The organism is Saccharospirillum sp. MSK14-1 (assembly GCF_003054965.1).
Lineage (GTDB): Bacteria > Pseudomonadota > Gammaproteobacteria > Pseudomonadales > Natronospirillaceae > Saccharospirillum.
This window is the reverse complement of the sequence record NZ_MIES01000033.1, coordinates 864,948-922,618: the sequence shown is the minus strand read 5'-3', so window position 1 is coordinate 922,618 and position 57,671 is coordinate 864,948. Positions and strand designations below refer to the sequence as shown.

The window sequence follows — 57,671 nt, the reverse complement described above, 5'->3', positions numbered from 1 at the left end:
TCGTTGAGCACCAACTGGGATTCCAGTTCATTCAAATGCTCGATCATGGCGTCGATCGCTGTTGAGTGATCTCCCGCCAGCAGCGCATCAATGATGTCCTGATGTTCGTCTGACGCGCAGGATGGCACATCGTTACGCTGATAGAGCGCCACAATCAACGAACTGCGCACCATCAGCGTATCGAACATTTCCTTAAACACTGTGTTGCCACAGATATCCGCCAACAGCAGATGAAATTCACTCAGGCGAGCAACGATGGTGCGCCGATCACTGCCGGCGGTCGCCTGCCGTTCACTGCGCATATGCGCTTCCACATCAGCCAGGCGATCGTTGATGTGTTGCGCAGAGATATTTTCCAGAATGCCGCGTTCAATGGCACGCCGGGCTGCAAAAATATCGCGTGCTTCCTGCGCCGTTGGCTGGGCAACACTGGCGCCTTTGTTCGGCTCGATGCTGACGATACGCCGCATCGCTAACCGTTGCAGCGCGGTTTGAACGTGATTGCGATTGGCGTTCAGTGCCTCAACAATCTGCGCCTCGACCAACCGCTGGCCTGGCTTTAACCGGTGCTGTGCCACGCTGGCCGACAACGCATCCATAATGCGCTGCACTTCCTGTTCTTTAACGGTTTTCTTGGCGCTGTTGGATAGAGGCATTTTGGAAGGGTCACTCAGACAAATGCAGTGCTAGCAATACCAAGCCGCTGACAATACACCAAAGCCCTGATGCTCGCAAAGTGGCAAACAGGAGGCTTCCAGGTAAGACACTTAGGCGCTAAGCCAGCTTATAGCTGAGCGTCCGGGTCGCTGTCTTTCAATACTGAGTTCAGTTCTTTATAACTTTCCAGTTCCATCAACAACCGGGCCTTTTCCTCGTGCGTAATCGATGCCCAGTGGCGATTTTCCAGCGCTCCCACCATGGCATACAGCAGATTCAAACTGGTAGTTGCTGGTTGCTCCTGCTGCAACAACGCATAGGCTCGAACCGGACCTATTCGTTCAAGATCTTCGCGACTGCGAATGCCAATAGACAACAACATCTGAGCCGACTTTGGACCAAGCCCTTTGAGTTTTTTAATCAACAAGGTTGCGCACGCCGTTATGTGATGGATGAGATTCAACCCTATTGATAAGACTGACCAAGACGAAACTCAGCAACATCAATAGATACCAGGAACTGAGTTTCGACAGCGATACCAGTTGCCACTGATCCGACTGGTTCGGGTAGATCCAGATATTGGCATAGGTCGCCAGGTTTTCCGCCAGCCAAATAAACAAAGCCACCAGCAACCATCCCACGAGCAAAGGCATTCGTCGATACGTTTCATAAACCTTGAAGAAAATAACAGACCGATAAAACAACCATCCGGTTAATCCCACCAACAACCAACGCATATCCCACCAATAGTGATGCGTAAAAAAATTCAAATAGATAAATACGACCAAAATGACTGTAGTCCAGGTGGGCGGGTAATGTGAAAAACGGAAATCAAAAATGCGCCAAATACGAGCAATGTAGCTACCCACTGCGCTGTACATAAAGCCGGTAAAGAGTGGCACATTGGCAATTTGAAAAAACGCAGGTTCCGGATAAACCCAGGAACCGATAGCGTCGGAAGTTTTAAACAATTCCATAACCGTCGCCACCCAATGAAAAACCAGGATGACCACGGACTCACGCCAGGTTTCTAAACCCGTGGCGAGCAAAACGATTTGGGCAACAATGGCGGCAATAAAAATGAAGTCGTAACGATGCAGAGTGTCTAAGGGGTACCAAAAATGCGTGACTAGCATAATCAACAACAAGAAGCCGCCGAACAGACAGGCGTATGCTTGTTTTAAGCCAAAGGTCCAGCATTCAATCAACCAATGCATTCAGTCCATACCCTGTTAAAACCGGCGGATAAATACCGGAACCCGCTCAGAAAATATTCACAAAGTTGTCCAACCAGACTCTGGTATTATGCTGACGTTTTCGGTCCAAACTTAATGAATTTGTCTATCGATTATTTTAACTTCTGCATGATCGACACTTCATGGCGCTGCAGATAATCGATGTCGGCTAAATACTGATCCAGATGTCCATCCTGTATATCCGCACTGAATTTCTTGTTACCCCGATCAGCCTGAACACGCATAAATCCGACTAATGCCTGCAGGCGCAGCAGCATCATACTCACCAGTGATGCACGCTGATCCACCGTAACCCCGTATGCATCAAGAAACTGTCGTGCTCGTATCAGAGATTTTGTCTTGGTTTCTTCAGAACAGGTCGCCAGTGATTTTAGCGGTGCCCAACAATAAACAGCGTAAGCCAGGTCCCATAATCTTGGTCCTGGGTGTGCTGTATCAAAATCAAATACACCCACAACCTGACTGCCACTTAGAACGACGTTGTATGGCGCATAATCGCCATGGCAAATCACTTCAGCCGGTTGCTGGGCTGGCAACATCCATTGATCGAATGAATCAGTATGTTGCTGTAAAAAAGACACAGAACAATCATGCAACTGACGTAGCTGTTCGGCTGCCGATATTAATGCGTTTTGGGTTGCAATGGCTCCAGCTTGCACATCATCGTAGGTGTCACCCGCTAATAACGTCAGCCATTCATACGGCTCTTCAACCGCCAACACTTCCGGACAGTTTTTAAAGCCGACGACTTGCAAATGCTTTAGCAGGCGGTGAACCGATCGATACCCTGAACCCAAGGGCCGCCTGATACGCGTTCCATCTATTTGTATACCGTGACGCATGGCCGCCGCTAGCGTCGTTGATGAAGCAACATCATTAACAGCCGAATGGTTGATTGCAAGCGGGATAGACAGAAACAGGGCGCAAAAAAAACGCCGACATGACTGTCGGCGTTTTCTATTTTCGTTGGAAGCTATCAGACGCGCTCAATCACGGTACTGATACCCTGCCCCAGACCAATACACATGGTCGACAGACCGAACTGGCCACCGTTCTGCTCCATCACGTTCAGCAAAGTACCGGTAATACGCGCACCGGAACAGCCGAAGGGGTGACCCAGTGCAATGGCGCCGCCGTGCAGGTTCACTTTTTCGTCCATCTTGTCGAGCAGTTTCAAATCCTTCAGCACGGGCAACGCCTGCGCAGCAAAGGCTTCGTTCAGCTCAACATGGTCGATGTCGTCAATACTCATGCCCAGCTTCTTGAGCAGTTTCTTACTCGCTGGAACCGGGCCGTAACCCATGATCGACGGATCAACACCAGCCAGTGCCATGCCACGAACCACAGCACGCGGCTTCAGACCCAACGCTTTGGCGCGGCCGTAGCTCATCACCAACATGGCAGAGGCACCGTCAGTGATTTGGCTGGACGTACCGGCGGTTACCGTACCGGCCTTAGGATCGAAAGCCGGACGCAGTTGGCTCAATCCTTCAACCGTGGTTTCCGGACGAATGGTTTCGTCGTGGATCATGCGGTACGGATTGCCATCGGCATCGTGGCCCTGGCGAGCAATGATTTCGTTATCGAAATTGCCTGCCTGGGTCGCTTCATGCGCGCGCATGTGCGAGCGGTAGCCGAATTCGTCCTGCGCTTCACGGCTGATGCCGTGCATTTTTGACAGCAACTCAGCTGTAAGACCCATCATGCCGGAGGCCTTGGCGGCTTTCTGCGACAGCATGGGGTTCGGGTCCACGCCGTGCATCATGTCCACGTGGCCCATGTGCTCGACACCGCCGATGACAAAGATGTCACCGTTGCCAGACTGAATGTTGGCGGTCGCAATGTGCAGCGCGCTCATCGAAGAGCCACACAGACGGCTGACGGTCTGCGCCGTTACCGTGTGCGGAATATCGGTCAGCAACTGCATCATACGGGCGATGTTCCAGCCCTGCTCTTTGGTCTGGTTTACGCAGCCCCAGATGATGTCATCAATCTCGGCCGGGTCCAGCGCTTCGTTACGCGCCAGCAAGCCATTGACCAGATCGGCGCTGAGGTTTTCGGCGCGGGTGAAGCGGTAGCTGCCACCTTTGCTGCGACCCATGGGGGTACGGCCGAAATCGATGATGACGGCGTCGTTATCGCGAATACTCATAGTGACTGTTCTCCCGTCTTAACCGTGAAACGTCTGGCCGTTTTTGGCCATGTCGCGCAGTTTGGCTGTCGGCTCGTACAGCTTGCCGAGGTCGGCATAGCGGTCGCACAGCGCTACGAATTCGGCGACACCCGTGTCGTCGATGTACTTGAGCGCACCACCACGGAACGGCGGGAAGCCGATGCCGTAGATCAGGCCCATATCGGCTTCAGCCGCAGTATCGACAATGCCGTCTTCCAGGCAGCGAACGGTTTCCAGACACATCGGAATCATCAGGCGGTTGATGATGTCTTCTTCGCTCAGCTCCTGCTGTTGCTCACGGACACTGGCAACCAGCTCGTGCGCCGTTTCATCGGATACTTTTTTAGGTTTGCCTTTCTTATCGGTTTCATAACGATAGAAGCCATGGCTGTTTTTCTGGCCGTAGCGTTTTTCGTCGTACATCACCTGAATGGCAGATTTGAAGTCCTGGCTCATGCGATCCGGGAAGCCCTCGGCCATCACTTCCTGAGCGTGAACGCCGGTGTCGATACCGACCACGTCCATCAGGTAAGCGGGGCCCATCGGCCAGCCGAATTTTTCCATGATCTTGTCGACTTTCTCGAAGTCAGCACCGTCGCGCATCAACATGGCAAAGCCACCGAAATACGGGAACAGAATGCGGTTAACCAGGAAGCCCGGGCAGTCGTTAACCACGATCGGCGTCTTGCCCATTTTCTGAGCATAAGAGACGACCGTGGCGATGGTTTCATCGCTGGTCTTTTCACCGCGAATCACTTCCACCAGCGGCATACGATGCACCGGGTTAAAGAAGTGCATACCACAGAACTGTTCCGGCTTTTTCAGCGCCGTGGCCAGTTCGGTAATGGAAATGGTCGAGGTATTCGAGGCCAAGACAGCGTCATCACGCAACTGACCTTCAGCTTCAGCCAATACCGCCTTCTTCACCTTGGTGTTTTCCACCACGGCTTCGACGACCACATCAACGTTACCGAAGTCACCGTAAGACAGCGTCGGGCGAATACGGTTCAGAACATCCGCCATGCCACGTGCATCCAAACGGCCGCGATCAACCAGCTTGGCCAACAGCTTGGCTGCTTCGTCGAGACCGAGCTGAATGCCTTCCTCGGCGATGTCCTTCATCACGATCGGCGTGCCTTTATAGGCGCTCTGATAGGCAATGCCGCCACCCATGATACCGGCGCCCAGTACCGCGGCCTGTTTAACCTCTTTGGACTGCTTAACGTGTTCCTTGGCGATCTTCTTAATTTTCTGATCATTCAGGAACAGACCAATCAGGTTTTCAGCCGTCAGCGACTTAGCCATTTTGGCGAAGCCCTTGGCTTCGATCGCCAGCGCTTTGTCGCGCTCAAAACCGGCGTGCTTTTGAATGGTTTTAACCGCTTCAACCGGTGCCGGATAGTTACGACCGGCCTGACCGGCGACATACCCCTTGGCGGTTTCGAACACCATCATGCTTTCGATGTTGTTCAACTGCAGCTTGCCTTTTTTCTGCTCGCGGCGGGCTTTGTAATCCACTTCACCAGACACCAAACGGCCCAGCAGCCTCAGCGCCGTATCACGCAACTCGTCCGGCTCGGCGATGGCGTCAACCGCGCCAATTTTGAAGGCGGCGTCAGGGCGATTCTCTTTGCCCGAGGCAATCCACTCGATGGCGTTATCAGCGCCGACCAGGCGCGACAGACGAACGGTACCGCCAAAGCCCGGGTAGATGCCCAGTTTGATCTCCGGCAGACCGACCTTGGCCTTGGTCGACATGACGCGGTAATCCGCTGACAGTGCCATTTCGAAACCACCGCCCAATGCCAGACCGTTGATGGATACCACGGTCGGGAATGGCAAATCTTCGAATGCGCTGAACAGTTCGTTAACGGTAAGGATATCGGCAATGACGCCGTCCTCGTCCTTAGCGAACCAGGTGAGAAATTCGGTAATGTCGGCGCCAACAATAAAGGCGTCTTTGGCGCTGGAAACCAGCAGGCCTTTAACGTCACTGGCCGCCAACGCCTGGGTTGCTTCACCCAGTTCGTTCAAGGTGGCCTGGTTAAACTTGTTGACCGACTCGTCTTGCAGGTCGAACACCATCTCGGCCAGGCCGTTATCCAGTGCTTCGACGCGAATGCCCTTACCCTGATAGATCATCGATGCTCTCCGTTTGTATCGCTGTCCAGGTTGTCGTTGGACCTGTGGGTTGCCTGAAGACGTGAATGGTGCCTTCCTCCCGACTGGACAAGCCCTTTTGACCGGCCTTTACAGCGTCCGGTTATGACTGAATCAAACACCAGTTTCAAACGATTGTTTGATTGTGGCGCCTACCATAGCCCCTGGCCGGTATAAGTCAACCAGGACGGTCTCTGCCGCTGCCCGATTATGTCCGTTACAACGAAAGTATAGAGGCCAATCGCTGCAACGTTTCCCGAACCGCAGGTAATTGGTCGACACTGCGCTCATCCCAACTGACTCCGACACCGTCGGCCTGGGCGTCCACCACACGATAGTGCTCTGGAAGATCGTTCAAAAAACCAACCAATGCCTTCATCTGCGCATCCGTTGCTCGTTTATCATCGGCCCAAATCCAGCCATCGGGCAGGAAAGCGCTGGAAACACCGGTGGTGCGCAGCACCGTAAATGACGGTGCCTGTGCTTTGGGAAAGGAATGCAACAAGCGGTAGAGCGTGCACAGCTCATGTTTCTCGCCGACGCGACCTTCAACGCTGGTATCCGGAACCTTCAGACTATACAGCTTCAGGCCCTCCCCCAAAGCGGCACTGCGTAGCTTGCTTAAGTGGCGATCATGGGCGCTGGGCTTAAGCCACATAAAGGCACCGGCAACCGTCAATATGGCAAATAAGATAATCAGATTGGCAAACATCCGTTTCTCCCGGTCAAAGTATTCAGGCGCGTTCTTCCAGTTCGGCCCAACGTTCAAAACAGGTTTCGAGTGCTTGTTGGGCCGAACTCAGTTGATCCAAAACGGCCTGAGTCTGGGTGTGGTCGCCCTGATAGAAATCGGCAGCACCGACGGTATTCTCCAACTGAGCAATCTGCTGCTCCAGTGCTTCAATTTCCCCAGGCAACGCATCGTACTCGCGCTGCTCTTTATAACTGAGTTTTTTACCCGCTGGTTTTTTAGATGTTGGCGCTGTGCTGGCTGTCTCACCACGTTGCTTGGGAGCCAACTTTCCAGGCGCCTTTTCAGTGCCGGCATCGGGCCAGCGACCGCCCTGAGCCAGCCAATCTTCGTAACCACCCGCATACTGACGAATCACACCGCCGCCTTCGAAGGCCCAGGTACGCGTTGCCAGTTGGTCGATAAAATAACGATCGTGACTGACCAACAATAAGGTGCCGTCAAAATCCCCCAATCGATCAATCAACAATTCGAGTGTTTCAATATCCAGATCGTTGGTCGGCTCATCGAGCACGAGGAAGTTAGCGGGTTGGCTGAACAGTCTGGCCAACAACAAACGGTTGGTTTCACCACCGGACAACTGGCGAACCTGCATCCGCGCCCGATCCGGGGTAAACAGGAAGTCTTCCAGATAACTGATAACGTGGCGTTTGCGTCCGCCCAGCTCTAGGAAATCACGCCCTTCCGCCACCGCATCGACCACCCGCAACTCCGGATCCAACCGCGCACGCGCCTGATCAAAATACGCCACTTCCAGTCGTGTGCCCTGCTCGACCGAGCCATCGGTTGGCTCCAGATCACCCAGTATCAACCGAATAAGCGTACTTTTCCCGATGCCGTTGGGGCCTAACAAGGCAATGCGATCACCGCGTTGTACCAAGGCGGTAAAATCCTGCACCAGTGTTTTATCGCCATAGCCAAAGCTGGCGTGCTCCAGGCTGACCACCTGTTTACCAGACCGTCCGGCCGACTCGATATCAAAGTCACTTTGCCCAACACGATCCCGGCGTGATTTCACATCTTGTCGCAAGGCTTTAAGCGCCCGAACGCGACCTTCATTACGGGTCCGTCGTGCCTGAATGCCCTGGCGAATCCAGGCTTCCTCTTCTGCCAACTTGCGATCCTGAGCCGCCCGGTGTTTGGCTTCTTCAGCCAGCTTCGCATCCTTGGCGTCCAAATAAGCACCGTAAGGCGCTGGAAAATCGCTCAGTTTGCCTCGGTCCAGCTCGACAATGCGCGTTGCTACTTTGTCGATAAAGCGACGGTCGTGCGACACGAACACCAAGGTTCCTGCGTAATCCAGCAGGAAATCTTCCAGCCATTCCACCATGGCAATGTCGAGGTGGTTGGTGGGCTCATCGAGGATCAGAATATCAGGACGGCTGATCAGCGCTCGCGCCAACAGAACGCGGCGGCGCCAACCACCGGACAAGGTTTTAAACGCCACCGTGCCATCGAGGCGCAGCCGACTGAGGATGGCATCGAGCGTGGATTGAACCTGCCAACCTTCCTGTCGCTCGATCTCATGCTGCAACCGATCCAGGCGAGACAAATCGGGGGCTTCTTGGGTGCTTTCTTGATCGTAATCGCGCAGCACCTGACCGAGATTACCAAGACCTTCGAGTACGACGTCGCGTACCGGGCGATCATCGCCGGTCGGTAAATCCTGCTGCAGATGCGCCACAGTCGTGCCCTGGCGACGGCGTATTTCACCTTCATCGACCACGCGTTGGTCCAATAACAGGCTCAATAACGTAGATTTACCGGCACCGTTCTTGCCAACCAGACAAAGACGGTCTCCCGACTCCAGCGTCAAACTGGCTTGATCCAACAACGGAGCAGCGCCCAGTGAAAAACTGACGCGGTCTAGTACAACCAGGCTCATCTTGAGTCCTTAATTTAAATTCATGATTGAAGTGATCGGAAAAGCCCGTATGAAGCGGCTCAGCCTTACTTTTGGCACTATTGAGCCCAACCGGCTTCCCCTACTGTCTGCGATAATTTTCCCAGAGGTGATTTTCCGTGGCAAAAAAACTCCCAACAGGCCCCCTTATCGCCGTCGTCTTAGTCGTTCTGACATTGCTCTGGCTTTTGACCGGATCCAATGACGATGCCGTCGACGAACCCAACACCGCAGCTGACAGTCAACCCAGCCTCATTCCAGAGGTTCAGGTTCGCACTCTGGATGCTCAGGGTGTGCGTCGCAGCCTGACCATTAACGGCGTAACCGAGCCAGACCGCAGTGTTTCCATCGCCAGCGAAACGAGCGGTCGCGTACTTGAGCTGCTGAAAAGCGCCGGTGACCAGGTGGATAACGGTGAATTAATCGCCCGTATCGACCCGCGTGATCTCAACGCTCAACTGCGCACCGCTCGCGCCAATCTCGAACAGGCTCGCCTGGAATACGAAGGCGCACAGCGACTGGGTAATCAGGGGTTGCAAAACCGTTCGCAGCTAGCGGCGGCCGAAGCTCAATTCCAAAACGCTCAAGCGCAACTGGAAGCTCTGGAGCTGGCATTGCGTGACACCCAGATCCGTGCGCCTTTCGCCGGTGTTCTGGAAAGCCTCGACATCGAAGTAGGCACTTTTGTTTCGCCCGGTCAGATCGTGGCGCAAGTGTACGACTATGACCCCATGCGTGTCGTTGGCGAAGTGCCAGAAACTGACGTCAATTTCCTCAGTGCAGGCCAAAGCGCCACGGTTTCATTGGTGACCGGAGAAGAATTGAGCGGCGAACTGACGTTTGTTGGTACCGTTGCGAACCCGGCAACACGCACGTTTAAGGTTGAAATTGCGGTTCCGTCCAGCCCGAAAAACCTGGCTGGCGCTACGGCTAAAGCCAACATCATGCTGGCGGAGCAACAAGGCCACTACGTCAGCCCGGCGTTACTCAACATTAATGATTCCGGTGAGATGGGTCTGAAAACGGTCAACAGCAACAATCTGGTTGAGTTCTCTCCGGTCAGTATTGTGCGTTCCGACACTGGCGGTGTCTGGGTAACCGGCCTGCCGCGTCAGGTCAGTCTGATCGTCGTTGGCCAGGGTTTCGTTAACGCCGGCGATGAAGTCAATCCGGTCGCTGTCAGTGGTAATAATCTGGCAGCCGGACAGTAACGGGAGAGCTTCATGATCGGTTTTATTCAAGCGGCACTTAGCCGCATCCGGACAGTGATGTTGTTTTTCGGGCTCATTGTGATCAGTGGCATCGTCGCGCTGATTAACATCCCGAAAGAAGCGGATCCGGACATCACCATTCCTTATGTCTATGTCGGTACAGGCCTCGACGGCATTTCACCGGAAGACGCCGACCGTCTGCTGGTGAATCCGCTGCAGAAGGAACTCGAAGGCGTTGAAGGCCTGAAAGAGTTGGTCAGTACGGCCAGTGAAGGCCGTGCCTCCTTCCAGCTGGAATTCGATATCGACGCCGATATTGATGAAGCGTTGGATGAAGTGCGCGAAGCCGTCGACCGCGGCAAGGGCGAACTGCCCGCCGATGCCGACGAACCAACAGTCATGGAGATTAACCTCTCCCAGTTTCCGGTACTGAACGTTTCGCTGTCCGGTCACGTGGATGATCGCGTGCTGTTCCACATCGCTGAGGATTTGCAGACTGAACTGGAGTCGATTCAGGGCGTACTGGAAACCCCGATTCAGGGCATTCGCGATGAAGTGGCAGAGATCATTATCGATCCGGCCAAAATGGCCAGCTACAACATCTCACAAAGCCAGTTGGTGCAGTTGGTTTCGAACAATAACCAGTTGGTCACCGCAGGCAGTATGGATACCGGCGCAGGCCGTTTCTCCATCAAGATCCCCGGTCTGATCGAAACCGAAGACGACATCCTCAATCTTCCGGTGAAGGTCGATGGCGACACCGTCGTGCGTTTTCGCGATATCGCTGTAGGTCAACGCACCTACAAAGACCCGGATTCGCTGTCACGTGTGAATGGCCAGCCGGCGGTTACGCTCGAGATCGTTAAGCGCTCCGGTGCCAACATCATCGAAACCATCGAGCAGGTCAAAGCCAAAGTCGACCAGATTCGTCCGGAATGGCCTGAGGCGGTCGAAGTGACCTACACCCAGGACAACTCGGTGATGATCGAGCAGCAACTGGATGACTTGTTCAACTCCGTTCTGCTGGCCACCTTGCTGGTGTTTATCGTGATCGTATCGGCGCTTGGTGTGCGTTCAGCGTTCCTGGTTGGCCTGGCCATTCCGGCTTCCTTCCTGACCAGTATTCTGGTGCTGTCGATGCTCGATATTTCGTTGAACATCGTGGTGCTGTTCTCGCTGATCCTCTGTGTCGGCATGCTGGTGGACGGTGCCATTGTGGTCACCGAATACGCCGACCGACGCATGTCTGAAGGCGCGCATCGCAAAAGCGCTTATCGCGAAGCGGCGACTCGCATGGCGTGGCCCATCGCCGCCTCTACGGCGACAACGCTGGCGGTGTTTATGCCGCTGTTATTCTGGCCGGGCATCGCCGGTGAATTTATGGGCTTCCTGCCGAAAACGGTCATCATCACGCTCTGCGCGTCGTTGATCATGGCGCTGATTGCCGTCCCCGCGTTCGGAACGTTGTTCGGTAAAGCCGCCAAAGTGTCGGAAGACAAAAAGCACGGTATGGATGCCATTGATCACGGTGACCTGAGCGAAGTACGCGGTGGTCTGGGTGTCTACATTCGCTTCCTCAGCGTGCTGCTGAAGCGTCCGTTGATGGCCCTGGGCCTGGTGTTCGGCGTTATTGTGCTGATCATTGTGCTGTTCACGATTCGCTCCACCAACGTCGAGTTCTTCCCGGGTGTGGATTCAGACTTCGGCGGTATTGTGGTCAAAGCGCGAGGCAACCTCTCGCTGCAAGAACGCGATGTGCTGGTGAAACAGGTTGAATCCCGCGTTCTGGGCATGGAATCGGTGAAAACCATCACCACCACGGTCTCTGCCGTACCTGGCCGTACGGACTCCGAAGACACCATTGGCTCGCTGATGATGGAATTCGTTGATTGGCAGCACCGTCCGGATTCTGACACCGTGCTGCGCAATGCGGTTGAACGCGCCTCTGGCATTCCCGGTTTGAAAGTCGAATCTCAGGTACCCCAGATGGGACCGACTACCGGTGTCGACATCCAAATGCAGTTCTTTGGACCGACGCGTGACACTCTGTATGCCACCGTCGATGCCATGGTGCAACGACTGGGTCGCGATGAACGCATTGAATCGGTCAACGACAACCGTCCGCTGGACGGTTTGGAATGGCTCATTGATGTTGATCGTGAAGCCGCCAGCCGCTTTAACGTCAGCCTCAATGCCATTGGCTCTGCGGTTCGCATGATCACCGACGGCGTTCAGTTGGGTTCTTATCGACCCAACGATGCCGACGAAGAAGTCGATATCCTGATTCGTTACCCGTTCAACGGCCGCGACCTGGAACAAATTGATGAACTGACCGTGACCTCTAATGGCGCTCAGGTTCCCATCAGTAACTTCATCAATCGCAAGGCTCAGAACAAGCAAGGTGACGTCTATCGAACCGACGGCCGCATGACCGTTAACGTCGACATAAACCTGGCCGAAGGTCAGCGAGTCGATCTGATGATTCAGGACATCGAGCAGGCGTTGAATGAAGCCCGTTCCGACGGTGAGCTGCCTTCCGGTGTTGATTTCCGGTTCACAGGCGACCAGCAGGAACAGGCGGAAACCATGGCCTTCTTGGGTGGCGCTTTCCTGATCGCCCTCTTCGTGATGGTTATCATCCTGGTGACGCAGTTTAACTCCTTCTACCAGACCTTCCTGATCATGCTGGCGATTCTGCTGTCTACGGTTGGGGTGATGGTCGGTATCATCCTGACCGGCGCGAGCTTCGTTGTGGTGATGAGTGGGGTGGGCATCATTGCGCTGGCGGGTATTGTGGTGAACAACAACATCGTGTTGATCGACACCTACAACGTCATCCGCAAGCAAGGTGTTCCTGCGATGGATGCGGCGTTAATCACCTGTGCTCAGCGTCTGCGCCCGGTGATTCTGACCACCATCACGACCATTCTGGGTCTGTTGCCGATGGTCTATCAGCTGACCATCAACTTCTTTGAACGGTCCGTCACCATCGGGGCGCCCTCCTCACAATGGTGGACGGCGCTGGCCACCACCATCGCTGGCGGCTTGCTGTTTGCCAGCTTGCTGACCTTGGTGTTCACGCCATGCATGTTGATCCTGGGTGAACGCATCCAGGCCTTCATCGCCAGCAAACGCGGTAAAACAGCCGACGTTTAAGCTGAGCCACTGACCCGCCCTGTAAAGGGGCGGGTCTTTTCTTTCCTGTCACAAATAAAGAAGCTAGTCTGACGACTTATCTAACGCCCATCGAATCACTGCGTTACCAGCGCAGCGGTCGGGGATATGTTTGTTGTGAGGCTTGTAGACATGAAAGCACCGCTGACGCGAATGCTGACTGTCTTCTGTCTGGCCGGCACCCTGCCCGTCCTGGCAGATGACGCATCCCTGTCAGAAACCTATGGCCAGGCACTGCAGAGCCTGACCGAAAGTGACCTGAGCTTTGAAGATCTTAAGCGCTGGGATGATCTCACGCTTTATCCGCACCTGGTCACTCACTGGGCCCTGCGCCATCCCGAAGCCATCGATACCGACTGGTTCGCCAAACAGCTGTTAAAACCCGAGTGGCAAGCCGCCGGCTGGGATTTCCGCCAAACCTGGCTGGAAGAACTGGCGCGTCGTGAGCAGTGGTACCGCTATGCACTGTTTGACCAAGCCTGGTCCGGAGCCGGTCACCCGTGCCGACGCTTTCAAGCGCAACAAGCCTTAGGCGAACCCTTAGCCGATGAGCAACTGCGCCAACTTTGGTTAACCGCAAACTCACTGCCCGCTTATTGCGATCCTTTTCTGGAACGGCTGAAGCAGGCTGACGATTACAACGAACTGGTGTGGCAGCGCCAGTTACTGGCCTTTGAAGCCCGCAACAGTGCCATGCTGCGCTATTTGAACGATCAATATGACGAGCCGCAGTGGCGCCAACGCGGACAGCGCCTGCGTGCGATCTATTTAAGCCCGGCGACGATATTCAACCAGCCGTATAACCCGAATGAAGCCTGGCAACGCGATCTGGCACTGGCGGCGATCGACCGACTGGCCTTTCGTGCGCCTCATATTGCGTCCAATTATTGGGTCGACTTGATCAAGCTGACCCCCGACTTCCACCGTGACGACATCCAGTCGACCTCCGCTTACCTCGGTATCGCGATGGCCAAACTGGCATTGCCACAAGCGGATTACTGGCTTGGCATTGCCGACCCCAAACGCAGCAATGCCGACGTTCAGCACTGGCGCTTGCAAGTCGCCCTGGCCAGCACCGACTGGGCACAGATTGCCAGCCTCTACCGCGCGCTGGACGATTCACTCAAAACAAGCAGTCAGTGGCGCTACTGGTCAGCCATTGCTGAGCAACACCTGGACATGGGTGATTCGGCCGATCAACAGTTAGCGGCATTGGCGCAAGAGCGGTCTTATTATGGCTTTTTGGCCGCCGCCGCACTGGATCAACCGGCAGAACTCAACCTCGACGAACACCCCGTCATTGAGGCTCGTCGCCCCATTGGTGAACGCCCCGCTTTGCAACGCGCATTGGCGCTCTACGACGCTGGCGACATTGTCCGCGCACAGATCGAATGGAACCTAGCGCTTGATGACTTCACTCCCGAGCAAATGATGGAAGCGGCCCAGTTAGCGCAGAGCCATAACTGGTATCACAAGGCGTCGCAGACGGCCGGCATGAGTGGCCGCTATGGTGAGCTGACGCTGCGTTACCCGACGCCTTTCGCCGATCTGGTCAGTGAACTGACGGCGTCAGCCGCGGTGCCCAGACACTGGCTGTACGGTGTTATGCGACAGGAAAGTCATTTTATGACGCAGGCACGTTCACCGGTGGGGGCACGCGGCCTGATGCAACTGATGCCCTACACCGCCCGCAGCATGGCGATCAAATCTGGATTGGATTACAGCAACGAGAACGATCTGAATGACCCAACGCTGAACATCACCCTGGGGCGCAATTATCTGGATCAGATGCAGCGGCGCTTTGGCCACCCGGTTTACGCCACCGCCGCCTATAACGCGGGGCCTACCAAGGTGGCCAGTTGGCTGAATCGATATCCGGCCGATCTGCGCATCTGGATCGAGTCCATTCCCTTTGATGAAACTCGCCACTATGTGAAATCCGTCCTCACCTACGCGCAGATTTACGCCATGCGCGATGGCCAGAACTGGACACTCGCCAGCTGGCTCGACCAGCCTAATTTGGCGTCCTTGGGCGATGATTCCTGACTCGGACGTCAGTCAGCGGATGCCAGCTGCGCGCTATCACCCACGCGCAGCTCACTGACGCCACGCGCCACGGCGTTCATGCCAAAAATCGTTTTGCCATTGAAACGACTGTGTTCTTTTAAAGCCGTCGCAACTGCTCGCTGGTAGACCCCAGTGTCGGGGTCTACGGCTGGAATACTGCAACGCTCGCAGGGTTTGAGCAGTTGCAAATGACCGTCGGCCAAGGTCAACCGACCCAGCTCCAGCTCCTGATCCATGGGCAGGCCAGACACCACCAGATTGGGCCGGAAACGTCGCACATCGAGCTCGACCCCCGCACGTTCGTTCAAGCCCTCCAGAGAACTTTGATTGCACAGCAGCAGCGGATAACCATCGGCAAACCCGACTCGCTCATGATCCAGCGCCGCAGCGTCAGGCACACGCCGCTCAGATTCCGTTCCCAAATAGACCAGGCGCACGGCTTTGCCCAGCTTGTCGCTAAACCAAGCCGATAACTCGGAAGACACTTCCCAGCCATCCAGGTCGTCCTTCCAGACAGTTACCGTGATCGGAGCTGTGCTGGCGACGCCGCGAATGAGATTACGGTAGTCACCGTCGGGCGCCGTGATACGGTAGCCATCACCTTGGGACTGAACACCAAAATTTGCCAGTTCGGGCATATCGCGCTGGCTGACAAAGCGGCCCTTAGCGTTCACCAGCATCCAACGGCGATCATCCACCGGGCCGGCTGAATCGAATGCCAGCCGCTCGACTGCAATACCGGCGAACGACTTAATGGGGTAATGATACAGGGCGGTAATCTGGGCGGTCATTGACATGGTGGCGATGTTCACTAGGAGGGAAAGGCCGCTCATTCCAGCAAACGAAGGCCGCGCTTGCAAGCGAGGTTAGATCTCGCCTTCCACTCGTTTGCGGACCAAGTCAGCCAATTGTTCCGGTTGGAACTTGGAAAGGAAGGCATCGCAGCCAACTTTCTTGGTCATTGCCAGGTTAAAATCACCGGACAGAGAGGTATGCAGCGCCACGAAGAGGTTTTTCAAACGCTCATCGGCACGCACTTCCGCGGTCAATCGATAACCATCCATGCGCGGCATCTCAGCGTCAGTCACCAGCATCAGCACCCGCTCTTCCAGCGGACCCTCGGTTTCTTCGGCCAACCGGCGCAACAGATCCAGACCTTGAGCCCCATCGGTCGCTTGATGCACCTTAAGCCCCATGGACTCAAAGGTTACCCGAGCTTGCGTTAAAGCGGTGTGGGAATCATCGACCATCACCACTTCACGACCACGAATGCGTTCGACCACATCGTCGGCCAGATAACCCTCACTGAGCAGGGCGTTCATCGGCACGATTTCCGACAACACCTTTTCCACGTCAATGATTTCGACAATCTGTTCTTCGTGATGCGTAATGGCCGTTAGGTAGTGGCTATGACCCGCGCCAGACGGCGGCGGTAACACTTCTTCCCAGTTCAGGTTGACGATGCGGTCAACCCCCCCCACCAAAAACGCCTGAACGGTGGAGTTGTATTCCGTCACAATGATGGTGGAATTTTCGTCGTGCTTGATGGGGCTCAGGCCGATGGCCATGCTCAGATCAATCACTGGCACCGAACGGCCACGCAAGTAGACCACACCGATCACCGCCGGATTACGCTGCGGCATCATGGTCAGCTTGGGCAGTCCCAGCACTTCTTGCACCTTAAAGACGTTAATCGCGTAGATTTGCCGTCCTTTCAGCCGGAACATCAAAATTTCCAGTCGATTCTGCCCGACCAAGTTGGTACGGCTATCGACATTTTTTAACACACTCGACATCAGATACTCCGGCTACTCCGACGATTCCGTCACAACGGGTTCGCTCACCCACTGTGACGTTATCGGCAAAGTTTAGTCGAGATTAATAAAATTTGCGCTAGTTCACACAAACACAGGTCGTGGCATCGAGGTTTACGACTGAGCCTGGCCGTGTCAGTGGCAACCAGTCATCCACCAGGCTGTTTGACTGGGCACAGGTCAAACCACTGCTGTATGCACCCAGGTAACGCAGCTGACCGTCGGCACCGGTCAACGCAATCAGCGGCCCCGGGGATGCCGGTGGCGCGCCATTCAGAGCGTCGGCAAGGCGGGTATCGATAAAGGTCGAACCCAGTTGTACCGGGTGATAACCCAAGGTGAGACCCGTTTTACTCAGATTAGAGGCGTGGCCCGCAGCCATAAACCGACACAGACAGCCTGGCGGCATCCAATGAATCATGGCTGGATGTGTCAGGTCAGTGCGGTCATCAATCCAGTCCTGCCATTGAGAATGCCAAGCCGACACATCCGATACGCTATGACCCAACCAATTCAGATGACTTTGGCGGAACCAGAGACCGGCAGCCAAGGCAATCAACAGCGGAAGCAGCCACCAAAGTAAGAATCGGTATCGAATCACACAAAGCCTCTCAGCATGTTATTCAGTCGGCATTCGTGCGGATGTAACGACGCACATCGTCGAGCGTAAACGGCCAACCGAGATCCTCTGTTGTGTTGGTAGCGCGTAGAACGGGAATGCGGATGGCATACTGCTCCATCAATTCGTCGTCCTCAACGATGTCGACAACCTGCCATTGCAAGGGTTCGGATTGCGCTAACTCGATTAGCAACGCTTCTGCCTGCTCACACAAATGGCAGCCCAGCGTACTGTATAGGGTTATGTTTGGCGGTGTAGAGAGGGAAGACAAGGGCCGATCCTATTGGAAAAACGGCCCTATTGTAGAAACCTGGCAGCGCTTTACCAGCACTGGCTGTCAGGCATTTTCGGTGTTGGCGGCGTCATCCGTGGAATGGTCTGCAAACAAGGAATCCAGAAAGCTGCTGAGCTGACCATCATTGCGCGGATGATTGCTCAAAGCCTCGACCAAGCCCCGCTCCGAATTGAGGCTGTCCATCCAGCGCTGCTGGGCATCCACCAGTTCACGCGCATATTCGCGCAAGGGCTCTAGACCACGTGGCAGGCTTTGACCCTCGCCACCGGCTTGTTGATACGCCGATACACCCTTGGCCTGGACCGAACGCATGCTCAAATCCAGAGACGCCAAACTGGTACCGCTGATGCTCAGCGCTTGAGCCTGCTCGAACGCCACACCCAGATCGCCGTCATAGAATTCGTCAGCCAGATCACCCACTTCCTGCAACAAAGCCTTCAAATCCGCTTTTTCTTGGTCGTTCAGATCACCTTCAATACTCAAATCGAACTGGCCCGACTCCACCTTGCCCCAGCTCAGTGACGACCACCCATCGCCGGATGTTTTTTCAGCCGCGGCTTCGGTTCGACGATCAACATGGATCGTGACCTTATCGCCTTCGGCTGTTGTGACATCCAATGAGAAGGTGCGCTGTTCGTATTGATAAATCCCGATACTGCGACTGCCGCTTTGTGAGATCTGAGTTGAATTTCCATGGGTGACTTCAGCGTTAAGATCGCGGTTGGCCAGCGCCTCTTCCAAGCGGCCGTAGGCTTGGTCAATTTTGCCTTCCAGCGCATTGTCCAATTTGCCCATGGATTCAAGGACGTCACGGGCTTCACCGAAGCCTTGTTTTATGCCTTTTTCGGCCGCGGCCCAAAGCTTGTCCATATCGGCCTCAGAGGCGCCGCTGGCTTTGGCTTGAGAGAGCCGGCCGCGCATAAAGCTCCAAAGATTGTCGACCAGCTCATCGACGTTAAACTGGCTTGCCGCGGATTGTGTTGATCCGGATTCTTCGGCCTTCGCGGGCGCATTCACTGACCGGGCAACACCAGGCTCAGGCGACTGACCCGATCCTGCGCGCTGATAACCCGCAATCGAAGGCGTCAAAGCAGAGAGATTGGACAGCATATTATTCATAGGGCGTCCCCTTCCGGCGCAAACCGGTACTTTTAAAACAGACCGTGCATTCAATTGTCTAGCGGCGGTGTAGCGCTTAACTTGAGTGTTGTTTTGTAAACACTGGGATTATCAAAAAACAATCATCAATAGCGTTGGATTGTTGATTAATACGTCGTATGATCGCCGTGCTTCAGGTACCACTCGACTGACAGAGGCCCGTCATGGCGAGACTCGATTCGCTGATCATCTTCACTACCGTCGTCAAAGCCAATAATTTTACCAACGCGGCTCATCAACTGGGTCTGACGCCTTCGGCCGTCAGCAAGCAGATCAGCCTGTTGGAAGATCGTCTGGGTGTTCGGTTGCTTAACCGCACCACCCGCTCGGTCAGCCCGACCGAGGCCGGACAACTGTTCTTTAACCGATGCAGCCGCATCCTCGAAGACCTCGAGGAAGCCGAGCACATGGTCAAAGATCTGGAAACCTCGCCTCGCGGAACCCTGCGCATCACCGCCACGCCCACGTTCGGCCGCTCCATGCTGATGAAAATTTTCTCCAAGTTTTTGGAGCAATATCCGGACGTGAACTTTGATCTGATTCTGGCCGACAAAGGCCTGGATCTGGTGCGTGAAGGCATCGACCTGGCCATCCACCTGGGATCCTTGCAAGACAGCCGGCTGGTGGCTCGTCCGGTCGCTAAACAAAAAGTGATCCTCACCGCGACCAAAGACTACCTCGACAAACACGGCATGCCGCAACAACTGGCTGATTTGTACGATCACCATATGTTGATGGCTTCCGGTATCGATTTTGCCGAACCGCGCTGGATAAAACGCTTTTTGAAAGAAGCCGGACTGCAGAACAAAGATCGTCGCTTCACGGTTAACGATCTGGACACCCTAGCCGAGGCCACCACCAACCACATGGGCATTACTGCTCTGCCGTACTATATGGTGCGCGAAGAGCTAACCAGTGGGCGCATGCTGCACGTTCTGCCGGACATTACTTTTCCCAGCCGAACCATCCACGTGGTCTATCCGGAGAATCGCTATCTGTCGGCTAAAAGCCGCGCTTTTGTTGACTTTATGGCCGCTTATTTTGAAGAGCACGATCTCGATAAAGCGGGCTGAGCATCAAACAGACAGACACAAAAAAAGCGGCACTCAGGCCGCTTTTTTTATTGCCGATTCACTCAGCGCAGAAAACGGTTCAAACCCGCATCCTGGAACATCCGATCGATGGCAGCGTCAAACGTTTCGGTGAGCATGGTTTCGTTTTCGGCTTCATCCGGATAACGGAAAAACTCGGCTGAACGTTGTGAGCGGAAGCTGTTGGCGTAATTAGAGTTGGCCTTAACAATCTCCACAGAGACTTCGGCAGCGACCTTAGCTTCTTTACGCGCTGCGTCGATGTCGTTCAGTTCGTAACTCAGTTCTTCCAGAGTCACCGTCCATTCGAAATCTGCGTTCATCTCAACGGCTTCAAAACCAGCCACTTCCAGTGCGCCTACAACCTGATCTTCCAGTTGCTTACGCAGATCACCGGAGGCAGTGATGGCTGAGCTGTTTTCATAAACGCCACCCCGCTGACCAATCACGGTGCTGTTGCGACCATCGACAACATCAACCCAGAAGGTACGTCCATTACCCGCCGGCAAGCTGTCTGGTGATACGACCGGCTGGAAGGCAATCTGCTGAGGCGAAAGCTGAGCACAACCGGCAAGTACCAGGGTAACCAACGACAGCATCAACAGCGGCTTAAACACAGTTTTCATAGCGTTCTCCTTGTTTAAAACCAAAAAAGTTCAAAACCAAAAATCATCACAAACAGTCGTACTACATATGTCGTACTCTGTTCAGTTTCAAGCCGCTTCCGAAGAATGGCTCTGGTTGCGCAGAAACTGCCAACGTGTTTCAGTCGAGCCGGTAGCGTCAAAACGGTAACCATCGAGATCGAAACCTTTCAGATCATCCACCCGACGAATATCGTTTTCCAACATATAGCGCACCATCAAACCACGCGCCTTTTTGGCAAAGAACGAAATCATCTTGTACTGACCGTTTTTCCAGTCGCGGAATTCCGGCACGATCACCGGCACAGACAACCGCTTAGGCTGAATGGCCTTAAAGTATTCGTTCGATGCCAGATTGACCAGTGCCTGTGTCTCATTCGCACGGATATCCGCGTTCAGTGTATCGGTCAATTGTTCCCCCCACCATTGGTAGAGATTGCTGCCACGCTGGGTTGGCAAACGAGTCCCCATCTCCAATCGATACGGCAGAATGCGATCCAGCGGACGCAATAACCCATAGAGCCCGGACAATATGCGTAACCGGTCCTGAACTTTGTTAAAAGCGGCTTTGCTGAGTGTTGAGGCATCCAAGCCAGTATAGACATCACCCTGGAATGCCAATAAAGCCTGTTTGCTGTGCTGCTCATCGAAGGGCCATTGCCACTGACTGAAGCGCTCGACATTCAGGCTGGCCAGCTTTTCGCTCAACGACATCAGTTCACGCAAATCATTGACGCTGTAGGTTCGTAATACATCTACCAGTTCGGCCGACTCATCGGCAAAGCGAAACTCAGTGCTTTTATCGGTGATTGCCGGTGTCTCGAAATCCAGTGTTTTGGCCGGTGAGATCACCGCCATCAAGGGAGCTGTTGCCAAGTCTTCCTCCTGTCTCTAGGGTACGGCTCACACCTTCACAGCGGGCCGATAAAATGCAGATTCTGAGAACCTATGTGCCGGACTCTTTCCAGAATTACAACCATCTGGTCTATTGCGAGCAACAGCGTACCGCCGCTGCCGTCGACCCCTTTGATGCCGAACACCTGATCCAACTGGCCCGGCAACAGGATTTATCTATCAATGCCATCTGGATTACTCATGAACACGGCGACCATATTCGCCACGTCAACGAGCTGAAGGCAGCTACAGGTGCCCGCGTCTTTGCACCGGCTGGCTGTATTGGCAAGGTGGCCGCCGATGTCTGGCTTGAAGACAATGACCGGTTACGTGTTGGCGACCAGCAGGCGCTGTTCTGGTTCACACCCGGCCATACTCCCGCACATGGCGTCTTTTACGTCGATCAGGATGAACCGGCTTTGATCTGCGGCGACACTCTGTTCAACGCCGGTGTTGGCAATACCCGCTCGGGCAGCACCGATGTCTTGTACGACAGCATTGAACGGCTTCGTCGTGACACCGCCGAGCATGCGCGCATCTATCCCGGTCACGACTACCTGCCCAATAACCTGGCGTTTGCGCTGAGCATTCAGCCCGACCTGCAACCGGCGCTGAAACTCAAAGCCGAAGCCGACACTCAGACGCCCGACACTCGCACGGTGACGACCTTCGAGCAGGAACTGAGCTTTAATCTCTTCTTACGATTGGATGATCCGGAATTAACCAGAGCACTGGCCGACCGGGACTACCCGACCGACAGCGCACTGGATCGCTTCCGTGCGTTGCGTGCCCTGCGCGATCAGTGGTGATTAAGGGCACGGATAGGGGTAACGGTGGTGCACGGCTTCAATGTCAGCCAGCACCGCTGAACTGAGCACCAGTTCATGGCTGTCGATATTGCTCTTGAGCTGATCCATCGTCGTCGCCCCAATGATGTTCGAGGTCACGAATGGACGGTCGTTGATGTATGACAGTGCCATCTGAGCCGGATCCAGACCGTGATCACGGGCGACCTGTACGTACTCATCCACCGCCGCTTTGCCGTTGTCCGTGCTGTAGCGTTTAAAGCGTTCGAACAGAGTCAGCCGCGCGCCTTCAGGCTTGGCACCGCCACTGTATTTACCGCTCAAGGTCCCCATCGCCAGCGGTGAATACGCGAGCAAGCCCACGTCTTCACGATAAGCCATTTCCGCTAACCCAACCTCAAAACTGCGGTTCAGCAGGTTGTATGGATTCTGAATGGAATCAATGCGGGCCAGGCCTTCTTCACGCGATAAACGCAGGTATTCCGATACGCCCCAAGGCGTTTCGTTAGACACACCGATACGACGTACCTTGCCCTCGCGCACTAACTCATCGCAGGCACGCAGCGTTTCTTCAATGGTGACGACGTCGTCTTCGTCGATCACGCTATACCCCAGCTTACCGAAGGTATTGGTGCTGCGGTCCGGCCAGTGCAACTGGTAGAGGTCGATGTAATCGGTCTGTAAACGCTTCAGACTGCCTTCAACAGCCGCCTTAATCTGCTCACGCGACAATCGCGGCCCACCGCGAACATCCTTACGGTCACTGCGCCCAAACACCTTGGTCGCCAGAATCACCTCGTCACGCCGACCGGTTTTGGCAAACCAGGTGCCGATGTACTCCTCGGTGCGGCCGTAGGTCTCCGGACGCGGCGGCACCGGATACATCTCAGCAACATCAAAGAAATTGATGTCGCGCTCGCGCGCATAATCCATCTGCTCGTGGGCTTGTGCTTCGCTGTTTTGCTCGCCCCAGGTCATCGTACCCAGGCAAATTCGAGAAACTTCGAGGTCGGATCGACCTAAACGACGATATTCCATCAATTCAAACCCTGCTAACTTGAACACGAACCTCTATAATACGGGCAGATTCTACTTAATTCGACGGGGCACCATGTCACGCAGCAAGAAGAGCCGGTCTTTAAAAGGCAAACTCAACGTCAAAACCGGTTCCAAGAAAGACTTCATCGGTCAGGGCGAAAAGGGGCAAATCCCTTCTCATAACCGTTTGGCCAAACACAAGAAGCGGCAAAAGTCGGCTTACCAGAAGTACCTGGAAGCCAACAACCTGGCTGACAGCACCGCAGGCTCTCAGTCCAAACCCGTGCTGCCGAAATATCGCCAACTTGACACTGAAGAAGCGCGCGTTGAAGCCGATACCGAAGAGACCAATAAAGGCTTTGATGAACTGAGCGGCGATGAGCTGCTCGATCGTTTCGATAGGTCCTGATGATGCGTTTGCTTTGCTCACTGTTGTTACTTGCCCTACCCGCCTTGGCGGTGGCTGAAGACTTTGGTCAGGCCATGTGGGGCGCCAGTCCTGATGACGTGCGTCAGGCGGAAACCCGCACCAACCGAACGCCGTTCGGCGAAACTGACTACCTGATTTACGAAGCCAGCTTACCGGACATTCACGTCACTCGTCTGGTGTACCAATTCACCGCTGGCCAGTTATCTCAGGGTCGCTTTTTGTTCAAGCCCGCACCGGATGCACCGGTACAATCGTGGATTGACCAGTTCGAGCAGGTCCGTCACCTGATCAGCCGCCAATACGGCGAACCTGGCAGCGAAGAAGTCTTAACACCCAACGCTGACACTGCCCCCGTTCAAATGGACTGGGCCACCGCTCTGAGCGAAGATCGGCTGATCCTGAAAACCCGTTGGCAGACCGATCGCACCGAATTGATCCAGCAATTGGCCTGGGCAGGTAACCGGCCTTACCACCAAGTCATCTATCGTCCGCTGACACCGGTCAGCCCCGCCGACGGGCTGTTTTGACAACCGCCACCCACCGCTCGCCAATGCCACGCCTGACCAGCGTTGACCAGGTCCGTGGCATTGCACTGGTACTGATGGCGCTGTTTCATTTTGGCTACGACCTCAGTCTTTACGGCTACGTATCCTTCGATTCCACCGCCCCCTTTTGGGCCCTGTTCCGCGGCATTATTGTCGTGCTGTTTTTTGCCACGGTCGGCATCAGCTTGGTTTTGGCAAATAGGGAGGCCATGCGCTGGCGCGCTTTTTGGCGTCGAGAAATAAAGATAGTGGCTGGCGCTGCTGTGATCAGCCTGGCGACCTGGCTGGCCTATCCCTATGCCTGGGTATGGTTCGGCGTCCTGCACTTTATTGCGCTAGCCAGTGTGCTGTCGTTACCGCTGATTTTCTATCCGCGGCTGGCTCTGGCATTCGGCATCGCAATTTTGGTGCTGTTCAATATCACCGACTGGTTTAACCTCCAGCCGCTTTATGAAGTCACTGCAAAACCATTACAGCTGCCGCCATCCACTGTCGATCTGACCCGATTAATTCCTTGGCTGGGCGTGGTTTATATCGGCCTCTATTTGGGGCACCGGCGATTATTTGGACTGCACGCTCTGCCTCTGGGTCCATTCAATCGTCCGCTGGTGTGGCTGGGTCGTCACAGTCTCGGTTTTTATCTGATTCATCAATTGCCGTTGTTTGGTCTCGCCTGGCTGATCCATTGGCTGATTCAGAGCAGCGTCTGAGTCTGGCTAATGATAAGCTGCCTCATTCAGTCTGACTGCTTATGTCCATGCCTACCCAAGTAAAGACTTGGCTTATTGCCATCCTGACACTCGTCATCACAACAACGACTCAGGCAGAAACCGTTAACTCACAACGGCCATCCATTGCCTTAGTGCTCGCTGGTGGTGGCGCCCGAGGTCTGTCGCACATTGGCGTTTTGCGCACCCTGGAAGAACTCAGGGTTCCGGTCGACTGTGTCGTCGGCACCAGTATGGGCGCGCTGGTCGGCGGGCTGTATTCAGTGGGTATGAATTCCGCTGAAATCTCCGCCATTCTTGATGAACACAGCCTGGTCGAATTTTTCAATGAGCGGCCACCGCGTCAATCGATTCAACAAAGCCTGCGCGCTTACAGTTATCGATCGCTTTTTGGTTTTTCACTCGACACTCAATACGGCATACCGGCGCCCTCCACCGGCATCGCATCCGGTTATCGCTTTGAACTGTTTATGAAAGAGTTAATCGGCACCGGCTACGCCGTCGTTGATCTCGACTTTGACACCTTGCCAACGCCCTTCCGGGCCGTCGCTACCGACTTAGAAACCGGTGAGGAACGCGTATTCAGTGAAGGTAATTTGCCTCAGGCAATGCGCGCGAGCATGTCGTTACCTGCTCTGATTGCTCCGCTGACCATCGAAGGGCGGCATTATGTCGACGGCGGTCTGGTACAAAATTTTCCGGTCGCCGCCGGACGTGATCTGTGCGGCGATGTGGTGATTGGCGTCAGCCTGCGCATTAAAGATAAGTGGGATACGCAATACGATTCATCCTTTGATGTGGCCAACCGATCCGTCGAAATTCTGATGGATCAAAACGTAATGCAGTCACAGCAATTATTGTCTGACCAAGACATTCTGGTCGAACCGGATATGCAGAAATTCACCTCGGCTGATTTTGACCGCTACATCGATATCATCAACCAAGGTGAAATAGCGACTCGCCTGCACCACAGCGACTTGGTCAACCTGGCGCTGTCACCGGAAGAATATCAGCAATGGCAACAACAGCGGCAATCGCGCCGGCGAGACAACATTCACATCACGCGTATCACCACCGCAGCCGACCTGGCGTTTAATGATCAGGTCATCATGAGAGACATTACCGCTAATGGTGGTGAAAACTTTGACATCGTTCAACTGCACGACAACATTTCCAACATCTATGGCCGTGGCGATTACACCTACGTCGGTTATCAGGTTCGAACCTACGACTCTGATGACTACGGCACCGTCGAAATTTACGCCGATTCAAAACCCGAAGGTCATGGTTATTTGCGCTTTGGTCTAGATGTTGCGACGGACGATTCCCGTCAAGCCGAAATCAACGCCAGCGCCAGTTACCGTCAGCCCTGGCTCAATGATCACAACGGTGAACTGCGGCTCGATGTGCGCCTGGGTACCGACTTTTTATTACGCGGTGAATTTATTCAACCCCTGTCGCTGACCGACGGCAGTTTCATTGCCACTCACCTCAGCAGCAGCCGATATTTTAATGAAATTTATGTAGGCAATACCCGGGCGGGCAACACACGTCTGACCACCAGCGAAGTGGGGTTCGACCTTGGTGTCAGCGGCGCACGCGGCGAAATACGTCTGGGTACTTTCGCCACCGACGTGGCAGGCAAACACGACCTGGGGCTTTTGAATGAGGTCGTAGAATCTGGCATCGAACCGTTCGAACGTTTCCAGGCGGGCTATCGCTTCAACGCCATCTACGATCAACTCGATTCATTTGGTTACCCGACGCAGGGATTGCTGTTCCGTCTGGATGCTTTTGAGACCATCAAAGACTGGGGTTCAGATGATGACTACACCAAAATATCGGCCAAAATGATCAAGCCGTTTTCGCTGGGCAGCCATCATCTGAAATTTCAGTTTGAAGCTGGCAATACCTTTGGTGATAACACTGAAGACCTGTATTTCTATGATGGCTTCAAATTAGGCGGTCCTGGCCGACTGTCGGGCCTGAGTCTTAATCAGCTAACGGGTTTGGAATATCAACTGGCCACTGCCGAGTACTATTATCGGCTGTCCGATATGCCGGACTTTTTCGGGCGCGGTTTGTTTTTAGGAACCAGCGTAGAAACCGGTCGAATTGAAGATGAGCTGATGATTGAACCGGGTGAATGGGTTACCTCCGGCAGCCTGTTCGCCGGTATGGATACTGTGCTGGGGAAAATGCAGTTGACCTTGGGTCACGCCAGCCTTGATAGAACGGCCTTCTATTTCACCATCGGCCACCGCTTCTAGGGCGTTATGGCTAACACAGTGGCGTGTACATAACTGTACCGCCACTGTACATCGGGCGTTAGTTTTCCCAGATAACCGCACCACCGGTAACGTCATTCAAACGTTCGCTATACACCTCTTCCAAATAGCTGCGGCGCAGTTTCAGCGTTGGCGTCAATCGCTCGTTCTCAATACTCCAAGGCTCTTTCGCCACCAGAATGCCTTCAAGTTTCTGATGGCTTTCCAGTGTTGCATTCAGCTCTTCCAGTGTCCGTCGAAGCGACGCGCTTAGGCTGTCGCGATTTGCATTACGGCGATGTTCAGCCAGTACTACAACGGCCGCTGGCTGTGTCCGGCCCGCGCCGATCACACAGACCTGTTCGATATCCGGATTGCCGGACAAACGGCTCTCCAACGGCACCGGCGCGACGTATTTACCCTTGGTGGTTTTGAATTCTTCTTTTAACCGACCAATGATACGAAACGCGCCATTAGCGGTTTGCTCGGCTTTATCACCGGTGCGGAACCAGCCATCGGCGAACGCTTCTGCCGTAGCTTCAGGGTTGTTGTAATACTCCTCGAACACCGCATCACCGCGGATCAGCAACTCTCCGTCGTCCGCAATCTTCATTTCCACGCAGGCCAAAGGAACACCGATGGTACCCATGCGATCGGCACGGAACGGCATATTGCATGCCGACAAGCCGGTGGTTTCACTCATGCCCCAGCCTTCGCAAATATCAATGCCGAGGCCGTGATACCACTGCAACAACGTCGGTGCGATCGGCGCCGAACCTGAACCAAAAGTATGTACTGAATTAAGTCCAAGCCCCGCGCGAATCTTACGTGCCACCAGCTTACCGAGTAGCGGGATTTTGAGCAGTTTCTGCAGCTTTTCGGCGGGCATTTTTTCATGCACTCCCACCTGGAAGCGGGTCCACAAACGCGGTACCGACAGAAAGGTCGTTGGTCGGGCCACTTTGAGGTCGTCGACAAAGGTGTCCAGCGACTCAACAAAATAAATCGGGCCGCCTGTATACAACGCCGTCCCTTCAACCACGCCACGCTCGGTAATGTGCGCCAACGGCAGGTAGGAAATGCCTCTGTCCTCGGGGGTCATTCCTACCAGCTCCCGGTTCGTGGTTGAAGCCGCCGCATATTGCAGATACTTCAAAACCACGCCTTTGGGTTTGCCCGTGCTGCCCGAGGTGTAGACCAGCGTCATCACATCATTGAGTGAAATATCCGCTACCGTCTCCAACGGCGGGTGCTGGTTGATCCAGTCTTCCCAGCGGTGGTCATGATCGATGGTCTGATAAGGAAAACCAATGCGCGGGATGCGACCATCAAATACCGATTGACCAGCAGCCAGGTCGTCCAGTTTGCCGACAAATACCGCTTTGGCACCGCTGTCTTCAACAATATGGCGAATGGTATCGGCCCCAGCGGTCGCATAAATCGGCACGCTGACCATCCCGGCCATCATGATCGCCCAATCGGCGATAAACCACTCGGCACTGTTTTTGGCGAAAATAGCCACACGGTCACCGGGCTTCAGCCCCAAGGACAACAATCCCTGGGCAATGCGCCGGGCGTTGTCATCGACCTGACGCCAGGTCCATACGATGAGCTTGCGGTTAACGGGTTGATGCAGGAAAGGCTGATCGCCGCGCTCGGCGACGTGGCGGGCCAACTCGGCCAGCGGAGTCTGGTAGGTCATGGTGGCATCCATTGTTGTTTGTGTTCTTTTGGATTCCGTCAGTATTGATCAAACTGGCGACTTTCGCACGTTAACTTCTTTGTAAATTCATCATCTATGAACCCATGGCTAAAATCGATGTGGGATGACCCTGAGCCTGCCGTTTGGGTAAACTGCCACTACCTTCATAGCCGGTCAGCGACCAACCCATGCGTAAACTTGTACCGCCTTATGCCATCGCAGTGATTGCCGCTGCGATGTTTGCCCTGAGCACCTTGGTTTTGCTGGTGATGGTTCTGGCAAACAGCGGCCAAACGTCACAATTGCGTGCTGAAAATCAGCAGCTGAGCCAGCGCGCAACGCATTTAAGCAAAGCCCTGGCTCGCTTCAATGAAGATCAGGATGATGTGGTCACGGTCATTGAGGAAATGGAGGCGGAAATTGCCGAGCTGCGCAGCAATTACGCCCACCTGGGGGACACCGCAGAAAACGCTCGGCAACGCCTGGAGCGCGCAAACGAGCGGTTAAACCGCCTGACGCAACTGGAAAGCGAACATCAGGCAGCCGTGCGAGCCAACGAAGAACTGCAAGAACGGAACGCCATCCTGATTGAACGCCTGGCAACCAGCCGTGCTGACATTGAGCGATTGCAACAGGCGCTGGATAACCAGGCAGACCCCGTTATTCAACTCTATTAAGATTAAGCCCGGCTCTCATCCTCCCAGCGGACTTCACCAGCGCTGAGTTGACCCAGCCGCTCGTCATAGCAGTCCTCCAGACTGGACCGGCGCAGCTTCATTGTCGGCGTTAACTGGCCACTTTCGATGGTCCAGGGTTCAGCGGCCACCAGAATGCCCTCCAGCTTTTCATGACTTTCTAAGCTGGCATTGAGCGTTTCCAGTGTTTCTCGCAGTGAAGCTCGCATCGCCTTTCGATCAGACTCAGCACGATGCTCAGCCAAAACCACGACTGCAACCGGTTGCGTTCGACCGGCACCGATCACGCACACCTGTTCAATATCGGCATTGGCCGCTAACCGGCTTTCCAGTGGCCCTGGTGCCACGTATTTTCCTTTGGCGGTTTTGAATGCTTCTTTGAGGCGACCAACAATGCGAAAAGCACCGTCGGACCTTTTCTCCGCTTTGTCACCCGTCCGGAACCAACCGCCCTGAAAGGCGTCTGCGGTGACTTCAGGATTGTTGTAGTAAGTTTCGAAGACGGCGTCGCCACGAATCAATAACTCACCATCGTCGGCGATTTTCATGTCGACACAATCCAGCGGCACTCCAATGGTTCCCATGCGATCCGCCCGGAATGGCATATTACAGGCTGACAAACCGGTGGTTTCGGTCATCCCCCAGCCTTCGCAGATATCAATGCCCAGCCGGTGATACCACTGCAATAAACTGGGCGCCAGCAGTGCCGAGCCGGATCCAAAGGTATGCACCGAATCCAACCCAAGGCCGGCACGAATTTTTCGCGCAACCCGCTGACCAACCAATGGAATTCTCAACAGAAACTGCAGCGTCTTAGGCGGAATTTTTTCATGAATGCCGGCCTGAAAGCGCGTCCATAACCGAGGCACCGATAAAAAGGTTGTTGGCTGGGCCACCTTTAAATCGTCGACAAAGGTATCCAACGATTCAACAAAATAGACCGGCCCACCGGTATACAGCGCCGTGCCCTGCACCACCGCTCGCTCAGTAACATGCGCCAACGGCAAATAAGACACCGTGCGATCATATTCCGTAATTTGGCCAATAACGCGATTGGTGGCCGATGCCGCGGCATACTGCCGATATTTCAACACCACACCTTTGGGCTTGCCGGTGCTGCCTGAGGTATACACCAGGGTCATGACGTCGTTCAGACCCAGGTCAGCGACCTCCTTTAGCGGCGCATGCTGAGCGAGCCAATCGTCCCAACGGTGATCGTGAGTGAGGGTTGGGTAAGGAAATCCGATGCGCGCCAGGCCGCCATCAAAGGCGGCCTCTCCGGCGGCAACCTCATCTAACTTGCCAACAAAAACGGCTTTGCTGCCACTGTCTTCGATGATGTGTCGGATCGTGTCTTCATTGGCGGTGGCATAGATCGGCACACTGATCATTCCGGCCATCATGATGGCCCAGTCTGCGATAAACCATTCGGCGCTGTTCTTGGCAAAAATAGCGACCCGGTCGCCGGGTTCAAGGCCCAGGGAAATGAGCCCTTGAGCAATACGGCGCGCGTTATCGTCAACCTCAGCCCAGGTCCAGATCTTCAGTTGACGGTTAATCGGTTGGTGCAAAAAGGGTTGATCACCCCGTTCAGCGACGTGTCTGGCCAGCTCAGCCAGTGGCATTGGATAAGTCATATAAACATCCTTGGGATTGATGGCATTAGCCGGACATTCCTGGTCCGGTGAGTTTGGAAAACAATGAAAAACGTTAGTGATCTTTAAAGGTGGATTCAAAATAATGAATAACCGCCGATTTAGCGGCCGTAAAATCGGTCGAAAAATCCTGGTAATAGAGCCCGTATTGAGCACACTGCGAGCGCAGGTAACGGCTGAACTCAACACCCTCTGACACCAGGTCGAACAACTGAGCGTCCGTGAGTTCAGCTGTCCAGTCATTGGGCATGCCGGAACAGGATTTAATGTCAGCCATTTTCTGTTCGATCACTGTGTTTTCATAACCGACGAAACAAGCCGGGATCCTCACCTCAAGCTGCTCGGATAACTGCGCGACCTGCCACGGTAGGATTTCACCCTCGATCAAATAATGCACGCCGGTTTCAACCATATTGCGAGCCAGTGCACTGATAAACGGCCAGAGTTGCTCACTGACGACAATGGACGATTCGTCCGTATTTAACTCATAGGATGGCACTGCTTTGGACAGCGCCATTTTAATAGGATCGATGGATAAATACGGCAGCGCTAAGCGCGACAACAGTTCCCGAGAGATCAGACTTTTACCCGTCCGGGAAGCGCCGCCCAGCATCATAATGGTGCTCATTTGGGAAGGATCACTATTTTGCCGATATGTTCAGAACGCCCGAAACGTTGCAGCGCCAGTGGCAGGTCACTCAGAGCAAACCGCTTGTCGATCCTCGGTTCTATCTCCTTTGCCAGAACCAACGTTTCAACCTCATCCAAACCCTGGTTTGGTTTGAGTGCAAGCAAATGAAACCGCCGCCTCGTCAGACGCCCGATCACCGGCCCAATAAGAGCTAGGGCCACTAATCGTCCCGGGGCACCTCCAACGCTGACATAACGACCGCCAGGCTTAAGTGCCTTCAACAATCGCCAAGGAGTGCGCGTTGTTTGTGCATCAATAATGACATCATAGCGCTGCCCGGTGCCCGTAAAATCAACCCTTTCATAATCGAGTGCGTCTGCACGTCCGAGCCAGTGCAATGCCTCCAGCTTAAACGCCTTATCAACGCCGGTGACCGTGCAACCAAAATGGTGCTGCGCAATCTGAGCACCGAGTACGCCCATACCGCCGCCAACCCCGTTGATCAATACCGACTCACCCTGTTCCAACCGAGCCACGTCAACCAACGATTGCCAGGCGAGTCCCGCCGCATGCGGCAGGGCCGCAGCCAACTCAACATCCAATTGATCAGGAACCCGGCGTAAGGACGCCACGGGCAGACAAGCGTATTCGGCATAGCCTCCAAAACCGGCCTCCGATACATCGCCATACACCACATCACCGTGGTTAAACTCAGTCACGCTGGCGCCAACCGATTCAATCACACCGACAATTTCTGCCCCAAGAATCTTCCAACGGGGTCTCAATAAACCAAAGAGCAAGCGATAAAGACGGGGTTTACCACGCACCAACATCCAGTCCCAATCATTCACTGTGCTGGCGAGGATGCGGACGACACAATCGGCATCGGTTTTCAGTTCGGGTTTGGCAACATCGCTGAGCACCAGGTCGTCACCGCTGCCGTAGCCTTCGCAAATCATAGCTTTCATAGGGTTCCTTCCCAGTTATCACGAGTTAGCTCAAGCATGCCTGTGCCGCCGCACAACCACATTGCCCATTCGTCACTTCGGCGCGATCAGGTGCTCAATTCAGTAATTCTGTGAACCCTTGCTGTAGATGGTGCAAAAGATCAGAAACCGGATCAGCCGTTTGCTGAGGCCCGGTTATAAAAGCGTTCAGATCATAGCCTGTTATCTCAAACGCTTGGAAATAAAACGCCAAGGCTTCACGATCACCCGGATGAGTCAAATCGAACCCACTGGGCAGCATCAGTGGTACGTTATTGTCCGTTACCTGACGAAGCCCTATTTCAAAATCTTTCATATAGGCTTCTATACGTTGTTGAAGGGTTGTGCTGTCCTGTCGGCAATTACCCCATGTTAACCAAGGCAGTGAATCCACGGTAAAATGGGCCAACGGCTCCCGCTTATAATGGGCGTAATTAAATGACCCCATATTTTCACAGCTCTCAACGCGCTGCTGGTTTTCATCAAAAACCAGCTCGCCACCACTGTCATGAATAAACACCGTATTTCCGACCTCTCCATTCATACGGTGTGTCCAGACTTCTGTGGTGTTATAGAGAACGGTGTAAATAAAAGCCGCTTTGAGTTTGAAGTCAGGATCGTCCAGGTCGGCAGAAGAATAGGTCGCTAAATCGTAGTGCCGACTCATTGAGCTCGACATACGTTCCAGACTGGGCTGTGTCGCACAAGCACACAACATCAGTGTTAACGTCGAAACCAGCCATGTTTTCATACGTTATTGCTCCCTTATGTTGAGGTCCACTGCCCGAATTCCCTCTTCAACTCTTTGTCGCGGGAAACTCGCGAACGGAAAAGCCTACTGCATTTTGCCGAGGGTTGAAGAGGCCGTTAAAGAAACTGGCTGAAAAGTGTTGTGACAGGAACAACAGGACGGTGTATAAGCGTGCGCAGACTATTATAAAGCCGATCCTCGCGGACCGGCTTTATAGGTTGGTGGTGCTCAGGGGGACCGACTCATGCATCCCGCCGAGTATGACCTTTTGCGCAAAACCGAGTCAGTTTAGTCCTCAGGCAGTCACTTCGAACACCTTGTTGAAATCGAACCGGTTGTCGGTGTCGATGTACAGTTTGAGTTTTCGAGAGATGTCCGAGGCCGAAAAGATTCCCCGAATTCGGTTGTGTTCACTGTCGATCACCAAGCAGTGTTGCTGATGCACATTCTTAAGTACCTGGATGACATTGCCGATCGTCGCTCTTTTTACTTCCGTGATATCCAGGGCGGTCAACTGTTTCTTCGGGGTCATCAGATCGGTTACACCGATCTCGTCTCGACGATACCCTTCAGACACGCGCTGGACGATCTTCCGTTCAATAACATCGTCCGCACTAAACACACCGACAAAATGATTCAACTGGTTGACGACCAACAGCAATCGTACGTGAGTGGTCATCATCACCTTTCTGGCATCCAGAGCGGATGTTGCCACTTCGATAATCCGGGGTTGAACAGCCTCGAAGTCGGTAAAGAAGTCGACGGCCGGGGAATTCTGTGAGAGCGATTCGTGTTGTTCTGGCCAGGCCAGTTCATTGATGTCGCTCAGGGGGTACAACGTCATGTTTTTCATAGCACGGTCTCCTACCCGTTGCGGCCATACACAGCCGGATATACGGGTACCAAAGGGGTTTTATGCCAATCTTGAAAGTGAAAGATTCTTGATTAACTAGGAGAAACAGGCAGGCGGCGCTCGGATGAGCGTTGAGTCATAGGGGTTAAGAGAAGGAACATCAGGTGCGGAAGAGCGCCGGAGAACCACCTTAAGCGACGGCAATTGCCGGCTCGGGTAAGCAGTGAACACCGCACCGTCATCGCTTTCAACTGACTGACCAAATCCATCAGTGGCGTCGAGAACTTCAGCCACCTTGCCGATAAGAGAGGCACTGTCAGTACGCTCGTCGTCGGCGAAGGCCGAACCAGCGTAGAGCAGGAAAAGCGGTAGCAAAAACAGCGATAACAAGATGCGATGCATAAAACGATCACCTCTGCTACCAAGTATTGCTGAGCATCCTGATATTCGCAAATTAAAGTAATAGGCTGGCGTCTTTTAACGGCCTCGGGGTGCTCTTCCTCTATCTTGCAGCCACAAAAAGAGCCGACCCTCTCGGATCGGCTTTTCAAATTTGGTGGAGCTAAGCGGGATCGAAGTCGGACGCGACCCCGGCGTGACCTCCTGCATGCCATGCAGGCGCTCTGTCGCTGACGCACCACTAATCACATCCAACCACAAAAAAAGCCGACCCTCTCGGATCGGCTTTTCGAATTTGGTGGAGCTAAGCGGGATCGAACCGCTGACCTCCTGCATGCCATGCAGGCGCTCTCCCAGCTGAGCTATAGCCCCAAATTTTGAAGCTCTTGAGCCTTCGGCTTCCAGCTGCACTGCTTCGCAGCATAAAAGCTATAGCCTCAAGTCTTACCATGCTTTCGGGTGCTGAGCCCCGAAAACGAAGCGCATATTACGGTCGGTGACTGAGAGTGTCAAGCCGTTTTTTATAGAAATTTCAACGACTTGGCACTCTAGCCTGCAGGATCAGCCTTTCAGCGCCCGTTCAGCCATTTCGAACACATCGCGTGACAGGTCGGGGGTGGTCAGAATGCTCTTCAGAGCGTTTTGCATCAGCGTGCGGCGCTGGGGCTCGTAACGCTTCCAGTCGGCAAACAAGGTCACCAGTCGCGCCGCGATCTGCGGGTTCAGCGCATTTAACTTGGAAATCATATCGGCCACCAACTGATAGCCCGCGCCCTCTGCGTTGTGGAAGCACTCCGTGTTACCGGCAAAGCCTCCGATCACAGAACGCACCTTGTTCGGGTTTTTCACATCAAAGGCTTCGTGTTGCATCAGTGCCTCGATGTCGGCGGTGGAAACGCCCGGCGCAGCGGCCTGCAGTGACAGCCATTGCTCAACCATTTGGTTATCACCTTTCCAGCGCTCGAAAAAGCTGCTCAGCATTTCATCTTGCAGGGCTTGGTCATCACCGGCCAATACGGCCCGAAGCGCATTGCTGCGATCGGTCTGGTTACTGGCCTGACGGTATAGGTCGGCGGAGAAGTCAAAAGCCGCCTGGTCGCCCGCTTTCAGCCAGTACCACAGAGCAACACCCTGTAAGTCACGGCGACCGGCCTCGTCGGCGTTAAACTGATAATCAGCCGTCGACGCCAGGCTCTCGGTCAGCGAGCGCCACAAGTCGCGATTGCCGCTGGCAATGCGATCAACCACCTTGCGGCGTGCCGCAATCAGCGCTTCGATATGAATTTCGTCGACGGCGTCTTTCAAAATCGCGTAGCTCGGCAAACTGAGCATACGGGCTCGGATGGCCTGTGACAGCTGAGCATCACCGGCTACCTGAGACACAGTGTCGAGCAAAATGCCCGGAACGGTGAGCTCACGACCCGCTCGGTGGTCTTCGGCCAAGCGCAAGATGGTGCGCAAATACAGCTGCTGCAATGCGTCCCAGCGGTTAAAACCGTTGGCGTCATTGCGCGCCAGGAACGCCAGCTGATCGTCGGCGTAGTCGAAGCTCAGTCGCACCGGCGCTGAGAAGTCGCGCAACAGGCTTGGCACTGGTTTTTCACTCAGGCCGGTGAAGGTGACCGTGGTTTCAGCGTCTGTCAGTGTCAGTACTTGGGTGTCGGCGTTGTAGTCGGCATCCGTTTTAATCGGCAGGTCCTGACCGTCGGCACCCAGCAGACCCAGCTTCACAGGAACAACAAAGGGTTCTTTCTCATCCTGACCCGGTGTCGGCGGGCAGCTTTGCGAGAAGGTCAGACGATACTCGCCACTGCCGGCATCAAAGCTGTCTTTTACCGCCAGACGGGGCGTTCCGGACTGGCTGTACCAGCGTTTGAACTGAGTCAGGTCGCGACCACTGACTTCTTCCATGCAGGCAACAAAATCATCGGTGGTCACGGCCTGACCATCGAAGCGCTCAAAATACAGATCGCTGCCTTTGCGAAACGCGTCTTCACCGATCAGTGTCTGAATCATGCGCACCACTTCGGCGCCTTTTTCATAGACTGTGGCGGTATAGAAGTTGTTGATTTCGATGTACGACGAGGGCCGCACCGGATGTGACATCGGGCCATTGTCTTCCGGGAACTGGCGAGCGCGCAGCTCGGTCGCATCCTCGATGCGCTTGACCGCCCGGTCGTGCATATCGGCGGTGAATTCACTGTCACGGAAAACGGTAAAGCCTTCTTTGAGCGACAACTGGAACCAGTCACGGCAGGTAACGCGGTTGCCCGACCAGTTGTGGAAATATTCATGGGCGATGATGGCTTCGATACGCTCGAAGCTCATGTCTTTTGACGTATCGGCCGTGGCCAGAACCGCCGCGCTGTTGAAAATGTTCAGGCCTTTGTTTTCCATGGCGCCCATGTTGAAGAAGTCGGACGCGACGATCATAAAGAGGTCCAGATCATATTCGCGGCCAAAGCGTTCTTCATCCCAGCGCATGGCTTTTTTCAGCGATTCCAGCGCAAAGTCGACTTTGTGCGCATTCTGCGGCTCCACAAAAATCCGCAGGCTGACCTCACGGCCACTGGCGGTGGTGAAGCTGTCGTCCTGGCGCGCCAGCTGACCGGCGACCATGGCGAACAAATAGCTGGGTTTGGGGTGCGGATCGTCCCAGACGGCAAAGTGACGACCGCCGTCCAGCTCACCCTCGCCCACCGGGTTACCGTTCGCCAGTAACACCGGGAAGCGTTCTTTGTCGGCTTCAATGCGCGTGGTGAAGGTGGCCATCACGTCCGGCCGATCCGGGTAGAAGGTGATTTTGCGGAAGCCTTCGGCTTCACATTGGGTACAGAACATGGAACCGGACTGATACAGACCTTCCAGCGAGGTGTTGTGCTGCGGGTAGATGCGCGTCAAGGCACTGAAAACGGCCTCATCGGCGGCGCATGACAGCGTCAGGTTTTCGCCGTCCAGACGGTAGTCGCCATCACTGAGCGTTTTACCATCCAGCGTCAGCTCTATGATTTCCTGCTCAACGCCGTTCAGCACCAGTTCGCGGCCACGGGTGTTGGCGTTTTTGCTCAGTTGAAGCTGCGAGCTGACTTCGGTGTAGTCATCAAAAATTCGCACCGTCAGGTCGGTGTGCTTCACCCAAAAGTCCGGTTCCCGGTAGTCTTTCAGGTAAATGGTTTTCGGATCCTGGGTGCGCATATAGGTCTCGCTCTGTAGAAATGCATCGATAATAAATAGACAGGTCGCCAAGATGAGGTCAATTCAGCTCAGCACAACCTCATAACCGGTGTGACGACGAATATTGATGACGCCCGTGTCGAGAATCCAATACTGACCTTTAATGCCCACCAAGGTGCCTTCTACGACCGACTGCTTATCGAGATTGAAACTGCTGACTTTCTCGGGGTACTGCTGCACCGGATACGCCAGTGACTGAATATCGCCGTGACCGATCAATTGCACCGCCTGCAACCCAAATTCACTCTGTACCGCGTCCAACTCATTGCGGCATTCGGCAAACAACTGATCGCGAATCGCGGATAAATCCAGCGGCTCGGCGGTGCCTTTGAGCATGGTCCGCCAGTTGGTTTTATCATCGACGTGCTGCTTGAAAATCACTTCCAGCAGGCCTGCTAGTCGACGCGTACTGACCCGGGCAATCACCATGCCCTGAGTGGCCCCCTGATCCATCCAGCGGGTGGGAATCTGGTTGCCTCGGGTAATACCGACTTTGATGCCACTGGCATTAGCCAGATACACATAATGCGCTTGCATGCAGTGTTCTTCGCCCCACTCCGGCTCACGACAGGTGCCTTCGTGGAAGTGGCATTTTTCCGGGCTCATGATGCAGCTGTCACACTGCGCCAATGACATAAAATGCTCGTAGCAAAAGCCCTGACCAAAGCTCTTGTTGGTCACTTTGCCGCAATGGATGCAGTTGATGGTACCGGTAAACTCCAGGCGAATGGGCTGGCCCAGACGCTCATTCATATCGACCTCTGCGTCACCCAAACGCAACCGATATTGCACTGGGCTTCCGGCCCGAGTGACCATCTTCTCCAGATTGCCACGGCCCAATTCTTCGCCCGGCGGTGGAGCAAACAAGTCCTGATTCATTGCAGGGTGTCTCCATCGCCCATCATACGAATGGGTTGCACGTCGTTATCGGCCAGCGGATTTGCCTGAGTGCCATCCGGACGTTCGATATAGCCAATGCGCTCATTCACTGGAATGCCATTGCGCGCTTCATAAGTCATCAAGGCTTCCAGACATAACGCCTTCTGTTCGCGGCTTAACACATCGCCATTGGGCCACTTGCCCAACTCCACCGCTTCTCTGAGCCGTTGGTAAACTTCCGGCGTCAAATTAGCCGCCACCTCTTGAAAGTTCATAGCGAACACTCCGAATGCTTAAACAGTGAGCCTAACGACCATCGAGCGGGTTTCCCCAGCCAAGTTTGGTCCGGCAGATTTCGTAATAGTTGTGACCCGAGGGGTGCAACAAGTGCAATTTATGTGGGTAACGATGCAGGTGCAGTTCGTCACCGGCCTCAATCGCCAGATGATGCTGTGCATCGCAGCTGACCTGGGGTGATTCGCCCGTGGCACGCCCCACGTGAATGCGTAACTGAGCGTCTGCACCGACCACAATCGGTCGGTTACTCAGGCTGTGCGGAAACATGGGCACCAAGATCATGGCGTCGAGGCTGGGATGAACCAGTGGCCCTCCGGCTGACATGGCATAGGCGGTCGAGCCGGTCGGTGTCGATACAATCAAGCCGTCCGAGCGCTGGCTGTAGACAAATTGATCATCGATATAGAGTTCAAATTCGATCATGCGGATCGACTGGCCCGAATGCAGCACCACATCGTTCAGTGCACAGCCCGAATCCTGAGCCTGATCATCACGCACGACCTGTGCTTGCAACAGAAAGCGATCTTCAGCGACATAATCGCCGCCGAGCACGGCCAATACTCCGGCTTCCATTTCAAATGGCATGATATCGGTCAGAAAACCGAGCCGGCCACGGTTGATGCCCAGCAGCGGAACATCGAACTTGGCCAGATCGCGCGCAGCGCCCAGCAGAGTGCCATCGCCACCGACCACAATGATCAGGTCAGCCCAGGCACCCAATTCATCACGACTCTTAATGGTGGTATTCAAACCACCAACGGCTTCGGCGAGCGGTTGATCAACCGCGTAATCTTTGCCTTCGCGGCTAAGCAACTGGGTCAGGCGCTGCACGGTATGCGCAACGTTGTCACTGCCCAGGCGGCCTACTATGCCGATGGCGTCGAAAGAAGACGGCGAGGTCGGTTTGGTCATCTAGGCGGCTTCGGTTATCGTCAAAAAGGACGGCAAGCATAGCAGATGGAGCCCCGGTGAACGAAGCCGCCAGCCACACCAACCATGCAACGACCCGAGCTGATCTCGACTGGGTACAGCAACTGCCCGCCTTGTTATTGGCCGAAGAACTTGCCTGGCGCCCAGTCTTTCCCGACCTGCCATTATCTAACCAGGTTCCTGAGAGTGAACTTGCGCAACTGGAACAACACCGTCACGGTCGCCTAGGCGCCTACTTTGAAGCGCTGGCGGCAGTGCTGTTAACGACCAGCGGCCGATATCGATTATTGGCCAGTAATCGAATTATTCAGGCCGGACAACGCACTCTGGGAGAAATGGATCTCTTAGTCGAAGACCAAAACAGCGGTGAAATTCTGCATCTGGAACTGGCTCTGAAGTTCTACCTGGCGGCGCCAATACAACCGGGCATCGAGCCAGGGTGTCAATGGATCGGCGCTGGCCTGCGTGATTTCCTGACACTGAAAATGGCAAGACTGGAGAATCATCAACGCTACCTGCCTCAATTAGCCCGCGACTATAAAGCATGGCCTGCTGATCTGCCCTTTCCCGATCGCAGCCTGGCCTGGGTGCTCGGTCGTGGCTTTGTTCGTCTGGGTCAGCCACCGTCATCGCTCTTACCGCTGTCGCAGCAAGCGCCTTTGGGAAACTGGATCACGATCAGTGAATTTCAGGATCAACTCTTTACAGGGCAATGGATAAACAAAGCCAACTGGCTGGCCGACCAGGCGCGCCAAGCCGATGCGCCCCCCAAGCATCCCCTACCCAACCAGTTTTTTGGCCGGCTTGGCGATGGCCCGCAAAGACACTGGTTTGTCGTGCCCGATGCCTGGCCAGAGGCAGCTCAAGCTCGTATTCTTGAGCGCTTTGGCCCAGGCCACGGCACCCACCAAGGAGAAATCGTTTGAGCAACACCCTGACGGAAACAACGCTGGACACTGGCTTGGTACACCTGACCATCGAAAACCGCGCCGCCCGTGCGGTGCTGTACACTCAGGGCGCACATCTGACGTCTTACCAACCTCAAGGTCAACCGGATCAGCTCTGGGTATCGGATGCCGAAACCTACCAAGCTGGCCGGGCTATCCGAGGCGGCATTCCCATTTGCTGGCCCTGGTTTGGCGATCACGAATCCAATGCCGACGCGCCAGCACACGGCCTGGCCCGCACCCGCGTTTGGGAGTGGGAACTGCTGGCCGAAACGGAGCAGCGCACCGACCTGCGCTTATGGCTCGACACCGACGGGACTGACCCGGGCTTCCCCCACCAAGCGCGAGCCGAATTGCTGGTCAGCGTTGGCGACAGCCTGATACTGGCGTTGACGACCCAAAACCTCAGTAAACAACCCTTTCAGTTGAGTCAGGCCCTGCACAGTTATTTCCCCATCACCGACCTCAGTAAGGCTGCTATCGGGGGACTGGATGGACAGTTCTACCACAACAAGCTGACCGGCCAGAGCGCCACCTGGCCAACCAGTTTCCGGGTGGATCAGGAAGTGGATTGTATTGTGCTTGATCGCGGCGCCCCGCTGCGTCTGAACCGCGGGGACGGTCATATCACTCAGATCAAACGTCAGGGCAGCCGATCCGTTGTGGTTTGGAACCCCTGGGTTGATAAAAGCAAAACGCTGTCGAACTTTAACGACCACGACTACCAGCACATGCTCTGCCTGGAAGCGGCCAACGCTGCCGAAGACGCTCGTTTGCTCAAAGCCGGGCACAGTCATACGCTGATCTGTGAAATCAGCAGCGAACCGAGTCACTGATGCAGCAGCTGGATGTACCCGCCGGTCTCGTGGAGGCCATTGCCAATACGTTAGCCGAGACACCGGCTGGCTTGAGCGAATTTGAGCTCATTCAGCGTCTGGACCAGGAACACGGCAACCTCTTCCCAAAACCCGATCTGGGCGATCCACTGGTGCTCTTCCAGCATCATTTTATCTTGATGCATGTGCTTTACCGGTTGCAGGACCAATGGTGGCAATCCAACCGCTGCTTGCTTGATATTGGTCCGTTGCGCATCGCCATCCGCCCTATAGGCGATGGCGCCAGTCAACAATTGAGCAGTACAGCCTCGCTGCGTGATTACTATTTGAACGGCAATAATCTAACGCGCGAAACCAGTGCCACCGTGCAGGATCTATTGGATGGTTTTTGGAAACGCCTGCTCAGCGAAGAACAGCGCCCTCAGGCATTGGCTGAACTGGGGCTAGATCCGCGTGCTGATCAAAAGGCCATTCGCACCCGCTACCGCCAACTGGCCAACGAACATCACCCAGACAAAGGGGGGGACCCCGAAACCTTCCGGCGTATTCGCGAAGCCTATGAGCAATTATCGAAGAAAGCGGGCAACTAGCTCCCTGTCGTTATTTACCGGTATTGCTGGCTAACGTTGGCGCCACAACCGCCTCAAAATCAGCCAGATCATCCTCTTCTTCAATATGAGTGCGGGCGCACCGGCGCAGTTTCTGAAGATGTGCCCGCACGCTGCGGCGCTGCTCGTCGCTGTCGGCTACTGCTGCCAAGGCGCACAGGATGCGCCCCATCTGAATCAAGACGGCCGGTGACCGGGTACCGGATTGGCGAATCTGATTAAAGGCCGTATCAACCAGACCGCCAAAATCCTGGGTGGGTGCCAGCAACCGCAATTGGCCCTCATCATCAGCATACTGAGACGGCGGCTGGACACTCTGACAAGCTTTTTCCAGCGCGCCTCCCAGTCGATTGATCACAGCAATAGCGGTGAAGGTATCATTGATGCCTGGCGACAAGGCGCGAATGGCAATTTCCACCAATTGCCGAATGGAGTATTCCAGATCCAACGTCGGGGTTCTTTCCTTACCCACCACGAAACAACCTCGCAGTGTGACGACATCATCGTCACTAGGTTCCGGGCCACGCAACACGGTCAAACATTGTTCCGCGCGCAGCAAAAAGTGCCCCGGCTGACAGTGTAAGCGCAACAGCCAGCCGCGTTCACACGCCAGTGTGACCAACCTGGCGTATTCAATGACCTGAATATAGCCGCGTTGCTGCAGCGCAATAACCGCCACCGGCTCGTCAATATCGGGCACTGGCCGTCGAGCACTTTGGTCACTATGACGCTCGCCTGCTCGAGCGATGGCCGCTTCCAGATCGTTAGCGACTTCGGTCACCAGAGTGTCGGCGATAATCGAGCGGGCCACCTTGTGGACATAGAACAGCAGTGCAAACAAACACAATACACTGAGCACCGAGGCTAAATTGATCGCCATGTGCGGTAAGTCATCACCGCTGAGGTCATCGCTGACGCTGCGTAAGGTAATCAGGCAAAACACGATGGTGGACGCGAACAGACCAATCACCATTTGAATCTGTCGGTCGATCAGGAAATTACGAATCAAGCGTGGCCCCATCTGCCCAGCGGCCAGCGACAGCACCACTACCGTGATGGAAACCACCAAGGATGTCATGGTGATAATGCCCGACAGCAAGGTCGATAACAGATCCCGCGCCGATCCAGAGTCACCGGAAAACAACCACCAATTATCATGACTGAAACTCGGACTGAAATCCCACAACGGCAACACCATAGCCACCGTGCCGCTGAGCAGAGACATCGCCGCCGGCAAAGCCCACAAACTGGCTCGAATACGTGTCATCAGGTTGTTAATAAAATCTGGCATCGCGCCCTCCGCGCACTGGAATCCCTGATCGTCAAAAGCGTCAATAACAGACGCTGTACACCATCAGAACCGATACTACCGGAGCCTGATAGAAAACCCAGTAACCGGCGCTCAAATCCAAGCCATAAAAAAGGACGCTCAAAAGGCGTCCTTAAAAAACAACGGTAATCACCAATGTATCAATTGGATTCGCTGCTCTCGTCACTGCTCGACTGCGTCGCCTGCAATGCGGCGACCATGCCTTTAAGTACCGACAACATAACTTTACGGCTCTTGTCACTGTAGCCAGCCACGCCACCCAATACTAAAGCCACCAGCGTGGCGCGGTCAGCATTTTGCTGGAGCAGTCGCAGTGAGCTTCCGTCCAGTAGGCCTGCTAATAGCGTCTCGACGTTCGGTATAGCCAGCTCTTCGGCCAGACGGTCTCGTTCGCGCTTTTTACGCCGATGCTTAAGACGCACCACCAGCATAATCAGCAACACAACAACGCTGGAGATCAAGCCAGTCACTGACGCCGCCCAAGCTGGATGCATGACCTCTTGCAACCCCAGGAACGCCGCGACACCAAGCCAGACACCAACCAGTGCAATACCGACGAAAAAAAGGCCCAAGCCCGCAGCTTGAGCCTTTAACTGTTGTAGCATCGTTTACGACCTCTTGCTGGATTCGGTTACTTGCTCAACAACTTACCCAGCATCATACCAATTCCGAACGACAACGCGACCGACGACAATGGGTGATGGCTGATTTCAGATTCCGCACTGTCGATTGCTTTACTGGCCGGTTCCCAAGCGTTATTGGCTGCGTGCTTAACGCGTTCACGTCCTTCGCTGGCTTTGCGCTCTGTCAGGTCTCGCAATGAGCCAGTGATGTCAGACAAATCTGTTTTCAGTTTTGCAATCTCTGCTTTCAACTGTTCCAACTCGTCTGACGATTTTTCAGTTGCCATGATTCATTCCCCTTTTCTATTTAACCGTTGCTCAAAATAAGCATGTTAATAAGAGCGATGAATTAAAAGTCGTTACTTCTCGGCGACTTAGCGATAGAGATGAGACTGACGATCAACATTTCAAGCTTAGGCAGGCAGTTGAGCTCAAAGGCTTTACATTTGACATGCTGAATATGCTAAACAGTTCAATAAATGTTCGTAAGTCGGTGGGAAATGCGGCGTAATTCGACGGCTCAGTTTTCTATGGTGTTAAAAAACAAACCACCTTTACACAAAAAAAAAATGAACTATGTTTCTATTTACGACGATTAACTGTCGGGAAAACCACCCGGCACATTGACCATTTAGCACTAACAAGCAACTTGCTAGTTGCTAAAAAGTTGAGAAAAACACACCACTCAGCAGCATCCATTCAGCCGGATGACTGAGCCATAGACACTGAACGGATCAACGCAGAGACGAACGCGGCACACCAGGCAAATCGCTGATGGCCACGTTTTCAAGAAGGGATTACTTAAGCCTGATAGTAGGCGTTTTCGGTAATGGTGTGATCGGTGACATCGCGAATACCGGCCAAGCCCGGGACCTTTTCCAACAAGGTGGCTTCAACACCATTTTTCAAGGTGATATCGACAGCCGAGCAGCCCTGACAGCCACCGCCAAACCGTAAAACGGCGACATTCTCATCGGTCAGCTCTTCCAGGCTCACTTCACCGCCGTGCGAAGCCAGGCCTGGGTTGATCTCAGTGAACAGAATGTAATTCACCTGATCCTGCAGCGGACTATCGCTGGTCACCTTGGGCATTTTGGCGTTCGGCGCTTTGATGGTCAGCTGACCGCCCATCTGATCTTTGGCGAAATCGACAACCGCTTCATCCAGATACGGCAGGCTGTTTTGTTCCAGATAAACGCGGAACTGACTCAGCTCAATGATTTCGTCGTTCTCTTTTTCTTCACCCGGACGGCAATAAGCCAGACAGGTTTCGGCGTATTTGGTGCCCGGCTGTGTGACGAACATGCGCACGGCCACGCCATCGCTGCTCTGCTTGGACAGCAAACCGGCCAAGTACTCCTGAGCCGATTCAGTAATGTTCATTTGAATATCCATGCCACTGACTCCGTGGAAGGTCGAATTCGAGTCGGCGTGCATTCTACCCAATTAAACGCCAACCCTGAATACCTGAGTGTTTTGGTCGGGTTTGTAGATGGGACTGTTGCGCGCCTTTTCAAGGCGCTTTTGCGTAACGCCGGTCGGGAGACGGAAGACGCTTAATAGAAGGCATCTGCGTGGTTGGCCACAACACCGGCCAATACTAGGTCATACCTAAAAAGATAACGGTATAATTTCTATATCAAAGTTTTTTGATATAGATTGAAAGTTACGCCTTTTTAGTGTTTCATTGGCAACCCTCAGCAGCCGCAGAGCTGCCCTGCTACTGTCTTTCCAATAGACAGCGGCTCACAACCCAACACAACTCTCCAACACAACAGCGGACCTTCGATGAACGCAGCCAGCCACGCTTCCACGACCGAACGACTGCAGCAGATACTGCGCCAGCGCGTTATGGTGCTCGACGGCGCCATGGGCACCTCCATTCAGGGTTATCCGCTGGAAGAAGCTGATTTCCGCAAAGGCCATTTTGAAGATCACCCCAGCCCGCTCAAAGGCAACAACGACCTGCTGTCGTTGACCCGGCCAGAGATCATCGAAGAAATTCACGATTCGTTCTTTGAAGTCGGTTGCGACTTCGCCTGCACCAATGCCTTTAGCGCCACCACCATTGCTCAGGCTGACTATGGTCTGGAATACGCGGTGCGCGATATCAACATCGCCGCGGCCCAATGTGCCCGGCGCAGTGCCGATCGCTGGACCGCCAAAACCCCCGACCAACCGCGTTTTGTCGTCGGCTGCCTGGGCCCGACCAACCGCACCGCTTCCATTTCACCGGATGTGAACGACCCCGGCAAACGTCTGGTCAGTTTTGATAACCTGGTCACCGCCTATCGCGAAGCCGCCGAAGCGCTGGTCGATGGCGGTGTGGATATGATCATGGTGGAAACCGTCTTCGACACCTTGAACGCCAAAGCCGCCGTCTTCGCTGTTCTGCAAATGAAAGAAGACCGCGGCATCGACCTGCCATTGATGGTGTCTGGAACCATCACCGACGCCAGCGGTCGCACGCTGTCCGGCCAGACACCGGAAGCCTTTTGGGTCTCGCTGCAACACGGCGAGTTGTTCAGCATCGGTTTGAACTGCGCACTCGGTGCCGATGACATGTTGCCGCACATCGTCGCGCTCGATAAACACGCCGACTGCTTGGTTTCCGCTCACCCCAATGCGGGCCTGCCCAATGAATTCGGCGAGTACGACCAGGACCCAGAACAGATGGCCGCTCTGGTGGAACCCTATTTATCGGAAGGTCACGTCAACATCATTGGTGGTTGCTGCGGCACGACGCCGGCACACCTGGCCCAGCTGAAAGCACTGGCCGACCGCTATTCACCTCGCCAGCCAAAGCCGGAGGCTGTCGATGCCGTCTAATCGCGTACCCGATATGGTGCTCAGTGGCTTAGAGCCGCTGGTCGTCAATGAAACCACCGGCTTTGTAAACGTAGGCGAACGCTCCAACGTAACCGGTTCACGCAAATTCGCGCGGCTGATTCAGGAGGAGAACTACGAGGAAGCGGTCGATATTGCCCGTGTCCAGGTGGAAGACGGCGCCCAGATCATCGACGTCAATATGGACGACGCCATGCTCGACGGCGAAGCCGCCATGGTGCGTTATCTGAACCTGCTGGCGTCAGAACCGGACGTTGCCAAAGTGCCCTTTATGATCGACTCCTCCAAATGGTCGATCATCGAAGCTGGCCTCAAGTGCGTGCAAGGCAAAGCCATCGTCAATTCCATTTCCTTAAAAGAAGGCGAGGAGCCGTTTCTGCGTCAGGCACGACGCATTAAGTTGTACGGTGCTGCCGTCGTGGTGATGGCCTTCGACACCGATGGTCAGGCCGATACGTTTGAGCGCCGCATCGAAATTTGCGAACGCTCCTACCATTTATTGGTCGATAAAATCGGCTTCCCGCCTCAGGATATTGTGTTCGACCCGAACATCTTCCCGGTTGCTACCGGCATTCCCGAACACAACAACTACTGCGTCGATTTCTTCGCGGCCACTCGGTGGATTAAAGACAACTTACCGGGCGCCAAAGTCTCCGGCGGTGTCTCCAACGTGTCGTTTTCGTTTCGCGGTAACGATACCGTGCGCGAAGCCATGCACTCGGTGTTTCTGTACCACGCCATCAAAGCGGGGATGGATATGGGCATCGTCAACGCCGGCATGCTCACCATCTACGACGACATTCCCGCCGATTTGCTCGAACACGTTGAAGACGTGGTGCTCAACCGTCGCGACGATGCCGCCGAGCGTCTGGTCGATTTCGCCGAGTCGGTGAAAGAAAACGCTTCAGCCAGCAAAGAATCCGACAAACTCAAGTGGCGCGAATGGGGTTTGCAGGAACGTCTGACTCATGCCCTCGTTAAAGGCATAACCGAATACATTGAAGTTGATACCGAGGAAGCCCGCCTGGCGGCCAATAAGCCGATTAAGGTTATCGAAGGCCCGCTCATGGACGGCATGAATGTGGTCGGCGACCTCTTCGGTGCCGGTAAAATGTTTCTGCCTCAGGTGGTGAAAAGTGCGCGGGTGATGAAAAAAGCCGTCGCCTATTTGCTGCCCTACATCGAAGAAGAAAAACGTCTGTCCGGCACTGAAGGCGAAAGCAACGGCGTCATCATCATGGCCACGGTTAAAGGCGATGTGCACGACATCGGTAAGAACATTGTTGGCGTGGTGCTGTCGTGCAACAACTATGAAGTCATCGATCTGGGCGTCATGGTGCCGGCCGAAGACATTCTCGAAGCCGCCGAAAAACACAACGCCGATATCATCGGTTTGTCCGGTCTGATCACCCCCTCTCTCGACGAGATGGTTAACGTTGCCCAACTGATGCAAAAACGCGGCATGAGCACGCCGTTGCTGATCGGCGGTGCCACCACGTCCAAGGTTCATACAGCGGTAAAGATCGAACCGCAGTACAACGAACCGGTCGTGCATGTGCTGGATGCCTCCAAATCGGTACCGGTCGTGAGCCAACTGTTGTCGTCGAGCAAAGCGGTGTTCGTATCGAATTTACAAGACGAATATCAGGGCGTTCGTGAAGCCAATGCGCGCAAGCGTGGTAACAAAATTTTCACACCGCTGGCCGACGCCCGAGCTCGTGCCTTCAAAACCGATTGGGCCAATTACCAACCGACGAAGCCGCAATTTATCGGTAACCGCACGTTCAAAGATTATCCGTTGGCGGACATTCGAGCGCGTTTCGACTGGACACCCTTCTTTAAAACCTGGGAGCTGCACGGCAAATTCCCTCGCATTCTTGAAGATGAAATCGTCGGTGAGGAAGCCACCCAACTGTATCGCGATGCGCAGGCCATGCTCGATCAGTTGATTGCCGACAAATCACTGCAATGCGATGCGGTCATTGGCTTTTATCCAGCCGAAGCGCTGGATGGTGACGTCACTCGTCTGTACCGCGACGAAGCTCGCACTGATACCGCCGCGCATCTGAACCACCTGCGTCAGCAAGCCGATCGTCCTGACGGTCGTGCTTACCGTTCTCTGGCTGACTTCGTGGCGCCAGCTCACAGCGGCGTAGACGATTATATGGGCGCCTTCGTCGTCAGCTGTCATGGCGCTGACGAACTCGCTAAGCAATTTGAAGCTGACCACGACGACTACAACGCCATCATGGTGAAAGCGCTCGCCGACCGTTTCGCCGAAGCCTTTGCCGAATTGATGCACGAAAAAGTGCGCAAAGAATATTGGGGGTATGCCGGTGATGAAACGCTCGATAACGAAGCGCTGATTGCCGAAAAATATCAGGGAATCCGCCCTGCTCCGGGTTATCCAGCCTGTCCCGAACACAGCGAGAAAGCCACCTTGTTTGAGTTGCTCGACGCCACCTCGGCCACCGGCACCGAACTGACCGACAGCTACGCCATGTTGCCAGCATCATCGGTCAGCGGCTGGTACTTTGCTCATCCCGAAGCGCGTTACTTTGGACTGGGTAAAATCGACCGCGACCAGGTAGAAGACTACGCCACTCGCAAAGGCTGGGATCTGGAAACCGCCGAACGCTGGCTGCGCCCGACACTGGGATACGATGAATTGTAACCTGGCTTAGCAAACAACAGAGCGTCAAGCGTAGGCTGAAAAGCCCACCTCGGGTATACGACTGGCGCGCTCTGTTAATTGCCGCTCCAACGCCGTGAGGGTGTTTAAGTAATTGCCGTTGAGGTTGCCCCAGAAAGGTCCAAAGGGCGGCAAGGTATCGTCAGTAAACTCACGAAATCGAAAAACATCACTGAAGTTACCCGCCGTCACATCCCAGGTGCCTGCAGGCCCCAGCCCGCTGCGACGGATGGCCATCATTTCCAGTACGCCATCTCGATAGTCCGCCATGGCATCGTCCAGACCCAGCGACGTCACCATGGTTTTAATCAATGCGGCTTGCTCATCGGTGACCAGAGCGCCGAGCACAACCGTATCACCCTTTGCATCCACGCTAAGATCCCAAGACTGATGTTCAAGTTCTGGAATAAAACCGGAAACCAGACCTTCTAATTGCTCGGTTTTGGCTAAGGCAGTAGACGCGGTATCACTCAAAGGGCCCCAGCCATAGCGAAGAGCCTCAAGCTTTGCATTGGCTGCGGCCTCTTGTTCTTCTGGCGTCGGACCCGGCGGTAACGTTTCGATGTCGACCTCTGACGCTGGCGAAAACTGACTGAGGTCGATTTCCGCCGGTGCTTCGCCGGTAATGATTTTATCGCTCGATGTTGTCGTCATTGTCGGCTCCCCTTGAGCCTGAACAATGTTGACGTTGTTGATAATCAGTGCCATGACGCCTCCCTCTTTCAACCACCCACACTGCATAAGAACTATCGGCGAAGCGTTTGCTTTGTTGAATCAACCGGGCTCGCATCTGTCCGCCTGATACGTTGCCCCGTCATTGTTGACTCACCGCCACGGCCTTTACCGCTTGTTGACTCAGGTCAACATCCCTTCTTGTCGGTTGCGCGATAGTAGCCATCGCAAAATCCGAACCGACCGGTCACCGTGCCGGCCACTCCATTCCCGGTCTCTGAGGATGTGACCATGAATGAAACCCTGATCGAGCTCTCCAGGCTGCAGTTCGCCCTGACAGCCATGTATCACTTTATTTTTGTGCCGCTCACCCTGGGCATGACCTTTATGTTGGCGATTATGGAATCCGTCTATGTGATGACGGGTAAAACCATCTATCGCGACATGACCAAATTCTGGGGCAAGTTATTCGGCATCAACTTCGCCCTCGGTGTTGCCACCGGCATCACCATGGAATTCCAGTTCGGTATGAACTGGTCTTACTACTCACACTACGTGGGTGACATCTTTGGTGCGCCGCTGGCCATCGAAGGTTTGATGGCCTTCTTCCTCGAGTCCACCTTTATCGGCCTGTTCTTCTTCGGTTGGGACCGGCTGAGCCGCGTACAGCATTTGGCGGTGACCTGGCTGGTGGCGCTGGGTTCCAACCTGTCGGCCTTGTGGATTCTGATCGCCAACGGTTGGATGCAATACCCGGTCGGCAGCGCACTGAACATCGACACCATGCGCATGGAGATGCAAAGTTTTGCCGAGGTGCTAATGAACCCGGTCGCTCAGGTGAAATTCGTGCACACCGTTTCCGCCGGTTACGTGACCGCCGCCATCTTTGTGCTAGCGATCTCGGCTTACTACCTGCTGCGCAATCGTCACATCGCCTTTGCCCGTCGCTCTTTCGCCATTGCCGCAAGCTTTGGTCTGGCATCCACGCTGTCGGTCATCATTCTCGGTGACGAAAGCGGTTATGAGCTCGGTGACGTGCAGCAAGTCAAACTGGCTGCTGTTGAAGCCGAATGGGAAACCGAACCGGCTCCGGCAGGCTTCACCCTGATTGGCTTCCCGAACGACGAAACCGAATCCACGGATCTGGCGGTGAAAATTCCCTGGGTAATGGGCATCATCGCGACCCGTTCGCTGGATGAAGAAGTCGTCGGCATTAAAGACCTCAAAGAGATTCACCGCGAGCGCATCATCAACGGTGTTGAAGCTTATGCATTGCTGGATGACGTCCGCGCCGGTACCGCAAGCAATGAACAGCAGGCCGTATTCGATGCTCATAAAGACGACCTCGGTTACGCCATGCTGTTGCAGCCTTTTGCTGAGGACATCACCCATCCGTCCGAGGCGGCGATCGATAACGCCGTTGAGTACAGCATCCCGAAAGTCGCGCCTCTGTTCTGGAGCTTCCGCATCATGGTCGCCTGTGGCTTCCTGATGCTGGCGGTCTTCCTCTATGCCTTCTGGCTGAGCACGCGCCACCGCATTGCCAAGCCGCGCTGGTTCCTGAAAGTTGCATTGTTCTCGCTGCCGCTACCGTGGATTGCCTGCGAAGCGGGCTGGTTTGTCGCTGAATACGGTCGTCAGCCCTGGGCCATTGCCGAGGTGCTGCCGGTCCATACCGCGGTGTCCAACCTGGCGGTCAGCGATGTCGTGCTGACGCTGATCGGTATCACGCTGTTCTACACCGTCATGTTTATTCTCGGTTTCTATCTGATGCAGAAGTTTGCCCGCAAAGGTCCGAGCGAAGGCGACAGCGTAGAAACCGAATCCGATTACGCTTTGAAAGGAGTGCAGTCATGATCGATTACGAACTGCTGCGAGTGATCTGGTGGTTGCTGGTCGGCGTGCTGCTGATCGGTTTCGCCATCGCCGATGGTTTCGATTTAGGGGTTGGCTCACTGCTGACACTGGTCGGTCGTAGCGACGAAGAACGTCGCGTGATGATCAATACCATTGGTCCACACTGGGACGGCAACCAGGTCTGGTTTATCACCGCTGGTGGCGCCATTTTTGCGGCCTTCCCGTTCATCTATGCCACCGCCTTCTCCGGTTTCTACCTGGCGCTGTTCGTTACCTTGGCGGCGCTGTGGATGCGGCCGATCGGCTTCGATTACCGTTCCAAGCTGGAAAACCCGACCTGGCGTAAAGCTTGGGACTGGGCGCTGTTCGCCGGTGGCTTTGTACCTGCACTGATCTTCGGCGTCGCCTTTGGCAACGTCATTCAGGGCGTTCCCTTCACCTTCGATAATGTCTTAAAGGTCACCTATCACGGCTCCTTCTTTGGCTTGCTGAACCCGTTCGCCATTCTCGCCGGTCTGGTCAGCGTTGCCATGTTGCTGATGCACGGCGCCGTCTGGCTGCAACTGAAAACCGACGGTGTACTGCTGCAACGTGCGCGCTTTGTCGCCTACGTGCTGGGCATCGCCACAGCCGTGCTGTTTGCATTGGCTGGCGTTTGGGTGGCTTTCGGTATCGACGGTTATGTGATGACCGGTTTGGTCGCCACCGACGGTCCATCCAACCCGATGAACAGCACCGCCGTTCGCGAAGCCGGCGCCTGGATGACTAACTACGTCCGCTTCCCGCTGTTGATTCTGGCTCCGGTTCTTGGCATTGGCGCTGCGCTGGCCACTGCCTGGCTGAGCCGCATCAGCCGCAGTGGCTGGGCCTTTGTAACCAGCAGTCTGTCGATGGCGGGCATCATCTTCACCGCCGGCGGTTCCATGTTCCCGTTCATGCTGCCCAGCTCGGCTGATCCGAGCATGTCGCTGACGGTTTGGGATGCGTCTTCCAGTGAAACCACCCTGCTGATCATGTTCGTTGTCGCGCTGATCTTCGTGCCCATCATCCTGGCGTACACCGCGTGGAGTTTCTGGACCATGCGCGGTCGTATTCGTGAGCAAGACGTCGCCTCTGGCCAAGCCCATACCCTGTATTAAGGAGATCGACTATGTGGTACTTCACTTGGATTCTCGGTGTGTTGCTGGCCTGCAGTTTCGGCATCATCAACGCCATGTGGCTGGAAGCGACTGAGAACCTGGACCGACCGCTGGAACAGGACGACACCTGAACCCGGCTATGGCCGTTTGCAACGCAGCAGTAAGGGTAACGCATGAGCAAGCCCCATCAGGGTGAGAATACTGTCGAGCTGAACTGGCTCGACACTCAAGGTCGCAGCATCAAAGCGGCCATGTCCGGACTGAAAAGCCTGGCGCTGGCCGGTCTGGTCATCACTCTGGGGCTTTATGCGGTGCTGGCACTGTTGGTTCACGATCTGCTGGTGAACGGCCAATGGCCTGAACGGCCCATTCTGAGCGGCCTGATCGCCCTGATTGCCGCTCAATGGTGTTTCTCTGAAGCTCGCTTGCGCGCACGCCGTCGGTTGGCACAACGCCTGACCGGCCGCCTGGCCAGCGAGCTTTTTACTCAGGGCTATGACAAAGGCTGGGTTTTGCTGCGCCGCCATTCGCTGTCGGCCTGGCACGACCTGCTTACCAAACGGCTCAAAGCCGTCGAACATTTTCTCATCGACTACTCATTGCAACGCTGGCTGGCGAGCGTCATGCCGCTGCTGGTGTTGATAGTGGTGTGGCCGATCAGTTGGGTGGCGGGTTTGATCCTGCTGCTCACGCTGCCGTTAATGCCGTTGTTTATGTGGATTGTCGGTGTTGGCGCTGCGCAGGCACAGCGCCGACATTTCACCGCTTTGGATCGGCTCGGCGCCTTCTTTATGGATCGCCTACAAGGCGCTGCCACGCTGTGGACACTGAATCAATCCGATGCCCAGTTACAGCGCTTTAAACAGGCCCACGGCGAACTGGAACGTCGCACTGCCGACGTGGTTCGGCTGGCATTCCTATCCGCGTCAGTACTGGACTTTCTGGCGACGCTGTCGGTGGCACTGGTCGCCGTCTATATCGGCTTTTCCCTGTTGGGCGAACTGAATTTTGGGTTTTGGGCTCGGCCGTTCAATTTGGGCACGGCCCTGTTTTTATTACTGCTAACACCGGCTTTCTTTGCCGAACTCAAAGCCATGGGCAAGTTGTACCATGCGCGCGCCGACGCCATCGCTGCCGCCGAAGAACTGGCACCGGTTCTAAGCCAGCCTATGGTCAGTGATGCGGATACCGCCCGCACACGCTTCGAGCAACTGAGCGCGCATCAGTGGCAGGTACTTGGCTATGAAGGCGACGTCATAATCGATGGCGAACAGTTGGCATTTGAACGCGGTGACCGTGTCTGGCTGCAAGGCCCATCCGGCAGTGGCAAATCCACCCTGATCGATGCACTGATGGGGTTGCGCCCGATCGGCGGCGACTGGCAATTAAATGGCGAGACGGTCACGCACCTCAAAGGCCTGAGCGGTTCGGTGGCGCTGTTAGCGCAGCGGCCCGTACTGTTGCCGGACTCCGTATTGGACAATGTCACCTTAAATCAAGCCAGCCGAGAAACCGCCGAGCAAGCCATTGAGGCGGTTGGGCTGAACGACTGGCTCGAACAACTGCCCAATGGCCTCGACACCGAACTGGGCGAACATCCGCCGTTATCCGGTGGGCAAGCACAGCGTTTAGCGCTGGCCCGACTGTGGGCATTGCAGCCGGAGCTGGTGCTGCTCGACGAACCCACTGCGCATTTATCAGAACACGAACATCACGAATTAGTTGCACTGCTGGAGGCGCGACTGGCCGACGCCACCCTGATCTGGGTGTCACACCGAACGCTGAACCCCGGGTTCTTTAACCGCATCTGGCATGCCGATGACGACGGGAGGCTGAACCGTGTTGCCGCTTGATCGTCGTACTCGTCAATGGCAATGGGCCGGTTTTGGCCTGGCGCTGGTGTATCTGGCTATGGTGCTGAGTTTGCTGGCGTTGTCAGGCTGGTTTATCGCCGCCTCGGCCATCGCTGGCGCCTGGGGTTTGGCCGCGCAGTTCAACTATGTGGTGCCCTCAACGCTTATTCGCATGATTGCCTTTTTGCGGGTTTTGGCCGGTTATGGTGAACGCTATGTCGGTCACCTGGGGCTGCTCAGTCGACTCGGTTCAATACGCGCACGGCTTTTCGCCAAGCTGGTGCACGAGCCCGACGCCGCACCTTCAGCCGAAGCGCTCGAACGCGTCGACGCTGACGCCGATGCCTTCGCCAGTCTGTGGGTTCAAGTCTGGCATCCGCTGGGCAGCGCTGCGATGATACTGACCGCTCTGGCGCTGTTGTTCGCCTGGCTGGTGCCAGCAGCACTGGGGGTCTGGCTGGGGTTTGCCGCCGCAGCGCTGTTGCTGCTGGCGCTGTCGTTTAGACAGCATCGGCGTATGGTTCAGCAGCGTCTGGCGAGCCACGCGGAGGTTCGCGCAGCCTGGCTCGACTGGTCCCGAACAGCGCCGATCTGGCGGCTACTGCCCGATCAAGGAGAGCCTACCCAGGTTCAAACCGCTTGGTGCGTTTGGCAGCAGGCTGACCTGGCGGAAGAAGCGTCCGTACAACGCCTGGAATTCAGTCTGCAACTACTCGGCTGGTGGGCCGCTCTGGCCCTGGGTTGGTGGTTGTATCAGTCCAATGTTGATATCAGCGGTCAAGCCTTATTGCTGGTACCGGTGCTGATCTGGGTGGCAGCCCGTGACTGGTTGTCGAACGCCGCGCGGGCGTTGCCAGAATTGAGCCGACGTCGTGAACGCAGCCAGCGCTTACGACCGTTGCTGACGTCAGTATCCGAGACCCCCGTCATCCCTGCTTGGCCGGGCGATACCCCTGTTGAGCTGTGTTTGCAGCAATACCGCTGGCAACGGGACGAACGTCTTGGGCCGCCACTGGACCTCGAACTCACGCAACCCGCTCTGGTACTACTCGATGCAGGCTCCGGTCAGGGCAAAAGCAGCCTGTTCCAGGCCTTGCTGGGACGCCTGCCTGAGTATGGCAAACTTCATCTCAACGGGGTTGCCGGAACCGAGCTCAGCGCCGAACAGCGCCGCGCCTGCTTCCACCTCAGTGAACAGTTTGGTCACGTGTTCAGCGATACGCTGGCGGCAAACCTGCGGTTGGCTAACCCCGATGCCAGTGATGACGACTGCTGCGCGGCATTGCGTTGGGCTGGCCTCGAGGACTGGGCTAACAGCGACAGCCTGATGATGTGGGTTGGCGAACCCGGCCGGCCGCTGTCCGGCGGAGAACAAAAACGCCTGAACCTGGCGCGTGCCTGGTTGCGCGATGCGCCTGTCTGGTTACTCGATGAACCCTTTGAAGGTTTGGATGATGCGCGTCAGTCCCTGCTGGCCGAACGCCTGCAAACCAAGGCTTCAGAGCGGTTGTTGATACTGGCATCGCACCAGCGTCCTTCGGCCTTGCGTCCACACCGTATTGTGCGCTGGTAAA

At 54.9% G+C, this 57,671-nt stretch carries 50 protein-coding genes, 1 tRNA gene and 1 pseudogene (1 of these 52 only partly in view); 19 read left to right on the top strand and 33 right to left on the bottom strand.

The window, feature by feature from the left end; translation table 11 throughout:
- The 8 genes from BGP77_RS13240 to BGP77_RS13205 all read right to left on the bottom strand — a co-directional run.
- Positions 1–656, bottom strand: the 5' portion of a protein-coding gene (locus BGP77_RS13240) for a GntR family transcriptional regulator (RefSeq protein ID WP_108165199.1). 49 nt of this gene lie to the left of the window's left edge; the window shows 656 of its 705 coding nt (coding positions 1–656); its start codon is at positions 654–656; the stop codon falls past the left edge of the window.
- A gap of 128 nt (positions 657–784) precedes the next feature.
- Complete coding sequence (locus BGP77_RS13235; protein ID WP_233252357.1) at positions 785–1,039, bottom strand: TfoX/Sxy family DNA transformation protein; 255 nt, start codon at positions 1,037–1,039, stop codon at positions 785–787.
- 34 nt (positions 1,040–1,073) lie between these two features.
- Entirely contained in the window at positions 1,074–1,874 is an 801-nt protein-coding gene (locus BGP77_RS13230; protein WP_108165197.1) for a DUF817 domain-containing protein, read from the bottom strand.
- Between the two features lie 131 nt (positions 1,875–2,005).
- A complete protein-coding gene (locus BGP77_RS13225; protein WP_108165196.1) occupies positions 2,006–2,755 on the bottom strand; it encodes an aminoglycoside phosphotransferase family protein in 750 nt (249 codons plus the stop codon).
- A 134-nt stretch (positions 2,756–2,889) separates the two neighbouring features.
- Positions 2,890–4,065 (bottom strand): acetyl-CoA C-acyltransferase FadA, encoded by a 1,176-nt coding sequence (gene fadA, locus BGP77_RS13220; RefSeq protein WP_108165195.1) that lies wholly within the window; start codon positions 4,063–4,065, stop codon positions 2,890–2,892.
- Between the two features lie 18 nt (positions 4,066–4,083).
- Positions 4,084–6,228 carry a fatty acid oxidation complex subunit alpha FadB gene (fadB, locus tag BGP77_RS13215; RefSeq protein ID WP_108165194.1) on the bottom strand — a complete coding sequence of 715 codons (2,145 nt, stop codon included), beginning with the start codon at positions 6,226–6,228 and terminating at the stop codon, positions 4,084–4,086.
- A 235-nt stretch (positions 6,229–6,463) separates the two neighbouring features.
- Positions 6,464–6,958 (bottom strand): hypothetical protein, encoded by a 495-nt coding sequence (locus BGP77_RS13210; protein ID WP_108165193.1) that lies wholly within the window; start codon positions 6,956–6,958, stop codon positions 6,464–6,466.
- A gap of 22 nt (positions 6,959–6,980) precedes the next feature.
- Positions 6,981–8,882: an ATP-binding cassette domain-containing protein gene (locus BGP77_RS13205; protein WP_108165192.1), complete on the bottom strand. Its 1,902-nt coding sequence runs from the start codon at positions 8,880–8,882 to the stop codon at positions 6,981–6,983.
- 206 nt (positions 8,883–9,088) lie between these two features.
- On the opposite strand from BGP77_RS13205, the gene BGP77_RS13200 reads away from it, so the two are divergent.
- From BGP77_RS13200 to BGP77_RS13190, 3 genes are all read left to right on the top strand, one after another.
- On the top strand, positions 9,089–10,111 hold the full coding sequence (locus BGP77_RS13200; RefSeq protein ID WP_158269377.1) for an efflux RND transporter periplasmic adaptor subunit: 1,023 nt from the start codon (positions 9,089–9,091) through the stop codon (positions 10,109–10,111).
- 12 nt (positions 10,112–10,123) lie between these two features.
- Positions 10,124–13,267, top strand: coding sequence for an efflux RND transporter permease subunit (locus BGP77_RS13195; RefSeq protein WP_108165190.1), 3,144 nt, complete (start codon positions 10,124–10,126; stop codon positions 13,265–13,267).
- 150 nt (positions 13,268–13,417) lie between these two features.
- Entirely contained in the window at positions 13,418–15,331 is a 1,914-nt protein-coding gene (locus tag BGP77_RS13190; protein WP_158269376.1) for a lytic transglycosylase domain-containing protein, read from the top strand.
- Between the two features lie 8 nt (positions 15,332–15,339).
- On the opposite strand, the gene BGP77_RS13185 is transcribed toward BGP77_RS13190, so the two are convergent.
- The 5 genes from BGP77_RS13185 to BGP77_RS13165 all read right to left on the bottom strand — a co-directional run bounded on the left by BGP77_RS13185 (position 15,340) and on the right by BGP77_RS13165 (position 19,199).
- Entirely contained in the window at positions 15,340–16,149 is an 810-nt protein-coding gene (locus BGP77_RS13185; RefSeq protein ID WP_158269375.1) for an MOSC domain-containing protein, read from the bottom strand.
- A 69-nt stretch (positions 16,150–16,218) separates the two neighbouring features.
- Positions 16,219–17,148 (bottom strand): chemotaxis protein, encoded by a 930-nt coding sequence (locus BGP77_RS13180; RefSeq protein WP_108165187.1) that lies wholly within the window; start codon positions 17,146–17,148, stop codon positions 16,219–16,221.
- 97 nt (positions 17,149–17,245) lie between these two features.
- Positions 17,246–17,767 (bottom strand): DUF6436 domain-containing protein, encoded by a 522-nt coding sequence (locus BGP77_RS13175; protein WP_108165186.1) that lies wholly within the window; start codon positions 17,765–17,767, stop codon positions 17,246–17,248.
- A gap of 22 nt (positions 17,768–17,789) precedes the next feature.
- Positions 17,790–18,056: a glutaredoxin family protein gene (locus BGP77_RS13170; protein ID WP_108165185.1), complete on the bottom strand. Its 267-nt coding sequence runs from the start codon at positions 18,054–18,056 to the stop codon at positions 17,790–17,792.
- A 66-nt stretch (positions 18,057–18,122) separates the two neighbouring features.
- The gene (locus tag BGP77_RS13165) at positions 18,123–19,199 is read right to left on the bottom strand and encodes a DUF5610 domain-containing protein (RefSeq protein WP_108165184.1); all 1,077 of its coding nucleotides are present in this window, start codon (positions 19,197–19,199) and stop codon (positions 18,123–18,125) included.
- A gap of 203 nt (positions 19,200–19,402) precedes the next feature.
- Here BGP77_RS13165 and BGP77_RS13160 point away from each other — a divergent pair, with 203 nt between their 5' ends.
- A complete protein-coding gene (locus tag BGP77_RS13160; RefSeq protein WP_108165183.1) occupies positions 19,403–20,311 on the top strand; it encodes a LysR family transcriptional regulator in 909 nt (302 codons plus the stop codon).
- 62 nt (positions 20,312–20,373) lie between these two features.
- Here BGP77_RS13160 and BGP77_RS13155 read toward each other — a convergent pair whose 3' ends face one another.
- On the bottom strand, positions 20,374–20,955 hold the full coding sequence (locus BGP77_RS13155; protein WP_108165182.1) for a YajG family lipoprotein: 582 nt from the start codon (positions 20,953–20,955) through the stop codon (positions 20,374–20,376).
- Between the two features lie 87 nt (positions 20,956–21,042).
- Positions 21,043–21,849, bottom strand: coding sequence for a peroxide stress protein YaaA (gene yaaA, locus BGP77_RS13150; protein WP_370446845.1), 807 nt, complete (start codon positions 21,847–21,849; stop codon positions 21,043–21,045).
- A gap of 53 nt (positions 21,850–21,902) precedes the next feature.
- On the opposite strand from yaaA, the gene BGP77_RS13145 reads away from it, so the two are divergent.
- Positions 21,903–22,676 (top strand): MBL fold metallo-hydrolase, encoded by a 774-nt coding sequence (locus BGP77_RS13145; RefSeq protein ID WP_108165181.1) that lies wholly within the window; start codon positions 21,903–21,905, stop codon positions 22,674–22,676.
- On the opposite strand, the gene BGP77_RS13140 is transcribed toward BGP77_RS13145, so the two are convergent.
- The gene (locus BGP77_RS13140; protein ID WP_108165180.1) at positions 22,677–23,711 is read right to left on the bottom strand and encodes an NADP(H)-dependent aldo-keto reductase; all 1,035 of its coding nucleotides are present in this window, start codon (positions 23,709–23,711) and stop codon (positions 22,677–22,679) included. It lies immediately after the preceding gene.
- Between the two features lie 73 nt (positions 23,712–23,784).
- Here BGP77_RS13140 and BGP77_RS13135 point away from each other — a divergent pair, with 73 nt between their 5' ends.
- From BGP77_RS13135 to BGP77_RS13120, 4 genes are read left to right on the top strand one after another with little or no spacing between them, the layout of a single operon-like run.
- Positions 23,785–24,120 carry a hypothetical protein gene (locus tag BGP77_RS13135; protein WP_108165179.1) on the top strand — a complete coding sequence of 112 codons (336 nt, stop codon included), beginning with the start codon at positions 23,785–23,787 and terminating at the stop codon, positions 24,118–24,120.
- Complete coding sequence (locus tag BGP77_RS13130) at positions 24,120–24,668, top strand: hypothetical protein (RefSeq protein WP_108165178.1); 549 nt, start codon at positions 24,120–24,122, stop codon at positions 24,666–24,668. The genes BGP77_RS13135 and BGP77_RS13130 overlap by 1 nt, the downstream gene beginning before the upstream one ends.
- The gene (locus BGP77_RS13125; RefSeq protein ID WP_146171257.1) at positions 24,665–25,396 is read left to right on the top strand and encodes a heparan-alpha-glucosaminide N-acetyltransferase; all 732 of its coding nucleotides are present in this window, start codon (positions 24,665–24,667) and stop codon (positions 25,394–25,396) included. Before BGP77_RS13130 ends, BGP77_RS13125 begins: the two co-directional genes overlap by 4 nt.
- 47 nt (positions 25,397–25,443) lie before the next feature.
- The gene (locus tag BGP77_RS13120) at positions 25,444–27,684 is read left to right on the top strand and encodes a patatin-like phospholipase family protein (protein ID WP_158269374.1); all 2,241 of its coding nucleotides are present in this window, start codon (positions 25,444–25,446) and stop codon (positions 27,682–27,684) included.
- Between the two features lie 58 nt (positions 27,685–27,742).
- Here the strand turns inward: BGP77_RS13120 and BGP77_RS13115 are convergent, their stop codons facing one another.
- Entirely contained in the window at positions 27,743–29,383 is a 1,641-nt protein-coding gene (locus BGP77_RS13115) for an AMP-binding protein (RefSeq protein WP_108165976.1), read from the bottom strand.
- Positions 29,384–29,571: 188 nt separating this feature from the next.
- Here BGP77_RS13115 and BGP77_RS13110 point away from each other — a divergent pair, with 188 nt between their 5' ends.
- Entirely contained in the window at positions 29,572–30,060 is a 489-nt protein-coding gene (locus BGP77_RS13110) for a hypothetical protein (RefSeq protein ID WP_108165175.1), read from the top strand.
- Positions 30,061–30,062: 2 nt separating this feature from the next.
- Here BGP77_RS13110 and BGP77_RS13105 read toward each other — a convergent pair whose 3' ends face one another.
- The 11 genes from BGP77_RS13105 to BGP77_RS13055 all read right to left on the bottom strand — a co-directional run bounded on the left by BGP77_RS13105 (position 30,063) and on the right by BGP77_RS13055 (position 40,675).
- Complete coding sequence (locus tag BGP77_RS13105) at positions 30,063–31,715, bottom strand: AMP-binding protein (RefSeq protein WP_108165174.1); 1,653 nt, start codon at positions 31,713–31,715, stop codon at positions 30,063–30,065.
- A gap of 73 nt (positions 31,716–31,788) precedes the next feature.
- A complete protein-coding gene (locus BGP77_RS13100) occupies positions 31,789–32,361 on the bottom strand; it encodes a hypothetical protein (RefSeq protein WP_146171256.1) in 573 nt (190 codons plus the stop codon).
- Positions 32,358–33,332, bottom strand: coding sequence for an NAD(P)-dependent alcohol dehydrogenase (locus BGP77_RS13095; RefSeq protein ID WP_108165172.1), 975 nt, complete (start codon positions 33,330–33,332; stop codon positions 32,358–32,360). The genes BGP77_RS13100 and BGP77_RS13095 overlap by 4 nt, the downstream gene beginning before the upstream one ends.
- Positions 33,333–33,426: 94 nt before the next feature.
- Positions 33,427–34,101, bottom strand: a complete 675-nt coding sequence (locus BGP77_RS13090) for a hypothetical protein (RefSeq protein ID WP_146171255.1) — start codon at positions 34,099–34,101, stop codon at positions 33,427–33,429.
- Positions 34,102–34,396: 295 nt separating this feature from the next.
- Complete coding sequence (locus BGP77_RS13085) at positions 34,397–34,954, bottom strand: CBS domain-containing protein (protein WP_108165170.1); 558 nt, start codon at positions 34,952–34,954, stop codon at positions 34,397–34,399.
- Positions 34,955–35,050: 96 nt separating this feature from the next.
- Positions 35,051–35,356: a hypothetical protein gene (locus BGP77_RS13080; protein ID WP_108165169.1), complete on the bottom strand. Its 306-nt coding sequence runs from the start codon at positions 35,354–35,356 to the stop codon at positions 35,051–35,053.
- Positions 35,357–35,649: 293 nt separating this feature from the next.
- Positions 35,650–35,725: transfer RNA gene (locus tag BGP77_RS13075), tRNA-Ala, on the bottom strand.
- Between the two features lie 189 nt (positions 35,726–35,914).
- Positions 35,915–38,548, bottom strand: coding sequence for an aminopeptidase N (gene pepN / locus BGP77_RS13070; protein ID WP_108165168.1), 2,634 nt, complete (start codon positions 38,546–38,548; stop codon positions 35,915–35,917).
- 63 nt (positions 38,549–38,611) lie between these two features.
- Complete coding sequence (locus BGP77_RS13065; RefSeq protein ID WP_108165167.1) at positions 38,612–39,466, bottom strand: DUF2797 domain-containing protein; 855 nt, start codon at positions 39,464–39,466, stop codon at positions 38,612–38,614.
- Positions 39,463–39,741, bottom strand: a complete 279-nt coding sequence (locus BGP77_RS13060; RefSeq protein ID WP_108165166.1) for a YeaC family protein — start codon at positions 39,739–39,741, stop codon at positions 39,463–39,465. The genes BGP77_RS13065 and BGP77_RS13060 overlap by 4 nt, the downstream gene beginning before the upstream one ends.
- A 31-nt stretch (positions 39,742–39,772) precedes the next feature.
- Positions 39,773–40,675: an NAD(+) kinase gene (locus BGP77_RS13055; RefSeq protein WP_108165165.1), complete on the bottom strand. Its 903-nt coding sequence runs from the start codon at positions 40,673–40,675 to the stop codon at positions 39,773–39,775.
- Positions 40,676–40,731: 56 nt separating this feature from the next.
- Here BGP77_RS13055 and BGP77_RS13050 point away from each other — a divergent pair, with 56 nt between their 5' ends.
- From BGP77_RS13050 to BGP77_RS13040, 3 genes are read left to right on the top strand one after another with little or no spacing between them, the layout of a single operon-like run.
- The gene (locus tag BGP77_RS13050) at positions 40,732–41,619 is read left to right on the top strand and encodes a DUF1853 family protein (RefSeq protein ID WP_158269373.1); all 888 of its coding nucleotides are present in this window, start codon (positions 40,732–40,734) and stop codon (positions 41,617–41,619) included.
- Positions 41,616–42,476 (top strand): D-hexose-6-phosphate mutarotase, encoded by an 861-nt coding sequence (locus BGP77_RS13045; protein WP_108165163.1) that lies wholly within the window; start codon positions 41,616–41,618, stop codon positions 42,474–42,476. The genes BGP77_RS13050 and BGP77_RS13045 overlap by 4 nt, the downstream gene beginning before the upstream one ends.
- On the top strand, positions 42,476–43,066 hold the full coding sequence (locus BGP77_RS13040) for a DNA-J related domain-containing protein (protein WP_108165162.1): 591 nt from the start codon (positions 42,476–42,478) through the stop codon (positions 43,064–43,066). The genes BGP77_RS13045 and BGP77_RS13040 overlap by 1 nt, the downstream gene beginning before the upstream one ends.
- 10 nt (positions 43,067–43,076) lie before the next feature.
- Here BGP77_RS13040 and BGP77_RS13035 read toward each other — a convergent pair whose 3' ends face one another.
- From BGP77_RS13035 to nfuA, 4 genes are all read right to left on the bottom strand, one after another.
- Positions 43,077–44,375: a DUF2254 domain-containing protein gene (locus tag BGP77_RS13035; protein WP_108165161.1), complete on the bottom strand. Its 1,299-nt coding sequence runs from the start codon at positions 44,373–44,375 to the stop codon at positions 43,077–43,079.
- A gap of 179 nt (positions 44,376–44,554) precedes the next feature.
- Positions 44,555–45,019: a hypothetical protein gene (locus BGP77_RS13030; protein WP_108165160.1), complete on the bottom strand. Its 465-nt coding sequence runs from the start codon at positions 45,017–45,019 to the stop codon at positions 44,555–44,557.
- A gap of 26 nt (positions 45,020–45,045) precedes the next feature.
- Positions 45,046–45,324: a YqjD family protein gene (locus BGP77_RS13025; RefSeq protein WP_108165159.1), complete on the bottom strand. Its 279-nt coding sequence runs from the start codon at positions 45,322–45,324 to the stop codon at positions 45,046–45,048.
- A gap of 514 nt (positions 45,325–45,838) precedes the next feature.
- Complete coding sequence (gene nfuA, locus BGP77_RS13020) at positions 45,839–46,432, bottom strand: Fe-S biogenesis protein NfuA (RefSeq protein WP_108165158.1); 594 nt, start codon at positions 46,430–46,432, stop codon at positions 45,839–45,841.
- A 393-nt stretch (positions 46,433–46,825) separates the two neighbouring features.
- Between nfuA and metH the strand changes: the two are divergent.
- Positions 46,826–50,558, top strand: a pseudogene (metH, locus tag BGP77_RS13015) (methionine synthase).
- Between the two features lie 24 nt (positions 50,559–50,582).
- On the opposite strand, the gene BGP77_RS13010 reads toward metH, so the two are convergent.
- Positions 50,583–51,284, bottom strand: a complete 702-nt coding sequence (locus BGP77_RS13010; RefSeq protein WP_108165157.1) for a hypothetical protein — start codon at positions 51,282–51,284, stop codon at positions 50,583–50,585.
- A 255-nt stretch (positions 51,285–51,539) separates the two neighbouring features.
- Here BGP77_RS13010 and BGP77_RS13005 point away from each other — a divergent pair, with 255 nt between their 5' ends.
- From BGP77_RS13005 to BGP77_RS12985, 5 genes are read left to right on the top strand one after another with little or no spacing between them, the layout of a single operon-like run.
- Positions 51,540–53,105 carry a cytochrome ubiquinol oxidase subunit I gene (locus BGP77_RS13005; RefSeq protein ID WP_108165156.1) on the top strand — a complete coding sequence of 522 codons (1,566 nt, stop codon included), beginning with the start codon at positions 51,540–51,542 and terminating at the stop codon, positions 53,103–53,105.
- Positions 53,102–54,244 (top strand): cytochrome d ubiquinol oxidase subunit II, encoded by a 1,143-nt coding sequence (cydB, locus tag BGP77_RS13000; RefSeq protein WP_108165155.1) that lies wholly within the window; start codon positions 53,102–53,104, stop codon positions 54,242–54,244. Before BGP77_RS13005 ends, cydB begins: the two co-directional genes overlap by 4 nt.
- A gap of 11 nt (positions 54,245–54,255) precedes the next feature.
- The gene (gene cydX, locus BGP77_RS12995) at positions 54,256–54,375 is read left to right on the top strand and encodes a cytochrome bd-I oxidase subunit CydX (protein WP_108165154.1); all 120 of its coding nucleotides are present in this window, start codon (positions 54,256–54,258) and stop codon (positions 54,373–54,375) included.
- Positions 54,376–54,417: 42 nt separating this feature from the next.
- A complete protein-coding gene (locus tag BGP77_RS12990) occupies positions 54,418–56,097 on the top strand; it encodes an ABC transporter ATP-binding protein/permease (protein ID WP_108165153.1) in 1,680 nt (559 codons plus the stop codon).
- Positions 56,084–57,670 (top strand): ATP-binding cassette domain-containing protein, encoded by a 1,587-nt coding sequence (locus BGP77_RS12985; RefSeq protein WP_108165152.1) that lies wholly within the window; start codon positions 56,084–56,086, stop codon positions 57,668–57,670. Before BGP77_RS12990 ends, BGP77_RS12985 begins: the two co-directional genes overlap by 14 nt.
- Position 57,671 lies beyond the last annotated feature (1 nt).

Coding starts and splice junctions, on each gene's coding strand:
- BGP77_RS13235 (WP_233252357.1), bottom strand. CDS start 1,039: ATGTTGTTGTCTATTGGCATTCGCAGTCGCGAAGATCTTGAACGAATA.
- BGP77_RS13230 (WP_108165197.1), bottom strand. CDS start 1,874: ATGCATTGGTTGATTGAATGCTGGACCTTTGGCTTAAAACAAGCATAC.
- BGP77_RS13225 (WP_108165196.1), bottom strand. CDS start 2,755: ATGCGTCACGGTATACAAATAGATGGAACGCGTATCAGGCGGCCCTTG.
- fadA (WP_108165195.1), bottom strand. CDS start 4,065: ATGAGTATTCGCGATAACGACGCCGTCATCATCGATTTCGGCCGTACC.
- fadB (WP_108165194.1), bottom strand. CDS start 6,228: ATGATCTATCAGGGTAAGGGCATTCGCGTCGAAGCACTGGATAACGGC.
- BGP77_RS13210 (WP_108165193.1), bottom strand. CDS start 6,958: ATGTTTGCCAATCTGATTATCTTATTTGCCATATTGACGGTTGCCGGT.
- BGP77_RS13205 (WP_108165192.1), bottom strand. CDS start 8,882: ATGAGCCTGGTTGTACTAGACCGCGTCAGTTTTTCACTGGGCGCTGCT.
- BGP77_RS13195 (WP_108165190.1), top strand. CDS start 10,124: ATGATCGGTTTTATTCAAGCGGCACTTAGCCGCATCCGGACAGTGATG.
- BGP77_RS13190 (WP_158269376.1), top strand. CDS start 13,418: ATGAAAGCACCGCTGACGCGAATGCTGACTGTCTTCTGTCTGGCCGGC.
- BGP77_RS13185 (WP_158269375.1), bottom strand. CDS start 16,149: ATGTCAATGACCGCCCAGATTACCGCCCTGTATCATTACCCCATTAAG.
- BGP77_RS13180 (WP_108165187.1), bottom strand. CDS start 17,148: ATGTCGAGTGTGTTAAAAAATGTCGATAGCCGTACCAACTTGGTCGGG.
- BGP77_RS13165 (WP_108165184.1), bottom strand. CDS start 19,199: ATGAATAATATGCTGTCCAATCTCTCTGCTTTGACGCCTTCGATTGCG.
- BGP77_RS13160 (WP_108165183.1), top strand. CDS start 19,403: ATGGCGAGACTCGATTCGCTGATCATCTTCACTACCGTCGTCAAAGCC.
- BGP77_RS13155 (WP_108165182.1), bottom strand. CDS start 20,955: ATGAAAACTGTGTTTAAGCCGCTGTTGATGCTGTCGTTGGTTACCCTG.
- BGP77_RS13145 (WP_108165181.1), top strand. CDS start 21,903: ATGCAGATTCTGAGAACCTATGTGCCGGACTCTTTCCAGAATTACAAC.
- BGP77_RS13140 (WP_108165180.1), bottom strand. CDS start 23,711: ATGGAATATCGTCGTTTAGGTCGATCCGACCTCGAAGTTTCTCGAATT.
- BGP77_RS13135 (WP_108165179.1), top strand. CDS start 23,785: ATGTCACGCAGCAAGAAGAGCCGGTCTTTAAAAGGCAAACTCAACGTC.
- BGP77_RS13130 (WP_108165178.1), top strand. CDS start 24,120: ATGATGCGTTTGCTTTGCTCACTGTTGTTACTTGCCCTACCCGCCTTG.
- BGP77_RS13120 (WP_158269374.1), top strand. CDS start 25,444: ATGCCTACCCAAGTAAAGACTTGGCTTATTGCCATCCTGACACTCGTC.
- BGP77_RS13115 (WP_108165976.1), bottom strand. CDS start 29,383: ATGACCTACCAGACTCCGCTGGCCGAGTTGGCCCGCCACGTCGCCGAG.
- BGP77_RS13110 (WP_108165175.1), top strand. CDS start 29,572: ATGCGTAAACTTGTACCGCCTTATGCCATCGCAGTGATTGCCGCTGCG.
- BGP77_RS13105 (WP_108165174.1), bottom strand. CDS start 31,715: ATGACTTATCCAATGCCACTGGCTGAGCTGGCCAGACACGTCGCTGAA.
- BGP77_RS13100 (WP_146171256.1), bottom strand. CDS start 32,361: ATGAGCACCATTATGATGCTGGGCGGCGCTTCCCGGACGGGTAAAAGT.
- BGP77_RS13095 (WP_108165172.1), bottom strand. CDS start 33,332: ATGAAAGCTATGATTTGCGAAGGCTACGGCAGCGGTGACGACCTGGTG.
- BGP77_RS13090 (WP_146171255.1), bottom strand. CDS start 34,101: ATGAAAACATGGCTGGTTTCGACGTTAACACTGATGTTGTGTGCTTGT.
- BGP77_RS13085 (WP_108165170.1), bottom strand. CDS start 34,954: ATGAAAAACATGACGTTGTACCCCCTGAGCGACATCAATGAACTGGCC.
- BGP77_RS13080 (WP_108165169.1), bottom strand. CDS start 35,356: ATGCATCGCATCTTGTTATCGCTGTTTTTGCTACCGCTTTTCCTGCTC.
- pepN (WP_108165168.1), bottom strand. CDS start 38,548: ATGCGCACCCAGGATCCGAAAACCATTTACCTGAAAGACTACCGGGAA.
- BGP77_RS13065 (WP_108165167.1), bottom strand. CDS start 39,466: ATGAATCAGGACTTGTTTGCTCCACCGCCGGGCGAAGAATTGGGCCGT.
- BGP77_RS13060 (WP_108165166.1), bottom strand. CDS start 39,741: ATGAACTTTCAAGAGGTGGCGGCTAATTTGACGCCGGAAGTTTACCAA.
- BGP77_RS13055 (WP_108165165.1), bottom strand. CDS start 40,675: ATGACCAAACCGACCTCGCCGTCTTCTTTCGACGCCATCGGCATAGTA.
- BGP77_RS13040 (WP_108165162.1), top strand. CDS start 42,476: ATGCAGCAGCTGGATGTACCCGCCGGTCTCGTGGAGGCCATTGCCAAT.
- BGP77_RS13035 (WP_108165161.1), bottom strand. CDS start 44,375: ATGCCAGATTTTATTAACAACCTGATGACACGTATTCGAGCCAGTTTG.
- BGP77_RS13030 (WP_108165160.1), bottom strand. CDS start 45,019: ATGCTACAACAGTTAAAGGCTCAAGCTGCGGGCTTGGGCCTTTTTTTC.
- BGP77_RS13025 (WP_108165159.1), bottom strand. CDS start 45,324: ATGGCAACTGAAAAATCGTCAGACGAGTTGGAACAGTTGAAAGCAGAG.
- nfuA (WP_108165158.1), bottom strand. CDS start 46,432: ATGGATATTCAAATGAACATTACTGAATCGGCTCAGGAGTACTTGGCC.
- BGP77_RS13010 (WP_108165157.1), bottom strand. CDS start 51,284: ATGGCACTGATTATCAACAACGTCAACATTGTTCAGGCTCAAGGGGAG.
- BGP77_RS13005 (WP_108165156.1), top strand. CDS start 51,540: ATGAATGAAACCCTGATCGAGCTCTCCAGGCTGCAGTTCGCCCTGACA.
- cydB (WP_108165155.1), top strand. CDS start 53,102: ATGATCGATTACGAACTGCTGCGAGTGATCTGGTGGTTGCTGGTCGGC.
- cydX (WP_108165154.1), top strand. CDS start 54,256: ATGTGGTACTTCACTTGGATTCTCGGTGTGTTGCTGGCCTGCAGTTTC.
- BGP77_RS12990 (WP_108165153.1), top strand. CDS start 54,418: ATGAGCAAGCCCCATCAGGGTGAGAATACTGTCGAGCTGAACTGGCTC.